A 46293-nucleotide genomic window follows, 5' to 3' on the forward strand; every position below is an offset into this window, starting at 1 on the left:
TTTTCACACCTTATTTTCATTCACTTATCAGACAAATTTTAAAAGAAAAAAGCCATACGAATGTATGACTTTTAACTTATTGGCATTGCAATTTTCTCTTTCTCTACATATACTTTACGAAATTTCATATAGCAACCAATGCGCCAAGGTACTATATAACAAACTGCAAGAGTGTAAAAAAGAATACGGATTGACTTTGGATCTAAACCTTGCAAATGTCTTCTAAAATAAGCACGTAAAAGAACGATAACTAAAAATGTAGCAATAAAAGCGATACTTTTTTTTGCATAAATATGACCATCTTCTCTGATTTCATATCCACTTAAAATAATAAGTGGAATTGATAATAACAGTCCAATTCCAGCAGCTATACCAATTTGCCAAACAGCAAGTTGTATCGGTGTAGCATATAAAGAAAAACCTGGTAATAAAAAGAATAATGGCAATAGTAGTCGTCTTCCTTTATTTTTAATTGGGCGATTCATAGAACGCATACGCCTAAATATAACGAGCCCTATGACGAGTAAAAAAATTGTAATACTGTATGAACCATGCTGCAAGTGAATCTCTCCCTAAAAATAGTCATTTTTAAAAATACTCCCCTATTATACTCCTAATTTTTCCAAACGATATGATTATTCCTCTGAAAAATCTTACATATTAAATATACTTTTAGGTTTGATTTACTATAGGAAACAATTCCGAAAGAGGAACTACTCTTCCCATCTCATCTTTAAACACAATATGCTCTCTCGTTAAATGACGCGGACTCTTTACTCCCGCTGCTGCCGCAAGTGAAAACAAACTATATCTCATACTTATTATATAGTTCATGACCCGCCACTTCTTCTCATACGGATCTAACGCTTTTTGATAATGAGGATTCGTCGTCGCCACACCAGACGGACATTGCCCAGAATTACATTGAAGCGCCATTATGCAGCCACTTGCCATCATAAAACCGCGGGCTGAATTTACAGCATCTGCGCCAATAGCTAAAGCAATTGCCACTTTATCTGGTGTAATTAATTTCCCCGAGGCAAAAACTTTGAATTTGTCCCGAACATCATAATGATTCGCTGTATCAATACATGTCAGTAACGCTGGAATAAGCGGCATCCCCATACTATCTGCCATCGATTTATACGTTGCACCTGATCCACCTTCTGAACCATCAACTGTAATGAAATCTGGATAGATGTTTAACTCTTTCATCGATTTGAATAAATCTTCCAACGGCTCTTGCTGTCCAATTACAATCTTCATCCCAACTGGTTTACCGCCGTTTTCTTGCAAACGTTGAATAAAATAAAGTGTATCTACTGCATTCTTTAAAAATGGAAATCGATTCGGTGAATTAATCGTTTCTCCTTCTCGCACATTCCGAACAGAAGCAATTTTCTCATTTACTTTTTGTCCCTCTAGATGACCACCACGTATTTTCGCACCTTGCCCAAATTTCAATTCGAATGCTTTAATATTGCTTTCTTTTGCTTTCTCCATAAATTTCTCCATTGAAAAATTACCATCCTCGTCACGATATCCAAATAATCCTGGACCAATTTGCGCAACGATATTTGCACCTGTATGTAAATGTTCTGGAATAACGCCACCTTCACCAGTATTAATCCACGATCCGCCAGCCATCTTCGCACCAAACCCGCTCGCTAAAATATAATTTTCGCCAATCGCACCGTAAGAAGTCGCAGATGCCCCAAACATGCCATGTAGCTTCCACGGATATTTGCGGTTTTCACCGACGATAATTGCATCATCTTCTTCATATAACCAAAGATTCGTTGTATCCGCTGTCAATTTTTCTCTTCGTGAAAATAACCCTTCTTTATGAATCACATACTTTTTCCCTTCACGTTCTTGCGTTACATTCACACTTAATTCATCTGTTAATTTAGGAAATAATGTATTAGCGATATAATATCCAGATGCATCAAAATCTCGTTTTGATCCAAAACCGAGTATTTCTGAACGGTATTTTGCTAGAAACATTACACTTTGAAAATCATAACGTGAAAAGGGCTTTCCATCCGTATCATGATCAAACCAATATTGCCTAAATTCCGGCCCTATCTTTTCAAGTAAATAACGCATCCTTCCTAAGTATGGATGTAACTTTAATATAGAATGATGCGTCCGTTTTTTAATAAAAAATGTAATAATAAAAAAAATGATTAATAGTAACATCAATAAGAGCAATATACTAATAATAACGAGTAGCGTTTCACTCATCCCGCTTCCTCCTATGAAAATCCATAATAAAAGGAGAACACCTGATGTGTTCTCCTTTTATCTTTATTCAAATTAATGTAGCAAGATGCTCTTTCGCATCATATTCAACTAAACTTTCAGCATTTTTAATTCGATGAACAAAATCTGGATTAGCAATTAAAGGTCTTCCGAATGCCGCTACATCAATCGTTCCTTCTCGCAACGCTTCTTCAGCTTCTTTCGGATTTAAATTCCCTACTCCTACGATCGTACCATCCCAATATTTTCTTACTAATTGATGAAAATTCTTTCCGTCAGCAATGACTGCCGTATAATTCATTGTTGAAGGGTGAATCATCGTTAATCCAACTTCTTTGAACATATTTACAAACGTTTCAATTGCAAGCTCAGGGTTTTCCCACATATAAGTTGGATTATCACCTTTGAAAGCAGAGAAACGAAGAAGTGTTTTATCAGCCCCAACAGCTTCTATTACAGCCTCCGTTACTTCTTTCATAAACGTTAGCCTTTGCTTTAAATCTCCGCCGTATTTATCAGTACGCTTATTTGCGAACTCATAAGTAAATTGATCGATTAAATATCCGTGTGCCCCATGAATTTCTACTCCATCAAATCCAGCTTCGATCGCGTTTTTCGCAGCTTGTGCGTATTGACCAATTACCTCTTGTATTTCTTCTAACGTCATTGCTTCTGGCGTGTCGAACGGTTTACGAAAACGCGGAACATTTCCCTCTGCAGCGATAGCAGACGGTGCTTGTGGCATTTGCCCACCAATTATCTCGTGATGACTCATACGGCCAACATGCCATATTTGAGCAATAATCGTTCCGCCTTCTTTATGTACTGCCTCTGTAACAGGCTTCCACGAATCGATTTGTTCTTGCGTATAAATTCCTGGCACTCCCGGATTCCCTTTTGCTCTTGGGCTAATGACGATTCCCTCTGTAATAATTAAGCCAACTCCATCAGCTGCACGTTTTCTATAGTACTCGACTACATCAGTACCAACGATTCCTGTTTCATGATTTGCGAAACATCTCGTCATCGGTGCCATTGCTATGCGATTACGAAGCGACCAAGATCCAATTTGAATCGAGTCAAATAACTTCGTTTCTTCAATATTTTCAAAAGAACCCCAATCATTTATATTTGTTCCTTCATAAATACTTGCTGCTTTATTATTTGAACTTGTCATTTTTCTTCCCCCTAAAAAATTCTTACTATAATCGCATCATACTTACTTTTAGATAGTAACGTCAATTTATTCGCCTTTACCATCAAACATTCGCATATCAAAAAAACAGAATGATACAAATAAAAAAAAGGTTTCCTAGGAAGGAAACCTTTTTTAGTTTACCGTATATGGATGACAACACGTTTATCTCTTTTATATAAAGAAAATAAACAATTATAATCTCTTCACATATAAAAAACTTTAACAATAGAAGTGAGAATGGTTCAGTATTCTTCTAAAAATAATAACTTATAAACCTAAAACAATGAAAGCCCTACCTCTCTTTCATCCTTACGGCTCCTCGTCCGTGCCAGTGTGAATCAGGATTGCAAAAATCAAGTAACTATTCTATCGAAGTGTTTAATTAAACTTCGAATATTCGTAAAGAATTTAAAAAATAAAAATGGATTTGATTGTAGTAATAACAAAAGAGGTTAATGCTCTAAAAGTGGTTTGAAAGAATTGAATGTCTTTGAAATGATTAATTCTCTATAATTATGTTCCCAAAAAATTCAAAACCTTTTTTGGGATCTAATACATTATTTGTAATGAATCTTAACAAAAGCTTTTTATTTGACTTTCTGTGATACCTTCAATTAATCCCAGTTCACTAATCAAAAATTCGTGTGCGTTATCTAACATTTTCTTTTCGCTTGCATTAAGTGCTTTTTCTTTCTGCATACGTAATAAATCACGTACAACTTCAGCACCTTCTTGTATTTTACCCGTCTTTATTTTATCAGTGTTCAATTTATACCTTTGTTTCCACGTAAGTAATCTATCAGATTCTCCATGTTGAAAAATATCCAATATGTGTGCTATTGCCGTTATATCCGTGACTGGTCGTATATTTGAGCTCAATATTCTCCCTGCCGGAATCATTACTTCCATATTACTACCCGACATTTTTATAACATAATATTGTTGTTTTTCTCCTGTGATTTCCTTCTCTTCTATGGCTTTAATTATACCTGCTCCCTGCATTGGATAAACAATGTTATCGCCAATTTGAAACAAATAATCCACCTCCATATATGGTAACCTTCTCAATCTTAACACACAATCAATTTTTTAGCAAAATTTTTATTTTATCATAAAATTATTTTTAATGTCAATCCTTTCGAACTAAGAAAATAATTTCGTCAAATATCATTAAAAACCCGCAATCTTATTAACTTTTCCGCACATATATACATTCTAATTTCACCTTCTCTTTTTACATAAAAACACATTACTACATATAAGTAGTAATGTGTTTTTTATACGGAATCGTTAAACATTCCCTATTAATTTCACGCCTATATACTAACCTGCTTACGGACTGTCTCTCTCGCTAAAAGAAAACTCATAATCACTTGCGCAGCTACTCGACTCGTCATATCTCTGAAATCAAGGGTTGGATCAATTTCTACTATATCCATCCCTTGAACGAGCGGTTCTTTACCAAGAAATTCAATCGCATCAAGTAAAGTCGTACTATCCATACCGCCAGGACCAATTGCTGGACAACCTGGTGCAAATGCTTGATCTAGTACATCCATATCAAGAGAAATGTAAATAGAAGTCACGCCTTGCTTTCTTAATACTTCAATACTTTCTGTGATGATATCTTTGATTTGTCGCTCTCGTACATCTTTCATTGTATACACTGTCACGCCATGTTCTTTTGCATATTCATGGTACGCTCGTGCATTTGAAAAATTACGAATTCCGATTTGAACGAGTTGTTTTCCTGTAATGACATCATTTTCTAGCAAACTACGGAACGGTGTACCATTTGATGGGCCACCATCATCTAAATTACGTAAATCATGATGGGCATCAAATTGAATAACACCGACCTTCCCTTTACTATTTGCAAACCCTGTTATACTCGGAAAACTAATCGAATGGTCACCACCCAGAACGATTGGTATCATGTTCGGATTTACTTTCGTTACATGACCAACTGTTTTCGCAATCCGGTTATGACTTTCTTTTATATCTGTCACATGCATCGTAATATCACCGCAATCATGAAGAACACTTTCTTTCATATCGTGTTCTTCTGTAATTGCGTACGTGCTATATGCATCTAACATCGCACGAATAGTTTTCGGTGCAAAACATGCCCCTGAATGACTAATAGATGGTTTAGAAAGGGGTGCACCAATTAAGGCTGCACCGAATATTTCTACGTCTTCCTCCCAATCTTTAATCATCTCACTCCATTTCGTTACTTCACGATCGATAAACTTTGCATTTTTCTTTAAATAGTGGCCGTGCTCCACGATTGTTCACCTCTTGTATATGCAATATTACCATTCTTCCATACTGTATTTACATGACTTACGCCGTAATGATACGGTACGTAAGCATAATTGTAAGCATCCCATAGAACTAAATCTGCCTTGCGACCAACTCTAATTTTCCCAGCTACATCACCACGATTAATTGCGTAAGAAGAGTTAACTGTTACTGCATTCCAAACTTCTTCTGGTGTCATTTTCAGCTTGAGCATTGCAATGCTCATAATAAGCTGAATGTTCTCAGTTGGACAACTACCTGGGTTAAAGTCTGTAGCCAAAGCAACTGCAACACCTTCATCAATCATTTTACGTCCACGAGCAAAGCTTTCTTTATTTAAATAGAAAGTTGTTCCTGGTAATAAAGTCGCTACTGTATTAGAATTTGCAAGCATTTCAATTCCTTTATCAGAAGCGCCAACTAAATGGTCCGCTGATGCTGCACCAATTTCAGCCGCTGCTTCCGCGCCACCAAGAGGGTCAATTTCATCTGCATGAATTTTCACATCAAACCCAAGCTCTTTCGCTTTTAATAAAAACTCTTTTGACTCTTCAACAGAGAACACACCTGTTTCACAGAAAATATCAACGAATTCAGCTAATTGCTTCTCTTTCATTTCTGGTAGTAAGTCTAACATCCATTGTAAAAATTCTTTAGATCTACCTTTATACTCTTTCGGAACTGCATGAGCACCTAAAAATGTGGAAACTAAATCAATCGAGTGCTCTTTTTGTAATTGTGCAGTTGCCTCTAATTGTTTCCATTCCGTCTCATCATCTAATCCGTAACCACTCTTCGCTTCTACAGTTGTAACTCCGAAAGATAGCATACGGTCTAAATGGAATTTCGCTTTTTGAACAAGTTCTTCTTTCGACGCCTTTTTCGTTGCATTTACAGTTGAAAGAATACCTCCGCCTTGTTCTAAAATTTCTAAGTACGGAACTCCTTGTAATTTTAATGCGATTTCATTTTCACGAGATCCACCAAATACAAGGTGAGTATGCGGATCAACAAGACCAGGAGAAACCATTTTTCCGCCGCAATCAATAACTTCTTTCGCTTGTAATCCTTTAGCTTCTTCCACTGTTCCAACGAAAGTAATTACGCCGTTTTCAATTCCAACCACACCATTTTCGATAACAGGAAGCGTGTTCATCGCTTCCCGTCTTAACAAGCCATCTTCTTGATCCATTGTTAGTAATTGACCGATATTTATTAGTAAAGTGTCCAGCATGTTTTCTCCTCCTTATTTCATCATCGGAATGTTAACGCCTTTTTCTTTCGCAGTTTCTACAGCTAAGTCATATCCTGCATCAACATGACGAACAACACCCATACCAGGGTCAGAAGTTAATACGCGCTCAATACGTTTTGCTGCTGCTTCTGTTCCATCTGCAACGATAACCATTCCAGCGTGAAGTGAATAACCCATACCAACGCCACCACCGTGGTGAACAGATACCCAACTCGCACCGTTTACACTATTAATTAATGCATTTAAAATTGGCCAGTCTGCTACTGCATCACTACCGTCTTTCATCGCTTCTGTTTCACGGTTTGGAGATGCTACTGATCCGCAATCTAAATGGTCACGACCGATAACGATTGGTGCTGATAATTCACCATTTGCCACCATTTCATTAATAATGCGACCAAATTTCGCGCGCTCACCGTAACCTAACCAACAAATACGAGATGGAAGGCCTTGGAACTCAACTTGCTGACGAGCCATACGAATCCAGTTACATAAATGCTCATTATCCGCAAACTCACGTAATATTACTTCGTCTGTTTTATAAATATCTTCTGGATCACCAGAAAGTGCTACCCAGCGGAATGGTCCTTTTCCTTCGCAGAATAATGGACGGATAAATGCTGGAACGAATCCTGGGAAATCGAATGCATTTTTCAAACCTTCATCGAAAGCAACTTGGCGAATGTTATTTCCGTAATCAAATGTAATTGCGCCTTTTTCTTGCATAGCAAGCATTGCTTCTACATGTTTTGTCATGCTTTCTTTTGATAATTGTACGTAACGTTCTGGATCTTCTTCACGAAGTTTCGCTGCTTCTTCTAATGTGAAACCTACTGGAATATAACCGTTTAATGGATCATGAGCAGATGTTTGATCCGTAACTAAATCTGGCGTAATATTGCGCTTCACTAGTTCTGGTAAAATCTCTGCCGCATTTCCTAATAAACCAATTGAAATTGGTTCTTTCTTCTCTTTATACTCGTTCGCAACCGTTAATGCTTCTTCTAATGATTCTGTATACATATCACAGTATCTCTTTTCAATACGACGATCGATGCTGCGCTTATCAACATCAATAGCAATGACAACACCGCCGTTCATCGTTACAGCAAGAGGTTGTGCACCACCCATACCACCTAAGCCAGCAGTAAGTGTTAATGTACCTTTTAATGAACCATCGAAATGTTGACGTGCCGCTTCGCCAAACGTTTCATATGTTCCTTGTAAAATACCTTGTGTTCCAATGTAAATCCAGCTACCTGCTGTCATTTGTCCGTACATCATAAGACCTTTTTTCTCTAGTTCACGGAAGTGATCCCAGTTAGCCCATTTTGGTACTAAGTTTGAGTTCGCTAAAAGAACGCGAGGTGCATCTTCATGCGATTTAAAGATTGCAACTGGTTTTCCTGATTGAACAAGTAATGTTTCATCGCTTTCTAACGTTTTTAATGAATCTACAATCGCATGGTAGCTTTCCCAGTTACGAGCTGCACGGCCAATTCCGCCATATACAACTAATTCTTCTGGTTTTTCAGCAACTTCAGGATCTAAATTGTTCATTAACATACGAAGTGCAGCTTCTTGAACCCACCCTTTCGTTTGTAATTCAGTACCTCTTGGCGCGCGAATTGTTTGTTTAACTTTTTCCATTTCAATCTCTCCCTTTTCTCATTTTATAGTGCTGCGTTTACATCTAATCTTTCTTTTATCGAATAATTCGTTTTTAACCAGTGCGTAATATTTTCAATATCCGTTGAGAATATGCGATCATTTGTAATAGAAGGTACTTGTTGACGGCCTTGATGGTAGAAGCTCTTCGTCACTGTACTCATGTTTTCAATACCGCGATATTCTGCTGCTTGCATCGCACAAATCATCTCAATTGAAAGAACACGTCTTACATTTTGAATAATTTGATGTGCATGGCGTGAAGCGATTGTTCCCATACTTACGTGATCTTCTTGGTTAGCTGATGACGGAATTGAATCAACACTCGCTGGATGTGCTAACGTTTTATTTTCAGAAACAAGTGACGCTGCAGCGTATTGCATAATCATTGCACCAGACTGAAGTCCTGGTTCTGGACTTAAAAATGGAGGTAAATCATTTAATTGCGGATTTACTAAACGCTCGATACGACGCTCTGAAATATTTGCAAGTTCCGCCATTCCTACTTTTAAGAAGTCCATCGCAAACGCAATCGGTTGACCATGGAAATTACCACCCGAAATTACTTTTTCTCCGCCATCAAAGATTAGTGGATTGTCCGTTGCTGCATTCATTTCAATTTCTAATTTTTCTTTCACATAATTTAAAACTTGCCAAGAAGCACCGTGTACTTGCGGGATACAACGAAGTGAATATGCATCCTGTACTCGTAGTTCTCCTTGTTTTGTTGTTAATTTACTATCATGAAGGATGTCACGAATTCTGCTCGCTACTTCCACTTGCTCTTTATAACCACGTGCTTTATGAACATTTTCATCAAATGCATCAATAATGCCTTGTAATCCTTCAATTGTCATCGAAGCAATGAATTCAGCTTGATACGCCATTGCTTCTGCTTCTATATAAGAAAGAACTCCTTGCGCTGTCATCGCCTGCGTACCATTAATTAATGCAAGCCCTTCTTTCGCTTCAAGTTCAATCGGTTCAAGACCTTCTTCTGTAAGAGCAACCATCGCATGAACGCGTTTCCCCTTATAGAACACTTCACCTTCGCCTAATAATACAAGCGCAAGATGAGATAAAGGTGCTAAATCGCCACTCGCACCAAGTGACCCTTGTTGCGGAACGACTGGGTGAATTTTACGATTTACAAACTCAAGAAGCATATTTACAACAAGTGGTCTAACACCAGATACTCCTTTAAGCATCGTGTTCGCTCGTAAAATTAACATACCGCGTGATACTTCTTCAGGGAATGGATCACCTATACCGCATGCATGTGACTGAATTAAATTGTGTTGAAGTGCCTTTACATCATCTTTTTGAATAAGCACATCACTGAACTTTCCAAATCCAGTTGTAATACCGTAAACGACTTTTCCGTCCTCCACAATTTTCTCAACAACTTCGCGGCACTCCGCCACCTTTTGCATACTATTTGGACAAGCTGTTACACCTTCCCCTTCAAGTAACAACCTCTTCATTTCTTCAATTGTCAATGTGTGTCCTGTTAACGTAATCATTCTTTTTCCTCCTTAAAAAGGCAAAAGGGGACCTTATCTTTTTAAGACAGACTTCTGTCCCAAAAAGTAAGGCCCCCTTCTAACTAATAGACTATGGGCAAATCATATGTGATTAATTCCTAAACCAATCGCCTCATGCTCAGATCCTTTTACAGGTGCACCAATCGTTCCATATAATGCAACAGCAACCCATTCGCCTTCTTTTTTTCCGTCGTATGGTCTACCGCGCACAATCGCAAAGCGAAGTCCTACTGTACGAAGAACGTCTGCTAACTGAATTTGACCTCTCGTCACTCCGTACAAAGCTTCCATAATTGCATGATAAAGTGCATGTGTTTCTCTGTAAACATCTGTTTCAATAACTTGGGTGCTCTTAGCCGCTGTTTCCATTGCTGCTACAACTTTTTGCGAATTCATCGAACCAACTTTCCCCGTACAATACTTCCAACCTTTCGGAATAGATAATACAGGGCTTTCATTCTCATCCGCAAGTGCCAACAACATGGCCATACGACCAATTCGATGTGTTCCTTGAAGAAGCATGTGACTCTCTCATTTCTTTAATTATTTGAATATTTCTTAATTTAAGAATATATGAAAACGGTTAAATCGTCAATAGTTTAAACTCACATTCGAACAATTTTTTCATCCCCTCCATTTGTGTACACAAATTATTTACACGAATTTTTCAGGCGTGCTATAGTCTCACTAACAGATGCAAAGGGGCGATATTTCAATGACGAAGCGAAAAGATATTCATTTTCGAATTGAAGAAAAATTACTTGAAAGGTTTGAATCTGCACTCCATTACGAAGGGTTAAAGAAAACCGACGTATTAACACACGCGATTCAGCAATTTTGCACGAAGGTGGAATGTGAAAAAATGAATGATGTAAAACGCCAATATAACGTAAGCAACCATTTACAAACACGTATCGATACGCATAAACATTACGAAGAAAAACAAGTAAATTTAGATGAACTCGTCATGGAACATTTGCAACTTCAAGGAGAAGAAAAAATATTAGAGGTTGGGTGTGCTAATGGAAATTTTCTTTCCCTTTTACAAACTAACGGTCATAAAGGTCAACTAACCGGTTTTGATCAATCAAAAACGATGCTTTCTGAAGCTGCAATAAAGAATAGCATAATTGAATGGAAACTAGGTGATGCTGGTAAACTTCCTTTTGAAGCTAATTACTATGACTGGGTCATCGCAAGACATATGTTATATCACATGAAAGATGTCGAAAAAACAGTTCAAGGATTCCATAAAGTAATTCGTCCCGGAGGCTCACTTTTAGCTACAACAAATTCTGACGTTACATTACCTCATATAGTTGAAATGTGTAACCGCATGTTAGACGCATTTAATTTACCGAAAACAACATCATCAGTCACTCCATTTTGTTTAGAAAATGGTAAAGAGATATTACAGTCTGTTTTTCCAACTGTTGAAGAAACAGTTATTCATAATGCTCTCGTTTTTCATCATGCTACTCCGATTGTAAGCTATATTTCTAGCATGTTTCCATCGCTAAATATACCTGATAATACATATCTTCACGCCGAAATGAAGGAATGGCTAAAAAAAGAAGTAGAAAATGAATTGTCACTTCATAACGGTATATGGCGCGACCCGAAAACGTTAGCCATTTATCGATGTCAAAAAGAAAAAAGCTAGCAAATGCTAGCTTTTACACATTCTCAGGCAAAAGCTCCTCCATCATCACATTCCCCTTACCACTGTAAAAATTTATATTATGTTCGTTTGTTACTCCAAAATAAGAGGCAATCGCTATTCCGAATGGTACGAAAGCATGTCCTTGTGCAGTAATAATATTTGAGTGTTGTACAACTTCTTTATATACAAAATTTTCTACTGGAAAACAATCTAACTTTTGATAATCTATAGTCGCTGTATAAGAAATCCCTTTAAATAAACCTGCTCTTGCTAACGCATACGGTCCAGCACAAATCGCAGCTACTAATTTTTCTTTTTCAGAAAATTGGCGAATGACTGAAAAGAGAATATCTGCGTCTTTCATATGTACTTCGTCTCCCCCTGGAATGATAATCCCCTCATATTCATCTACACGCACTTCACTTAATTCTATATGCGGTTGTACTTGCAAGCCTGTTTCACTTATAATCAACCCTTTTGTTAAGCCCGCAGTAATGATTTCATATTTCTTTTTCAGCAATGCTGTCGCTACTGTAATTTCAAACTCCGCAAATGTTGGGTATACGAATAATAATATTTTTTTCATAGTCCTTTCTCCTTTAACCAGCCCATAAAATATGCTTCTAACTCATCCACTGTTAATGTATTCGTGTCCACATAAGTTATAGGAAATTGTTTATACCATTCTTTTTCGGTTTCGACTAATTTAAATTGCTCCTCAAATGTACTTCGATTTCTTGTTCTATCATTATTTTTTCTATCATATACATTCTTTTTCGTGACATCTAAATAAAAAATCGCATCTGAACGACATTCTCTTAATTTATATAATTCATCTTTTAATTCAGTTTCCATACCCCACTCTTCCCCTATAATCGTTGGATAAAAGAGTGTATAAAATTCAATATCTTCTGGTCCGCGATCAAAAATCACGACTGAATCTTTCACATTTTGAAACTCCTTTATTTTTGCTTCCATAAACATTTTTTGATTTATAATAAATCCTTCTTTTGAATTCATATCCAAATTTAATTGTTTTCGCTTTTCTACAATTGGATATGGATTTTCATATATAACTGAAAGCCCACATCGCTCTAACCTTTTAGCCAATGTTGTTTTTCCGCTTGCCATCGATCCTTGGAGTGAAATTACATATGCCATTCCTCTCATTCCCTTGCATTTTAGTATATCTATAATATACAGAATTTTAAAAACCATCAACAGAATATATATCACCTTGTTTCTTATTCTTATCTAACTTATAATAAAAATAGAGATTATGACGGACGCATCAATAATGTAAGCTTGGAAATCCAAGCTTACATTATTTTTTGCTTTCCCTTTTCTAATAAAAAGAGTATACTAGTTTAGAACGTATGTTCTTAATGATTACATACAGTAAGGAGATAGAACAATGGTATACGATACAAAAGCGATTTCTTGGAATGAGTCTTTAAAACAACTTCAACGCCGCTATACAAACAAACAAGTTGATCGAAAAGAATTTGAAGATATTGAACTGATGGAATTCTTCCACGATAACGACTACATTTCTTTACCTACACATATAAGCGGCCTATCAACAGCACGTTTTACTTCTTACTCTATTTTTACAACTGAAGATAAAGATCGTAAAGTTGGCACATTAATCATTGAATATGTAGAAGATGATAATAATAATTTATGTGTTGAACAACTATACTTTGTTTAAATGATAACGCTTGGTCAAAATGACCAAGCGTTCTTGCTTTCTATGAATATCACTGTTTATAATATGAATAAAAGAAAACCGCAATCATTAAGGGGGGATAAGCTTGCTCGAAGGATGGTTCAGTTGGTTCATAGTGCTATGGACTGTTATTTTATTAGGACTTATGTCTATCGGTGGATACTTTATGTTCAGAAAATTCCTAAAACGATTACCTAAAGAAGATGGTATGTCCATTTTAGATTGGGAAGAGCACTATATTAATAAAACTAGACATTTATGGGATGAAGAACAAAAACAATTGTTAGAAGAGCTCGTAAGTCCTGTTCCAGAACTATTTCGCGATGTCGCTAAATCAAAAATTGCTGGCAAAATTGGAGAACTGGCATTACAAGAAAAAGCCTCTCAAATTACACAAGATTTAATTATTAAAGGATATATTATTGCTACACCAAAACGCGACCATAAATTTTTAGTTAAAAAACTACAAGAAAAAGAGATTGATTATTCTCATTATGAATCTTTACTGACAAAATCCTCCTCATAAAAAAAGATTGCTAGATTATAGCAATCTTTTTTAACTTACAGTTACAGATTTTACGGCTGTTAATCTAGCTTCTGCCAAGTCTATTTGTAATCCGACCGCACTTGTATAAATCGTATCCCCTGTACCTGTAATATTTACTTGTGTAGATGTCGTATTTGGCGCAATAGAACCTGTTGCATTTACATTTGTAATATCAAATTCAGCTCTCGCATCTGCCTTTGTAGTAGTTCCAGAAAAATTCCGATCTGCAAAACTTCCAATTGTATTTAAATCCCCATTAATATCATTTACTTGCCCTCTAAAAAAGTTTCCCGACGGATTATTCGGTCCCGTTAATGTTACAGAGTTCAATTGAAAGTTATCCCCTGTAAAGTTCGGATCGCCATTTACTGCCATTACAAAAGCTCTTGCTGTCACTGTCCCTGCAGCTGGTGTAAAAAATCCAGAAAGGGTTTGTGGTGTACCTGATAATAAAAAGCCTGGAAATAAACTCACATTTCTCATTGGATAGGAGGAATCACGATAAACTACAATTAAAGACCATCCAGCACCATAACCGACTGGCTGACGCGTAGGTAATCTTGTTACGCTATGCCTCCCTGCTGCTCGATTTGGTAATCCTTGTAGTAAAGATGTTACGTCTGCTGCTCGATTATAAACATTGGCTATGAAAGGTAAATTCGTCCCTCCTGATGACCATGCTGAATTTATTGTCACTTGTGTACTCGTTCCATCAGGCGTAACTAAATTTGGTGGATTCGCATCAACAACAGCGGTTGTAACAAGCGTATCCAACCCGCCTGACCAAACAAGTAATGCAAAATCCACAACCGCCGTAGCAGGAACAATAGTAGTTGACGGATTTAATTCAGCCCATGAACCATCTAGCGTCCAATCATTCGTCGTACCTCCAAATGTATTTGGATCTGTTGAAGAAGGAACCCCTCCAAAAGTTAAGTCAGTATTCAATGTAATAAGCGCATTGTAAGCAAAGTTTGTATTGGCAGTACCACGCATTCCCATCGTATTGCCCGTATGCATCATAAATAAATTATCATTTTTACCGTAAGCTTGAACGAAGGCCAAGACCTCACTACCTTTCTATGAAAATAAATATTTATTCGCTATTTCATTTAATGCAAGTAAAAAGAAAAAGTTCCATTTATATACGTACGAGCTCATTTAGGCAAAAAAAAGCCTTTGCCTATTCCTATTCATTTATATTTGAATAGGATGCAATGACGAGTTCATTTTTCATATTTTTTACAAATAGAACCAGTTTTAAATTTTGAATTGATGCTATTTGTAAGTGTCTAACTATTGATCGGATTTAAATTCATTTAGAAAGGACGAATCTAATGGCAATAGCAACAATAGGAAGTCGTTTAACCTATACAATCGTTGTCCAAAATACTGGAACACTTCCTGCCCAAAACGTTACATTCACAGATCCTATACCAGCTGGCACCACTTTCGTTCCAAACAGTGTAACTGTTAACGGTACTCCAACAGCCGGCGATCCTTCAACTGGAATTCCTATTAATAATATTCCAGCTGGTGGTTCTGTTACAATTACTTTTCAAGTAGATGTAACAAGTATTCCTACCCCACCTGTCGCCAGTAACGTAGCATCATTTGGATACGAATTTCAACCTGCACCTAACGCACCCACTATCACACGTACAACAACAAGCAATATAGTTGATACAGATATTTTCACAGCTAATGTCGCATTAACAAAAGCAGTAGATAAAACAATTGCTACCATCGGTGATACGATTACGTATACAATTACCGCCACAAATCAAGCCCCCTTAGCTGCTAATAATGTTATCATTACAGACACACCCCCTGCCGGCACATCGTTCGTACCGGGTAGCGTTACAGTTAATGGTACTTCTACTACGGGTAATCCTGCTACTGGTATAAATGTAGGAACGATTGCTGCAAACGGGAATGCTACAATTACGTTTCAAGTTCGAGTTAATACCCTTCCTACACCAAACCCTATTCCAAATAGTGCAACTTCAAGCTTTCAATATAATCCACCAAACCAACCACCAATTAACAGAAACTCTACAAGTAATATAGTTGAAACACAAATTAATGCTACTATCATTAATCCGACTAAAAGTGCAAACCAACAAATTGTGAATATTGGTGACATCATTACGTATACGATTACTGTTCCAAACAGCGGTAATATCCCAGCAACTAATGTTTCTATCACCGATCCTATCCCTACTGGTACTACTTTTATTCCAAACAGTGTTACAGTTAATGGAGCGACACAATCTGGCGTAACACCAACAAATATTCCGCTCGGTACGATTCCTGCTGGTCAAACTACAACTGTCACATTTCAAGTTCAAGTCACTTCTCTCCCAGCTAACGGAACGATTACTAACGAAGCAAATGTAACTTTTACTTTCCAACCTAATCCCAATGAACCAACGACCACTACTACAACGACGACTCCACCTACAAATACTTCTGTACGGACAGCGATTGTAAAACCAACTAAAACAGCAAGCCCACAAGTTGTTGATATTGGCGATACAATTACGTATACGATTACATTACCGAATACAGGAAATATTTCTGCAACTAATGTTATTGTGACTGATCCGATCCCTGCTGGAACTACTTTTGTTGCAAATAGCGTGACAATAAATGGCACCCTGCAACCTGGTGTAAATCCATCTGGCGGCATACAAGTTGGAACCATTGCAGCTGACTCAACATCAACGGTTACTTTCCAAGTTCAAGTAAACTCCCTCCCTGCTAGCGGAGTCATTCGAAATGTCGGAAATGTAACATTTACCTATCAACCTGATCCAACAAAACCGGCAATTACAACAACAAACCCTACTCCGCCTACTACTGTACCCGTTAATACAGCCATTACAAACCCTATAAAAACGGCTGATAAAACCGCTGTTGATATTGGCGATATCATTACCTATACTGTCACATTTAACAACGATGGCACTATCCCTTCTACAAACGTAATTTTTACAGATTCAATTCCTGCTGGTACAACATTCATTCCAAATAGTGTAGTTTTAAATAATGTTCCTGTTCCAAACTCGAATCCTGCATCTGGAATTCAAGTTGGTACAATTAATCCTGGTGAAACAAAAACACTATCATTCCGAGTTCGTGTTACACAGATCCCCGCTGGCGGTGTCATTACAAATGAAGCTTCAACAACTTATACGTATCAACCTGATCCGAACCTACCATCTGTTACAACTACTGAACCAACAACTCCTACAAATGTGAACGTCAATACGGCAACAATAAACCCAACTAAATCTGCAAACAGAGCTTTTGTTGACATTGGTGATGTTATTACGTATACAATTAGTTTACAAAATAACGGCACTGTTCCCTCTACGAATACTGTACTAACAGACCCAATTCCAAACGGGACAACATTTATTCCAAATAGCGTCACGATTGATGGTGTCTCACAACCTAACAGTAATCCTGAAAACGGTATATCAATCGGCACTTTAAATCCAAATCAGGCAAAAACAATTACATTCCAAGTTCAAGTTACAAGTGTGCCACCAAATGGCCTTATAGAAAACCAAGGCAGTGTATCATTTAATCATATTGTTAATCCAAATGAACCTCCTGTTACAAAAACGACTCCAACTCCTAAAACAGAAACACAAGTTGGGACCGTTGTTACTGCGCCTACAAAATCTGCAGACAAACAAGTTGCTGATTTAGGAGATACAATTACCTATACGGTCACATTTACAAATAATGGGACAGTTCCAGCTACAAATGTAGTCGTTACAGACCCTACACCTAACGGTACTATTTTCGTTCCAAATAGTGTTACGATTGATGGTGTTTCGAATCCTGGTTCCGATCCAGCACTTGGAATACAACTTGGTACTATTTCTGTCGGAGAAACAAAGACAATCACGTATCAAGTTGTCGTTACAAACTTACCACCTGATGGGGGAATTAGAAACCAAGCATCCTTCACTTATCAATATCAACCGAATCCAAATGAACCTCCTGTTACGACAACTACTCCAACCCCTTTAGTTAATGTGGCAATTAATAACCCAAATCCGACAACTACAAAATCAGTGAATCAACAAATTGCTGATTTAGGAGATACGATTACTTTTACCGTAACATTCCAAAATAGAGGGACCGTACCTGCAACTAATGTTATTGTGCAAGATACACTTCCACCTGGTGTTTCATTCGTTCCAGGTAGCGTTGTTGTTAGCGGAACATCACAACCTGGAGAAAATCCCGAAATTGGGATACCAGTCGGCACTGTAAATCCTGGTCAAAGTATTACAGTTACGTTCCAAGGTGTAGTAAATAGTATCCCGCCTGGGGGAGTTATTAGAAATCAAGCAAATATAACATTCACATATGAGCCCAATCCAAATGAACCTCCTGTTACAACAACTATTACAACACCTGAAACAGAAACGGCAGTTAATACTGCAACACTAAATCCACAAAAAACAGCTGATCGTTCCTTCGTTGCATTAAATGATATCATTACCTATACGCTCTCATTCCAAAACACCGGTACTGTCCCTGCTACGAATATAACAGTAATAGATTCTATCCCTGCTGGTACTGTGTTTGTTCCAGATAGTGTTACGATTAATGGGATTCCTCAAGCAGGGACCAATCCAGCATCAGGAATTTCACTTGGAACTTTAGCACCATCCGAACGAGCGACCATTACTTTCCAAGTACGAGTAGTAAACATTCCTGCTAGCGGCGAAATACGCAATCAAGGAAGTGCAACATTTAATTATCAACCTGATCCCAATTTACCTCCAGTCACAAAAACAGAAACAACTCCTGAAACAACGACCCCTATCCAAACTGTAGTAATAAGTCCAACGAAAACAGCAAACCTTACGTTTGCAGAAATTGATGATATTGTAACTTATACTGTTACATTTACAAACCAAGGAACTATACCTGCTACAGGTGTAACAATTACAGATTCTTTACCACCTGGTACAACTTTTGTTACGAATAGCGTTACAGTAAATACCATCCCTCAACCTGGTGTCAGCCCGGTTACAGGCATTTCCGTCGGTACAGTTAACCCTGGCGAAACTGTCACTGTTACGTTCCAAGTACAAATAAATGCTATTCCACCTAACGGAAAAATAGAAAATACAGCAAGCGTGACCTATATTTCGCAACCAACTCCTGGTGAACCACCTATTACAACAACAGAAACAACCCCGACTGTAACATTACCAGTTCGTACTGCTAATCCAGACCCGCAAAAAACAGTAGATCGCGAGTTTGCAAGTATTGGAGATACACTCACTTATACAATTACTCTCCAAAACAATGGTAATATACCTGCAACCGATGTTATTATTACTGATTCTATCCCTACTGGAACTACATTTATTCCTGGTAGTGTTACGATTAATGGTATTTCACAACCTAATTTAACACCAACAACAGGAATCCCAGTTGGAACATTAAACCCTAGACAAATAGTGACTGTTACTTTAGAAGTACAAGTAACTGCTCTACCACCAAATGGTATTATCTCAAATGAAGCTAATGTCACTTACACATCTCAACCAGACCCTACTCTTCCACCTATTACAACAACCACACCTACTCCAATCGCAGAAACAATTGTACAAAATGCAGAGTTAGAATCAACAAAAACCGTAGATTTACCAATCGCTAACATTGGAGATGCACTCACTTATACGATCACCCTTGAAAACAATGGAAATATTCCTATGACAAATGTATCTGTCATTGATCAACCACCAGTAGGCACACAATTCATTGTAGATTCTGTTACAGTAAATGGTGGTTCACAACCAGGTGTCGATCCAAGTATTGGGATACCTATCGGTACAATACAACCAAATCAAATCGTAACCATCACGTTCCAAGTAACGATTACAAATATACCTCCTAACGGGGTTGTTACAAATGTTGGTTCAGTCAACTTTACATCTCAGCCTAATCCAAATGAACCTCCTATTACAGAAACAGAAGAAACACCACCAGTTAATACTGAAATCATTAATAGTATTATTAATCCATCGAAAACAGCTGATCGAAACAACGTTGATATAGGTGATATTATTACGTACACCGTTACCTTCCAAAACTTACAAACTGTACAACTGACAGATATCGTTTTTACAGACCCCATCCCAACAGGAACTACTTTCATTCCAAATAGCGTTACAATTAACGGCACTCCAACTAGTAATATAGATCCAGCCCTTGGCATACCTCTTGGCACATTAAACCCTAGCGAATCGGTCGTTGTAACTTTCCAAGTTCGTGTTGTTTCCATACCACCTAACGGAATTATTGTAAATGAAGCTACTATCACCTACACATTCCAACCTAACCCTGGAGAACCACCAGTAACGGTAACTACTCCAACGCCGCCTACTACTACAAATGTCAACACTGCAACAACGAACCCTACAAAATCTGCTGATAAAGTATTTGCTTTATTAGGTGACACAATCACTTATACAATCTCCTTGCAAAATACAGGTACTGTCCCTGCAACAAATATACTTGTAACCGATCCTATTCCAGCCGGTACCACTTTCATACCGAATAGCGTTACGATAAATGGTGTTACACAACCAGGCATCATTCCTAGTTCCGGAATTCTTATCGGTACACTAGAACCTAACACTTCAGTCGTTGTAACTTTCCAAGTTCAAGTAACATCAATACCACCAACAGGCTTTATTGAAAATGAAGGGACCGTTTCATTCCAATATGAGCCAGATCCTACTAGACCACCTGTATCTATTACTACACCTACTCCTACTACAAAGACACAAGTAAGTGAAGTTACTACTAACCCGAACAAACAAGCAAACCCTCAAGTTATTAATCTCGGTGATACTGTCACTTATACAATTACGTTCCAAAATGTCGGGAATATTAATGCGACAGATGTGATTATTACAGACCCTACTCCAGCTGGTACTACTTTCATTCCAAATAGTGTTACGATAAATGGCAGCACGCAACCTGGGGCAAATCCAAATAGTGGTGTAACTGTTGGGACTGTAACTCCTGGGCAAATTGTTACATTAACTTATCAGGTTACTGTAACTGCACTCCCGCCAGACGGTATTATTAAAAACACTGCAACTGTCACTTACACATTCCAGCCAAACCCTAGCGAACCTCCTATTACCATTACAGATCCTACTCCAACTGTTGAAGTATCCGTTATTACGCCTACACCTAACCCAAATAAACTAGCAGACAAACAAATTGTAGATATAAATGAAATCATAACGTATACCGTAACCTTCCAAAATCGCGGATCAGTCCCTGCAACTTCCGTTATCATTACTGATCCATTAGCAAATGGGCTAACATTTGTTCCAGGTACCGTTATAATAAATGGTACTCTGGATCTTGGAGCAAATCCTGTAGCGGGTATACCTGTAGGTACAGTCAATCCGAACGATACAATTACGGTTCAATTCCAAGCGAGAGTAACCAGCGTACCACCTGGTGGTATCATTCGAAATCAAGCAACTGTTACTTTCACATATGAACCAGTTCCTGGTGAACCTCCTATTACCATTACAGACCCTACGCCAATTAACACAACGAATGTAAATACAGCTATATTAAATCCACAAAAAACAGCTACGCCAGAAACAGTTACACTAGGTGATATCATTACGTATACGATTTCACTCCAAAATACAGGTACCATTCCTGCTAATAATATTGTTGTAACTGATACAATTCCTGTCGGTACTTCGTTCATTGAAGATAGTGTTACTATTAACAATGTACCGCAACCAACCGCAAATCCATCCACAGGCATCCCGATTTCAACACTTGCTCCTTCTGAATCCGCAACGATTTCTTTCCGTGTCCTAGTTACTTCAATTCCACCAAGCGGAGAAATTCAAAACCAAGGTAACGTTTCCTTCCAATACCAACCTGATCCTACTAAGCCACCTGTATCCGTTACTACGCCTACACCTACTACAATTACCCCTGTAAACGTTGGAACTATCAATCCGATAAAAACCGCTGATAAATCCATCGTTTCAGTAGGTGATACGATTACATTTACTATCACATTCCAAAATGAAGGTACGATTCCTGTCACTGACATTTCTGTTACTGACTCACTTCCTGTCGGCACATCATTCATTCCAAATAGTGTCACAATTAATAATATTCCTGTTCCAAACGCAAATCCATCCACAGGCATTCCAGTCGGAACTCTTAATCCAACAGAATCAGTAACTATTTCATTCCAAGTACAGGTTATTACACTTCCAGCTAATAGAATGATTACAAATATCGCGTCCATTACGTATACTTCTCAACCTGATCCGACTAGACCACCTATCACAACAACGACAACAACACCACCAATTACGATAGAAGTAAACCCTAATGAGCCAAACACATTCATTAAGACCGCGAATGTAAATCGTGTAGAACTCGGTGACTTCATCACATATACACTTACCTTTACTAACAATGGCGCTACCCCTGCAAATAATGTACTCATTACCGATCCACTTCCTCCCGAAGTTACTTTCTATCCAAATTCAATAACAGTAAACAGCGTTTCACGTCCTGGAAGTAATCCGACTATTGGTATTCTTATTGAAACTGTTAATCCAGGTGAATCCGTTGTTGTCCGTTTTATCGTTCAAGTAACAGCAGAGCCACGAAACGGTCTCATTCGAAATACCGCCCGCATTCGCTATACACTTAGACCTGATCCTACTAAACCACCGATTCCTGTTGATGAGACTTCGGAACCAAATATTATTCCGTTTATCGGTCCATTCGTCTCGCCAAATTTAAATTGTTTCTTTAATGGGGAACGTTTTATACGCCGCGGCTGGGACAGAAGATGTTAACAATATAAATAAAAAGACAGCGTCAAAAAACGCTGTCTTTTTATTTATACATATACAGTTTTTAAGTTAGTTTCATATCTTTTTCATTATAAAAACCATCTTCTTTTTCCATTTCCTTCTGTAATTTCGTAAAGGAACGGTACATAGCAATTCTCCATGACACAATCATCGCGAACGCCAGTAAGAAGAACATGCCACTAAGTTGTCCTAAATCAAGAGATTGACTTAAGTATGTTTTAAATACAATCCGCACGACAAGTAATCCAATTAATATAAAAACAAATGCTTTTGAACGCTTCAAATAAATCTCTTGTCCTCTAATTTCAAATTTAGATGTTTTAATAAGAAAAATAGAGAAAAACAAACCGACGCCAATTGCTTCTAACATTTCTGCTGGAGTTAATCGAAATTCAGGAAAAACAAACATCAACGCTCCCGTGCTCATAAAAAATGGTGGAAGTATAATTTTTTTCAATGTTGCCGGTTTCTTAGCTGCTTTTAAACGAATAAACATCGCACCAACAGCCATACAAACAGCAACGATACTGGATAAAACAACTATGTTCATATTTTCTCATCCTTTTTTGTGGCTATATGCAAAATATACTTTCATTATATGCTTTTCCGTTAGTATTTCCAACATTTTCACAGAATAATACTAAAAACCGGTAAAACCACCAAATAAACTTGAGAAATATACGATAATTTTCGTCATCCAGTTAAAATATAGGAAGATACCCATGACAATCATAACGTATCCTCCAATTTTCATGAATTTCATACTATTTCTTTTAATCCAAGACATTTTCGTAATAAAGAATGATAGTACGAAAAATGGGATAGCAAATCCAAGTATGTATGCTATCATATAAATCATTGCTGATTCTGGATTTGTTGCAGCTAATCCAATGACAGACACTAAAATAGGTCCAGTACAAGGCGTCCACCCTGCAGCAAAAGCCAATCCAATTAGAACGGATCCAAAATAGCCACTCGGACGATTTTTAAACGTAAATTTACGGTCTTGCATTAAAAACTTTGGCTTAAACACACCGACAATAATAAGACCGAACACGATGATAAATATACCACCTAACTGTCTAATTAAATCTTTATAATTTGTAAAGATGCCTCCAATAAAACTTGTACCAAACCCAATTGCAATAAATATAATTGAAAATCCAAGTAAGAAAAACGCTGTATGTATCATACTTCTTTTACGAAGCATTGCATTTTCTTCTTTCAACTCAGAAACCGACATACCTGTTATGTACGATAAAAATGCCGGATAAAGCGGTAAGCAACATGGGGAAATAAATGATAAAAATCCTGCGCCAAACGCTAAAAAAATACTAATATCTTGCATGATTCCACTCCTCTCCTTACATATTGTAGCAAAAACACATAAAAATACTATGAACAATTCGTGAACTCACTTTAACAACGTGATAATAAGAAAAACTACCCTTGCAAACAGTTTCTGATAAAACGTTTTCATTTCCTTCTATTATATAGAATAATCTCAATTGGACTACGAAACTTCTCTAATTGTTATTAACATAACAAAGGTAACATAGTTTCTCAAATAATTAGCACACTATAATGGACTACCGTTCTATCTCCCTAAAAAATATTTTTTCAAATGCTGTCTTTATACAATATGAAACTGATTTTACAATACTTTTATTATTACTAATTTCAAGATTATGCATAAATATCATACTTTTATTATTATTCTATAAAATGTCACACTTTTCTTTTATTTGACCCTTTATTTTTAATTTTGTATACTTCCCTCTAGTTATATATGTCCGTTAGGAACAATTTCATATAGATGGGAGGAATTTTTATGCTTCGTTATTCTCTTTTAGTTTTATTAGGAGCGTGTAGTTATGGGATTTTAGCTATTTTCGTTAAACTTGCCTATGCAGAAGGATTTTCACTTGGAGAGGTAATTGGCAGCCAATATTTGTTCGGTTGGATTATTTTGCTTGCTATTACTCTTCTATTTTCTAGACATCGTGTTCCATTAAAACAAGCGTTAATTTTATTCGTTGCAGGTACATCTGCAAGTTTTACTGGGATTTTTTATTATGCTTCATTAAAAACTGTACCAGCATCTATTGCAATTATACTTTTATTCCAATTCGTTTGGGTCGGAATTATTATTGAAGCAGTCGCAACAAAAACATTACCTTCAAGAGAAAAGGTTATTTCCGTTATTTTCTTACTTGCAGGTACATTTTTATCAAGTGGTTTACTAGAAAAATCAGCAGGTGATTTCGATATGACTGGAATCATACTAGGTTTATTATCTGCTGTTACATTCGGAACATACATTTTCGTGAGCGGAAAAGTTGCTGTTGAAGTACCTTCATTACCGCGCGGTGTTCTCTTAATGACTGGCGCTTTAACTTTAGTAATGATCGTATTCCCGCCAACATTTATTTTTAGCGGTGCAATTTCTGAAGGACTTTGGAAATATGGTTTAGGATTAGGAACATTTAGTATCGTTATTCCTTCTATCGCCTTTACAATCGGTATTCCAAAGATCGGTTCTGGCTTAGCGACTATTCTTGGTGCAGCAGAACTACCAGTTACAACAATTATGTCTGTATTCGTTTTAAAAGAAGCTGTGCTATCTTCACAATGGATCGGTGTATCACTTATTTTAATCGGTATTGCAATCCCGCAAATTGCCTATGCAATGCGTGGACGTTATCGTAAACATCATACACACAAAAAATTGGCAGCATAAAGTGAAACTTTAATCAGTGGGGGGTTCTTCATCCCCCACTGATTATTAGCCTTCACCAATCGGACTTTAATGGGCAGTTGATCCCCCACCTAAATTCTTTGCTTTCGCTGAATTTTGAGGTGGGGGTCTTACTGCCCATTAAAGCGGGATAAAACGAGAGAGGATTTTCATTTGAGAATCCTCTCTTTTCTTATTGTATAATTAATGTAAATACATTAATTAAGAAAGAAGGCATTATACGTGGCAGCAAATCTAGAGCAATTAACTGAGATGCTAATTTCTATTCGTCGAAATTTACATGAGCATCCAGAATTATCATACGAAGAATTTGAAACGACGAAGACTATAAAAAATTGGTTAGAAGAGAAAAACATTACGATTATAAATTCTAGTTTAGAAACAGGCGTTATTGCTGAAATTTCAGGGAATAATAGCGGACCAATTATAGCAATCCGTGCTGATATTGATGCCCTTCCTATTCAAGAAGAAACACATTTACCGTACGCTTCAAAAATTCCCGGTAAAATGCATGCTTGTGGGCATGATTTTCATACAGCTGCTATTATAGGTGCCGCTTATTTATTAAAAGAAAAAGAATCTTCTCTTAGCGGAACTGTACGCTTTATATTCCAACCAGCTGAAGAAAGTAGCAATGGTGCTCGCAAAGTAATTGAAGCCGGGCATTTACATGGCGTGCAAGCTATTTTCGGTATGCATAATAAACCTGATTTACCAGTAGGTACAATCGGTATTAAAGATGGTCCACTGATGGCCGGGGTCGATCGATTTGAAATTAAAATTCACGGAGTTGGTACACATGCAGCTGTACCTGATGCTGGGGTAGACCCTATTGTCGCGTCCTCTCAAATCGTGATGGCACTCCAAACAATTGTAAGCCGAAATATAAGCTCTTCACATAATGCCGTCGTCAGTGTCACAAACATCCATTCAGGAAATACGTGGAACGTAATTCCTGAAAAAGCAACGCTGGAAGGAACTGTACGTACATTCCAAACTGAAACACGTGAAAAGATTCCTGCACTAATGAAACGTATTATTCAAGGGGTTTCTGATGCATTAGGTGTAAAAACAGAATTTCGTTTTTATGCAGGTCCTCCTGCTGTTCATAACGATACATCTTTAACAAACTTATCCTCTCAAGTTGCTGAAAAAATGAATTTAAATATCATCTCTCCTACCCCGTCAATGGCCGGAGAAGATTTTTCTTTTTATCAACAAGAAATACCTGGTTCATTCGTTTTTATGGGAACGAGTGGTACACATGAATGGCATCATCCAGCTTTTACAGTAGATGAGCAAGCATTACCTATAAGTGCAGAATACTTCGCTTTGTTAGCTGAAAAAGCACTTAAACAATTTGCATAAAAAAAGGAGCCGTTAAGAAATACTTAACGGCTCCTTTTTTTAAGTTAAATCGCGTTTTAAAAATACTGTATAGGAAATGCTTAAAAATACAAATAAATATAGTAATAACATACATGAAGCAAATGGGAATGTTACTCCATCAATAAAACTTCCATTCTTTGAAATACTGTATAAATCTGTGTTTGCTGGCAATAAATATTTCGCCCAATCATATCTAGTCGATGCTAATAATGCAATATTTCCTGATAAAGCAAGAAATAGTGAAATACCAATCGCGCCTCCACTAGATCTTGTTAATACAGAAATCATAAATGCAAACGCTGCGTACACAATCGTCGGCAACCACGATAAAATATAATACTTACTAGCTTCCACAAAAATATTTTGTTTTATAATATTTCCATCTTGGAAAATAAGCTCGCTCCATGCAGGCTGTTGGAATTTATAAATAACAAGTCCACATAAAGTGGAGAAGATCATATTAAATATAAACAATAACGCTGCAAATATCACAATTGCTAAAAATTTAGCTGTCAAAATTTTAAATCGACTCGCTGGTCGTATCGTTAAAAATTTATATGTTCCCCAGCTATATTCATTCGCAAAAATTGTACTTGCATACACGAGGATAAATGGGAGCAATATTGGAAATACGATAAAACCTGTATCTCTCATGAAAGAAAGCGGAGAACTGCTTGCCGGTGCTGTATCTGTATCTAAATGCTTCATCTTAAGCTGATATTCCTTTACAAGCTCGTCCCCAGATCGTTCTGCTAATATAGCTTCTTTTTTCATACCTAGTTTTTTCTCTATTTCTACAGTTCGTTCTGTATAATCGGCTTTCCATCCTTTTGTTTCCGGTTCTAAATACTTTACCGTAACCCACCCTAATCCAATTATTAATACTGCAATAACTGCAAAGGGAATAATCGTTCGCTTTCGCTTAAATATTTTATACAGTTCGTTATACACTAAATTAAACAATATCTTTTCCCCCTGTTAATTCTAAAAATTGCTCTTCTAACGTTTTTCTTTCTTCATATACACGATACACTTGAATATTTTTCTCAAGCAATGTACGAATAACATTTGGGATTTCTTCATCTTTTACAGTAATAAGTAGATCATTACCTTTTATTAAAACATCTTGGTCTAACATTTCTGCTGCTTTATTCGCATCATCTACACGTATACGGATTGTCTCCATCTCTTCTCTTTGATTATGCTGAATATTTTGCGTCGCCACATATTCTCCATGCTGAATAATGATAACTCTATCACACATTAATTCAACTTCTGAAAGTAAGTGACTAGATACAAGTACCGCTTTTCCTTGTTCATGTGCAATTTTCTTTATGTACATTCTCATTTCATGTATTCCACTAGGATCTAATCCATTCGTTGGTTCATCTAATATTAATACATCTGGATCGTGAATAAGCGCTTGAGCAATTCCTAAACGTTGTCTCATGCCGAGTGAATATGCTTTTACTTTTCGGTCAATTACTTGTCCCATTCCTAACAATTTCACTACTTCATCGATACGTTCTTCGGTCACATTACCATTCATTCGTCCGAAATATGTTAAATTTTCATAGCCGCTCAAAAAAGGATAAAATTCAGGTGTCTCAATTACCGCTCCAATTTTCGCAGCGGTTTTTTCAAATTGCTGTTTCACAGATTGACCATCAATCCATACTTCACCTTCTGTCATACGGATCATACCAACCATCATTCTCATTAAAGTCGTTTTCCCAGCACCATTTGGTCCGAGCAAGCCAACTACTTCACCCTTTTTAACTTCGAAACTAATATTTTCTACAAGTGTCTTTGAACCGATTCGCTTCGTTAACCGCTCAACTTTTACAATTGATTGTTCATTTGTCATTCTATACAACCTTTCCTTCCCATTCTTTGTCAGGTCTTTACACTGTAACATGATTATTTTTCTGTGTAAAATAGAAAAAGGCATGATTTCTCATGCCTTTTTCTTGAAATGAAACGAATTTTCATCTTGTAAACTTTGAATAAATCGAAAACATTGCACCATCGATAATAGGACGATAACAACCATAATTATACTAACAACTACTATTGCATATATTGTAATTGGTGCACTATTTATCCCTTGTATTCCTACTATTTTCATAAAGATAATCGTAAATAATTTCAAAAATAACATCCCATTCACTAATCCAAAAACAAACGCTGCGCCATAAATGAATAATTGCTCCTGACATAATACACATAGTACATTCCTATTCTCTGCTACATAAGATTTAATTTCCTCTTTCCTCACTTGCAGAAGAGAAAACGTTATTTTATATGTAGTAAAAATACATATAACAATGAATATAAGAAACAGCGTGTAAAAACACATTTGAAATAAAAGTGTAGTCCCTAATTCCCCAATAGCCCCTTTATTAAATTGGAGCGATATCATAAAAAACAAAACCATAGTACTCATAGCAATCCACATAAATTGCTTCATCCTTTTGGCAGCAAATGTTCTTATATTTTTTCTCACTAACTGACATAAAGACATATGTTCTTCCCCTACCTTACTTCATACCATACTCATTCTATACTACTAGTGTATAAAAATATGACATTTTAAACATCGCACTACAATCTGAATTTTTTCTAAGTCTTTAGTCCTAGAAAATAAAATGGTAAATAAATCATATTCAGAATATAATTGTAAAAAGGAGGGGGTTGCATGCGCATAAAATTACTATCAATCTTATTTTTATTATTTCTCACAAGTTGTAGCTCACTTAAAAACAATGAGATCACCATTGTTGAGCCATACAAATTAACAGAAGAGCAATCTTCTATTTTACAAATGACTCCTTTTCAAGAAGGAGACAGCATGTTTTATAACGTTACCCTAAAAAATGAAAAAGATGAAATACATGCTACAATTGATTATTATCAAAATGGTAAAAAAACAAACGTAATTGCGAATATAGCTACCTCCCATTTTCAAAAAAAGAAAGTAAAGCTTTCTTTTTTACCACCTCAATCCCAACTCGATAAAGATGTACAAGTGCAAAAACATTAGTATGTTAATATTGAAGGTAGTTCCATGCTCGCTCCTGAAGAAGCACCTCCAATCATAAATAGCTCTGCCTCTACTACTATTCAATCTGCTATAAACTTAACATACAATCAAAAGACGACTTTAGCGGCTATAATAAAAACGAATAAAGAAACCGTAAGAATTCCAATGCTTGAGGAAAAAACTGCTATTGACCAACTATTACAAGAAAACGAACATGTTTATCTCTTTAGTATAGAACTAAAAAAAGAACACTAAAGCGGAAATGCAATTATATTGCATTTCCGCTTTAGTGTTTAACGAGGTGTACTTTTTAACAAATTAATTAATCTCATCCTCAACTTCTATTCTTTTCTTCTCTCTTGCAATTTTCAAAAACTCTAAAAGTTCCGGATTAGTATTCATTTTTTTGTACGCTACTGACATTTCTGCAACAAAATTAGAATCACATAACTCTTTATATACGACTTCGGTTTTATACAATTTATTCGCCGATACAGGTATTACCGTAATTCCGATTCCTGCCGCTACAAGTCCCATAACTGTTTGATATTCCGTTGCTTCTTGTACAATGTGTGGACTAAATCCTACGTCGCGGCAAAGTGATAAAATTGTATCGTATAACGCTGGCCATACCGGTCTCGTAATAAATACGAACGGTTCGTCTCTTAAATCTTCAATATGTATTTCATCCTTTTCAGCAAGTGGATGTGCCTTCGGTAAACATAACGTACAAGAAAGCTTTTGAATTGGTTCTAACTCTAGTAATTGCGTTGGAATTGGCGGACGCAAAAAGCCAATATCAATACGGTTATCGTGAAGTGCATGCACCTGATCCGGTGTTGACAGTTCATGTAATGCAACAGACACTCTCGGAAATTTCTTTCTATACTCCCTTACGATAGATGGTAAAATATCATATATCGCCGCACCTACAAAACCAATTGAAAGTGATCCCACTTCTCCCCTTTGGGCACTTTGTGCAACTTCTACTGCTTTATCAATTTGTTCGAACGCTTTTTTTACTTCTTTTAAAAACATTTCTCCAGCTTCTGTTAATTCAACTTTTCTCTTCGTTCTTGAAAATAACATAACTCCCATTTCTTTTTCTAATTGCTGAATTTGTTGACTAAGCGGTGGTTGTGTCATTTGTAAACGAGCAGCTGCTCGTCCAAAGTGTAACTCCTCTGCCACTACAACAAAATATTGCAAATGCCGTAATTCCATTTTGGACACCCTTTTCACTTTCAATTAATATATCTAATATATTAATAACATATAATTTATATATTAGACAAATTTTTCGAATGAACGTATAGTAGAAATTGTTAATTCTTTTTTACAATTTTTATGTAAAAAAAGAAAGAGGTGGGTACTGTATGAAATGGTGGAAATTAAGCGGACAAATTTTATTATTATTTTGTTTCGCTTGGACAGGTGAATGGATTGCAAAACAGGCACACCTCCCAGTTCCAGGAAGTATACTCGGTATTTTTTTATTGTTAATTTCATTAAAATTTAACCTAGTGAAAAAAGAGTGGGTACAGGACGGAGCAGACTTTTTATTAAAAGAACTTATTTTATTTTTCATTCCTTCTGCAGTCGCTGTCATACGCTACAAAGATACACTATCACAATATGGAATCGATCTCATTTTAATTATTATGATTAGTACACTTTGTGTCACTCTCGCTACAGGACTCCTAACAGAATTGCTACTAAAGCGGAAAGGATCCGTGCAATGATCGGCTTTCTTTGTTTATTATTAACACTATTCACATATTGGATATCGAAGAAAATGTATCAACGCTGGAATTGGAGCTTACTTTCTCCTCTTCTCGTTTGTCCTATTATATTAATTACTTTACTACTCGGATTAGACACGCCTTATGAAACATATGAAACAGGTGGTCAATGGTTAACAGAATTATTAAAGCCTGCAACAGTCGCTTTTGCATGGCCAATCTATAAATACTTTGATTTACTCAAGAAACATGGAATGGCTATCTTACTTAATGTCATTGTCGGTTCGTTTTTATCAGTTATTACTTCTGCACTACTAGCAAATTATTTTCAAATCGATTCATCGTTAGAACATAGTTTAGCACCTCATATTGTAACGACACCAATTGCAATGGCCATTTCAGAAATGATTGGTGGAATGTCACAATTAACAGCCGTATTTGTTGTTTTAACTGCGCTAACAGGAGCATTGCTCGGTCCTTCTCTCATACGTATATGTCGTATTAAAACAGCGCTCGCAAAAGGCATTATGTTAGGCACGAGCGCAAATGGAACCGGTACATCAAAAGCATTCGAAATCGGCCCTGTAGAAGGAACCATTGCAAGTTTATCTATGCTTTTAACAGCAGGAGCTAGTTTAGTTATCGTTCCGCTTTTCTTGTCGTGGATACATTGAAAAAGCAAGTGTTTAAACACTCGCTTTTTTATTTATATATTTATTTAAAACCTCATAATCCTCCGGGAAAGATAGCGTTAATTCCTTCATTTCATCTATCCTCTTCCAAGCAATTTCATGTATTAACTCATCAGGATCTTGGATTTTCATACTACCGCCTATTTTTTTAACGACATAATAATGAACGTATACAGGAACCCCGTATGTAATACCCTCTTTTTCGTATATTTTATTTACAACTTCCACATTGTAACCTGTTTCTTCCCAAACTTCTCGAATACAACATTCTTCTAGTGTCTCTCCCTTTTCAAGCCCTCCACTTGGAACAGACCATCTTTTTTCTTCACCCTTTTGCCCTTGCAACACCATTAAAACTTCATTTTTTTCATTTATACATACTGCTGCACAACCTATCCATCTTTCCATATACATCCCTCCCCTACAAAAATTCACCTTCTTTATCATTTTCTCCTTGAAAAAAGAGGAAAAAAGTAAACTAATGACGAAAAATCACATTAACTTCATAGACAATCCCTTCTTAGAAATTAAAAACGGAAGGATGAAAATATGATTTCTAAATATGTTGTGGAATGTGTCTTTTGTGAAGAAAATCGAAAACCACGCCAAGCTATCGTAACAGTTCCCGCCACTACTCAGCTACTAGCCATTGAAAAAGTGCGTGCGGAATGTAAACGTCGTTTCGGAAAAGCTTTATTATTGCAAACAGAAATTAAAGAAGAAATAACTTTTGAACAAAAAGAAAGCCGACCATAAATTGGTCAGCTTTCTTATCCGATCATATTTTCTCATGAAGATTAGGGGCATCCTCTTTAAGGATCGGGATTTTCCCATTATGTACGTTCCATAATGGTCATCGAACAATATATTTCTATGCAATTAATTATTGAATAGAATAGGGCAAAACTTGTTCGCATTTTTAGAAAAGGGATAGGGATATAATTCAAGTAGTACTTCGAATACTCGAACTTTACACTCATTATATTAAAGTAAATCCTTTTATATGGGAAATATGAATTACTTACATAATTCATTCGTAAAATATATTAATAGTTTGCTATATTAATTTTATCCCGCTATTTGTAAGCAGTAACCCCCTACTTATTATAATTTCACTTTATTCCATCAATAGCATACATCCAGCTAAAACCGGTGTCATAATCATCGAAAACCTCAAAAGCATTCGCGGTGCATAATTTGTAAACTTCGCGCCAATATATGCCCCTAACATGGTCCCAATTAATACTTGCAATAACAATATATAATCTAAATATCCTTCCGAACTATATCCTAGCCCGCCTCCAATTGCAATCGGTAATATAACAAGCATCGTTGTCCCTACAGATTGCTGAATCGTTAGTCCCAATAGAACCATTAATCCAAGTTGAATAAACGGTGCAGAACCAATCCCAAATGAACCAGCCATCATTCCAGTAACTAATCCAAGGCATACACATTTCAACAAGTAGTTCATGGAAAACTCTTTATGCTTATATAAAGATGACTGTTCTTTGTTTTGGAACATAATTAATTTAATAAACATAAAAATTGCCGATAAAAATAACATCCCAGCTGTAAACCAATGAAGAAGATGTGCTGGTATAAGTGAACCAAATTTAGAACCAATATAAGAGCCAATTGCGCCAAATCCCCCAACAATCCCGCCTATAATAAGTGCAACATTGCCTTCACGGTAATGACTGACAACACCTGATAATGTCGTAAACGCCATTGCAGTTAAAGATGTTGCAAGAGCAACATGAATAGGAATATGGAATACTAAAGTGAGTATCGCGATAATAAACCCAGCTCCTCCAGCTCCAACAAATCCTAATAAAATACCCATTACTAACATTGTTATAATAATTGCCACAGACTTTCCCTCCAGTAACACAATTATCCATCATATTTATCCTTACATACAAATAAAAAGCATCCTAAACGGATGCTTTTTATTTCAATGATATGTACTTAATCTTGATTAATCAAAATAACCGCTGGACCAGCGACTACTACTCCAGCTACTTCTATCTTTTCAAATTCCTTTACTGTAATAGATATAACTCCTTCTCTTTCCATCAATTCTTTACTCAGGACATCAGTCGGGATTGCTTTCACCGTCTTACCCCCTTTTCATTTATACAATATGATAAAGTGAAACTTTCATCAGTGGTTTTTTTGTCCGTACTTATTAATTATTAACCCTCAGCAATCGGGCGAATAATCACCCAATGCATCTATATATATGCATCACCTCCGCTTTCATTCCTTATTCCACTCAAAAACCTTCTCCCCCTTCCGTGACATATTGAAAAATAAAAAAGAAGCTATAACATATAGCTTCCCTCCACGTTTCTTTAATCTTTATGCACCGTATATTCCATGACTTTACCATCTCTATCAAATTGTAAAACAAGCTGTTCGCTATCTATTGGAATAAAGCCACGTTCAGTCCCAAGATAATACAAAGTGATAACTCCTTCTTCCCCACTTCTCGTTTCCGTTGGAGCTCCTAACAATTGTGTAATTTCTTCATTTGATTTCCCTATTAATTTATATTTTTGTAATAGATCATCTACCATATGTACCCGTTTATCTGCATGATTTAACCATCTATTTTGATTAAACTTTAATGTATATTCATTTACACTTAGTTGTACAGTGCACACTATTAATGGTATAAGTGCTACTATTAATCCCCCCAACATTTGCTTCTTTTCTTCATTACGATTTTTAGAAACATATAAAATAGCCCTTTGAATCATGACTAATAAAACAAATGGTATGAATACTACAAAAATGCTCCTTACACTTAAGGGTATATGGACCATATCAATGACGAATATAAATACAATGTACATTACTATATACAAACAAAAATAGACATACACAATGCCACGCAGCATATCGTTCAGAAAGATCTCCCCTTTTAACTCACTATATAATTCATCCGGCTAATCATTTCTTGAATCTGTTCTAATTCTTGCACTGTATATACTACTTTCCCTGCTAATATTTCATTTCTAAAGAACGTTACAATTTGCTCCCGATCTTTTAATCTAGGTGTTTCCTCACTAGAAAGGTCTACTATTGCTTTTCCATTTTTATTATAAAAATATACAACTGGTTTTACCTTTTCTTTTATACTATTAGCCTGCATTTCTTTCAAACCACTGTATAAAATTTGAGATAGTTTCTTCGCCCTATATACTGGATTCCCTTCATTTTTCACTTGTATAGTTGACGAATCTTTACCTACTATATATTCAAATGTCTCTTCTTTTTCAACATCTTGTTGATACTTACCCATTTCATCAATCATAAATGTATATATACCAGCATTTTCTTTCGTTAAGCCATGAATTAATTTCTCTTCCCATTCTTTCGTCTCAAGTAGATAAATACCAGTTTTGCACAAGATGAGATGATGGATTCGATTATCGTTTATTTCACTATTATTTTTAATAAAAACATTCGGCATGATTTGAATTTCAGCATCTAATATGATGCCTTGCTCTATGAATCCTCGTTTCATATAATGTAATGTTTCGTACGTATTCATTTCAGCGCCGTTTTTAGTATATTCTCGTAGATTTGCAATTAATTTTTGAAACATATGTATTTCGTTATTATGTTTATTTTGCATTTCACTACGTTCTTTACTATGCTGCACAGCTAATTGATTTTTCATCATACGCATATTTTCAATTTCTCTATTTGCACTTACTTGTAAATCATTGTATTTTTTCTGTTCCATATTTTTTAAATTATTTTGTTGTTCTTTATGCTCTATCACCGTAGCTGCAATTTCATTTTTATACGTTTCAATCGCTTGTTTCTTTTCAAATTCTACTTGCTGACTCTCTGATTCTAACTGTTTATTTTTATAAAACAGCACAAATACTACAGCTAATAATATTAAAACCGCACCTATTAGCACATAATTCATATTTTTACCCCTTTATTTCATTTTCGATTATTTTTTATAAATATATCTACTATAGTATACTATGGTTTCGATATAGACTTTGTAAAAGTTGTATATTTTTAATAAAAGGCACCTCTGACGGGGCACCTTTTATTTTCACTCTATTGTACACCATACTGAATATAACTTGGATCGTAGTATATCCATTGATTTGTCCCTAAGCAAAGCCATCCATCTTGCTTACTCCATACTCGATACGATTCACCATGATGTAACTGTCTTATAACATTTCCATTTAATGATGGAGCATCACGCAAATTTACATTATCACCAGTAATAGTCGCCACATAATGTTTATACTGAATATAACTCGGATCATTATATACCCACTGATTTGTCCCTAAACAAAGCCATCCATCTTGTTCTCCCCAAACTTCATATGTTTCGCCACGATTCAATTGGCGAATTACACTAGACTGCAAAGATGGTCCACTTCTCAAATTCACATTATCTCCATTAATTATAGCAACCCCATACACTGGAGTTGCATTATTAGGCGGGGAAACATTACCTCCACCACTTGCTCCATTCCCTTTTAAAGCTTCTAATGAAACTGCAGCTGATACATCACAATTTCCTACGCCTGAAATTTGTCCAGAATCTGTGTACTGCCACGCTGTCCACGCTGTCCATCCACCAGCATCAGCAGGCGGTGTACTCGAGTATTTAGCAATCCAAAGCGGTATATCACTTAATCCGCTAATTCCGAACTCATTAATATACCAAACTCCTGTATATAACATTACATCTTTTCCAGTAGCCTGTTTCACATAATTTATGAAGTTTCTTGCCCAATTCGATATAGCGTTACCAGTTAAATTACTGTTGCTCGGATCTGTTGGTGATTCTAAATCCAGAACTGGCATTAAGTCTGTCTGGTTATTTTGTAATATACTCACAAAATATTTCGCCTCTGAAATTGCATCATTTTGTTCTGGGCGTGCAAAATGGTATGCACCAATTAATACATTCGCATTTCGTGCTGCTTGTACATTCTTAGTAAAAGTAGGATCAATGTAGTTTACACCTTCTGTCGCTTTTGCATACGCCGCTGAAATACCCGATCCCTTCACTGCATTCCAATCAATGTTTCCTTCCCAATGAGACACATCGATAAACGTAATATTTGAACTAGATCTACCTTGCATATAAAAGCTCCTATCAATTTTTTTCATTTCGTATACATACAATATGTACAACTTTAATAAAAGGTCACGACGTTTATACTATAGATATTGAGAGCAAACATATTTTATAAGCAAAGTAAAAAGGCCTTATAATTACAAGGCCTTTTGTAAACTTCCTTTATTTTGTAGTAAATACATATTATAATACAACCCTTGCTCACTCAGTAATTCTTGATGTGTTCCTCTTTCTACTATTTCTCCATCATGCATAACAAAGATTTGATCTGCATCTTGAATTGTAGATAATCTGTGTGCAATTGCTATAGTCGTTCTCCCTTTTCGCATTTGCTGTAATGCTGTTTGGATCGCATCTTCTGTTTCTGTATCAATATTAGCTGTTGCTTCATCTAATACTAATACTTTCGGATTCGTTGCTATCGTTCTAGCAAAAGCAATTAATTGTCGTTGACCACTAGAAAATGCAGCTCCTCTTTCTACTACTTCCGTTTCATACTGCTCTGGTAATTTTTCAATAAACGTATTCGCTTGCACAAATTGTGCCGCTTCTTTTACTTCTTCATCCGTAATTTCTTCATTGTACATACGAATATTTTGTTTTACATTTCCCGCAAATAAAAATGCATCTTGCAATACGAGTCCTATTTTCTTTCTAATTTCTCTTTCTTCAAATTTCTCTAAATCTACACCATCTATTACAATATTTCCGGACTTAATATTATAAAATCGCATTAACAAATTCATAATAGTACTTTTTCCGCTACCAGTGTGCCCAACGAAAGCAACTGTTTGCCCTTGTTTCACGTGGAAAGATACATTTTTTAAAACATCACGTTTTCCATCATACGAAAAAGTAACATTTTTAAATTCAATTTCTCCATTAACAACTTGAGGATTTCCATCCCCTTTTTGAACTGGAGCTAAATCTTTCTCATCCATTAAATGAAATACACGTGATGATGAAACAAGTGCCTGTTGGAAAAATGATAATTTCATCATCATCTCATTTACAGGCTGGAAGAAACGATGTATATAGTTAACAAACGCATATAAGACACCTACTTCAACAGGACTCTTCAAAGCATCAATTCCAAATAAACCAAGTACTAACGCAATAGCCACAATATGAACTAAATCAGTTGCTGGACGTAAAAGTAACGCGTCTAACTTTAACGTCCGTCGCCCTGCACTATAATGTTTATTATTCACTTCTTCAAACTCTTTTCTCATACGCTTTTCTTGCCTGAACACTTGAACAATATTCATTCCTTGAATGGACTCATTCAACTTTGCATTTAACACGCTTAATTGATTACGTACTTCTAAATAAAAGGCTGCACTCTTCCGGCGATATAGCACCATAATTGCAAACATTATCGGAATTAATACGAGAGAAAATAGAGCTAGTTTTACATTTAATAAAAACATTGCTACTAAAATACCTATTAAAAAGACTACATTTTTGACAAATGTGGATAATACACTGACATAAAAATCTTTAATTGCTTCCGTATCATTTGTTATGCGCGATACAAGCGTACCAATCGGCGTACGATCAAAGAAACTTAATGACAACTTTTGAACATGATTATATACTTCAACACGCATATCTTGAACAATTTTAAAAGCGATATTTTGAAAATACAATAAGTCTAAATAAGTAAATAATACTTTTAATAAGTGAGCAATAAGATACACTACAAATAGAGTAACAAGTGCTGATTGATCAAAGTTACGTGGTACTAAATGTTCATCAAGAAATTGTTTAATTAAAAAAGGACCCATCATTTCAGTTACAGTTGCACCAACTAAAAAGATAAATGCTAAAGATAGTAACCTTTTATATGGCTTCATATAAGAAAGTAATCTACTTAAATCACTCCGCTTCTTCCCGGTCATCATACGCCTCCTTTCTCGACTAATGCTTCTAACTGCTGGCTCTCGTACATTTCTTTATACCAACCGTTTTCTTTCATTAATTGTTCATGTGTACCTCGTTGCACAATTCTGCCTTCATCCACAACAAGTATAAGATTGGCATGTTGAATTGCACTTAAACGATGAGCAGTAATAATCGTTGTTTTTCCTGCTCTTTCCCTCTTTAATGCATTTAAAATCGTTTCTTCTGTTTTTGCATCTACCGCTGATAAACAATCATCTAAAATTAAAATTTCCGCATTCGTTAATAAAGCACGTGCAATAGAGATTCTCTGTTTTTGACCTCCAGATAACGAAACGCCTCTTTCTCCTACTACCGTTTCATACCCTTCTGAAAATTGGAGGATGTCATTATGAATACAAGCAATCTCTGCAGCGCGGGTTATTTCATTATATGTAGCATCCGCCTTTCCGAAGGCAATATTCTCCCCAATACTCGCTGAAAATAAAAAATGATCTTGCGGCACGTATGAAATGGCAGAACGGACACCGTAAAGTGTTACATCGCGAATATCCCGCTCCCCAACTTTTAATTCACCACTAAAATGATCATACTCACGGATTAAACATTTTAATAAAGTCGTTTTCCCTGCTCCTGTACGTCCGACAACGCCTAGTGTCTCACCCTTCTTCAAATCAAAGTGAACATCTATTAGCTGTAACAGTTCATTTTTCTTATATGAAAATGAATCGACCGCAAATGTAACATCACCGCTTGCTACTTTATGTACAGCATCTTCTCTATTTACTACATCTGATTTTTGCGAGAGAATTTTTTCTACCCGGTCATACGAAGCACGCCCACGCTCCATAATATTAAACAACCATCCAAAGGCTAACATTGGCCAAACGAGGGTACCTAAATACGTTGTAAATGTAACGAGATCACCTACAGTTAATTCACCCCTCACAACTAATACTGACCCGTAACACACTGCAATTAAAAAAGAAAATCCAACGATAAGAGAGATTGTTGGATCAAACAACGAATCAATACGTGCGACTAACATATTTTTATGTACAACATCTTCTGATTTTTTTCGAAATGCTTGTAAATCTTCTTTCTCTTGTCCAAGTGATCGAATTACCTTCATCCCACTCATACTCTCTTGCACTTTATCATTGATTTCTGAAAACGATTGCTGCGCTTTATGAAACCTTTTATGTAATAACGTTCCATAATAATTTGTCGAAATCGCTACAATCGGCATTGGAATTAAGCTTAACAATGTTAACTTCCAACTAATTGTAAAACCCATCGCTACGAGTACACATCCCCCAACCGCTAATGAATCAACAAGTGTTAAAACGCCCGATCCAGCAGTTTGTTGAATCGCCTGAATATCATTAGTCGCATGCGCCATCAAATCACCCGTACGACGTGATTGATAGAAAGATGGGCTCATCCTTGTAAAATGTTCATATAAATTCTTTCGTAATTGACGGGCTAGTTTTAACGAAGATCCAAAAATCATAATACGCCATAAATAACGTAATATGTACATAGTAATCCCTACAACTACTAACAGAATAACCCACTTCAACAATTTTTCAGATGTTAATGTTCCATTATTAATTTCATCTACTACAATACCTAGTACTTTCGGAGCTACAAGTTCAAGAAGCGCGACACCAAATAACATAATAATTCCGATTATGTACGCTCGTTTTTCTTGTTTAAAAAACCACGCTAAATTAATAAATACCTTCATTTTTATCCTCCTCCCTTAAAATGAGCGATGTTTTCAGTTTACCAAAAACACTGAATTTTTAAAAGTTTTAAACTACATAACTAACAAAAAGAAAAGACACTCTTAACGAGTGTCTTTTAGCGCTTATTTCGTTTGTTGCTTATTCATCGCGCTCATCATTTGATTGATTTTCTTTTGGGAAGGTTTTTGTCCCATTTGCATCATCATCATTTTTAACATTTGTTCATTAATTGGTGGATTTTTTTCTAAGTAGTTCATCATGTATTTGCGGGCAATGAAAAATCCTAACGCCACGCCTGCTACTAGTGCTACTACGCCCACTAGAATACCTAACCAAATTGGCATATATTTTCCTCCTTCATGTTGTCTACCTTACAGTGTACTAAAACCTTTTCAATAAGACAAGATACAATTCGACATTTTTTACACATATGTTCGTACTTGTTTTAGAGGATTCAGCCATCCGTACTTTGTATTTTCATAATCCATAGCTAAAAATGTTAATTCACACTTTCTTAACACCTCAAAGAAAGTCGTTTCCATAGAAACGTTTCCAGAGGTATTCATGCGAATATAGTGCGGTTTCACCATTATTTCGCCGTATTCCGCTCCTGTATAAAGTGTATGTGTATGATGTGTTCGATCATATTTACCAAGAACGCGCAAAGCTTGTTCTAATTTATGGTGAATTTTCATTACTTGTAATGGCATCGTTATATACATCATTTGTTTATATAACACTTTTTTCTCCGAAAGGGACCCAGATTCTGAAAATCTAGCAAATAAATCAAAAAACAAATATTCACGACCAAAGTAAGCTTTCGCAATATCCTCTTGAATTAAATACAATTCATACGTTTTCATCTTTCGCCTCCCAATCTGGACAACCTTTTCCCTTCATTATATAGAAGAAATTTTGCAATGATTGTCTGACTGCGGAGAGATAAAAAACTTTTTCTGTCGAAAAAACTCATTTACATAGAAAAATCTCTCCATGCCGGAGAGATTTTTCTAAAATCATTAAAGCATTTCTTTTACTTTACGAACAACGTTCTCTACAGTAAATCCATATTCTTCCATAATCTTCTCACCAGGAGCAGAAGCACCGAATGTATCGATACCTAACACATCTCCGTCAAGACCTACGTAACGGTGCCATCCGAATGTAGCACCCATTTCGATTGCGAAACGTTTTGTTACTGCTTTTGGTAATACAGATTCTTTGTACTCAGCTGTTTGAGCTTCAAAGCGATCCATAGATGGCATGCTGACAACAGCTGCATCAACGCCGTCTACTGCTAACGCTTTTTGCGCTTCAACAGCTAGACTTACTTCAGATCCAGATGCAAGTAAGATTACATCAGCTGTTTCTTTCTTGCTTGCAGAAACTACATATGCACCTTTTGCTACTTTTTCATACGTATCGTCTTTTGCACCTTCTAATGTTGGAAGGTCTTGACGAGTTAATACTAAAGCAGTTGGTTTGTTTGTAGATTCTAGAGCTAGTCTCCAAGCTGCAACAGATTCGTTACCATCAGCTGGACGAATAACAGATACATTTGGCATAGCACGTAGCGCTGCTAATTGCTCGATTGGTTCATGTGTTGGACCATCTTCACCAACAGCGATACTGTCGTGTGTGAATACATACGTTACTGGCAATTGCATTAATGCTGCAAGACGAATTGCTGGACGTAAGTAGTCAGAGAATACGAAGAACGTACCACCGTAAGTTTTTAAACCGCCATGTAGTGCAATACCGTTCATTGCTGCACCCATTGCGAACTCACGTACACCGTACCAAATGTTTTTTCCGCTGTAATCATCTCTTGTAAAGTCTTTTTCGTTATTCATGTATGTTTTGTTAGAACCAGCAAGGTCAGCAGATCCACCAAAGAATGATGGTACAGACTCTGCAATTGCATTAATTACAGCACCTGAAGAATTACGAGTTGCTGCTTTTGATCCTAATTCATAAGTTGGTAAGTTTTGCTCCCAACCTTCTGGAAGAAGACCATTCATTGCCGCTTGTAATTCGTTTGCTAATTCTGGGTATGCTTGTGCATATTCACCTAGCATAGTGTTCCACGCTGCTTGCGCAGTTTCACCAACATCTTGTACAGTTTTACGGAAGTTGTCATATACTTCTTCTGCTACATGGAAGTCTTGCTCAGCAGTCCAAGCATATGCTTCTTTCGTTAATTTTGTTTCGTCTACACCAAGTGGAGAACCATGTGAAGCTGATTTTCCTGATTTGTTTGGAGAACCGAAACCAATTGTCGTTCTTACTTCAATTAGCGTTGGGCGTTTTTCGTCAGCTTTCGCTTCTTCAATTGCCTTCGCGATAGCTTCAATATCGTTTCCATCCTCAACACGGATTACTTGCCATCCGTATGCTTTGTAACGATCTTCTACACTTTCAGAGAATGAACGATTTAAATCGCCATCTAATGAAATATCATTTGAATCGTAAAGCACAACAAGACGACCTAATTGTAAATGAGCAGCTAATGAAGATGCTTCAGCAGAAACGCCTTCCATTAAATCTCCATCACCACAAATAGCGTATGTATGATGATCTACTACATTATACGCATCACGGTTATATTTAGCTGCTAAATGTCTTTCAGCCATTGCCATACCTACAGCAGTTGCAATACCTTGTCCAAGTGGACCAGTAGTTGCGTCTACACCTGCTGTATGACCGTACTCAGGATGTCCTGGAGTTTTGCTTCCCCATTGGCGGAAGTTCTTTAAGTCATCCATTGTTACATCATAACCAGATAGGTGAAGTAGGCTGTATAGTAACATTGAACCATGACCTGCAGATAATACGAAACGATCACGGTTAAACCACGTTGGGTTATTTGGATTGTGTTTCATAAATTGAGTCCATAATGTATAAGCCATTGGTGCTGCACCCATTGGCATTCCTGGGTGACCAGAGTTTGCTTTTTCAATCGCATCGATGGATAATGTGCGAATCGTGTTGATAGAAAGTTGTTCGATTGAATGTGACATGCTATTCTTCCCTTCGCTTATATTAGTAAACGTTTTATACATTTATATGATAGCTTCCCACGCAAGATTATACAACATGTATCGACAAATATGTTGATATTTTTTTGGTTTTTCATAAAAAAACCAATGATTTCGGTAATGTATGGGTATTCAATATGACATACTTTTTCATTGTTTTTATTTTAAAAAGAAAGAGAATTATCTGTATATTTATTCATCATTTTCAAATTCCATAATGCAAAATATATCCTTCCCCATTTTTCACTCTGCAAAGCAAACGAATAAAATAATTTAAATCTTGGCATAATTTATCTCGATCAAATACGTATCTTTCATATTCTCCATCAGTATTATTATCATTTTCCCATTGAAACTGCCCTGTCAGTTCGATTGTTTCTGGCGCTAGAGAAAACATGTTAACTAGCGAACAAAATAACTGTTCTGCTATCACTGCCCCTTGCTGTTCTATTTTCGTAATACCATAATAGTGAATTCCAAATCCTTCTGCTCTTTTCGCTGGATAATAGGTCGGAATCCAATGGGTAAAATCTAATAGATATACGATGAGCTCATCACTTAATACAACACACTCATCTATCGTTGCCTCTTCTTTATATAGAAAACAAAGTTCAATCCAATCTATACCTATAAAATCCAACCCCTTTTTTTCATTCGAAACAAATACAAACTCGTGCTGTAAAGCCAAATTATCCCCCCTATTGCTCACATTTATTATTCTTATTATATAAAAAAGCACCTTTTATAGGTGCTTAAAATAAATTATACAATTTTCTTCCGTATCGAACTTGAAATAAAGTCAATGATAATGACCATTAAAATGATGCCTAATAAAATAATTCCCACACGAGACCAATTGCGTGAACTCAGTGCAAAAATTAACGGTGTCCCAATCCCACCTGCTCCAATAACACCTAAAATGGCAGCGGATCGTACATTAATTTCGAACCTGTATAACGTATACGATAGAAAATCCGGTAATACTTGTGGCAGTACTGCATACCAAAGTATTTGAAAGCGATTTGCGCCTGTTGCTATTAACGCCTCCGTCGGTCCCTTATCTATATTTTCAATTCCTTCTGAATATAATTTCCCTAACATGCCAATAGAGTGTAATCCTAGAGCTAGAACTCCAGCAAACGAGCCTGGCCCAACGGCTTTTATAAATAAAAGTGCCATAACTAATTCCGGAAATGTACGAACAAAACTAAGTACAAACTTCCCAGTTCCTGAAGTTAATTTTCCACTGCTCATATTCGTTGCCGCCAAAAAAGCGAATGGAACAGATAAAAAGGCAGAAATAAATGTACCTAATATCGCAATTGCCAACGTATCAATTAAGCCATGTAATAAATCTTCACCATCTGGCAAAGATACATACGACCAATCTGGATTCAATACACCTGTCATAATTGCTTTTGTAATTTCTCCTGCCGTATCCTTTATTCCGATACGATAAACTTAACTAAATCTATACAATTCAATAAAATTCACACAAGTTAGTGCTTCAAAGTGTTCTCGCAGCCCCAAAGGGACGAGGTGTATAACACTCCACACGAGGCAGTATCGTTACCTCCTATTATCAAGCATTTATTTTACCCATCTTGATAAATTTATCGCAGCATTTACATCCCTATCGAGATGGCTATTGCATGAAGCACAACACCACTCACGTATTTTTAAACTCCACTGTCCTTCTGGTTGAACTGAATGGTCGTATTTTACTCCGCAACATGAGCAAATCTTGCTTGAGGCG

General features: G+C 36.4%; 41 protein-coding genes and 2 pseudogenes. 10 read left to right on the forward strand and 33 right to left on the reverse strand.

Annotated features, from left to right (window positions below):
- Positions 1 to 71: 71 nt before the first annotated feature.
- From ACLBWW_RS22430 to hutP, 9 genes are all read right to left on the reverse strand, one after another.
- Entirely contained in the window at positions 72 to 560 is a 489-nt protein-coding gene (locus ACLBWW_RS22430; protein ID WP_447614249.1) for a CcdC protein domain-containing protein, read from the reverse strand.
- Between the two features lie 112 nt (positions 561 to 672).
- Positions 673 to 2247, reverse strand: coding sequence for an FMN-binding glutamate synthase family protein (locus tag ACLBWW_RS22435; protein WP_048544127.1), 1575 nt, complete (start codon positions 2245 to 2247; stop codon positions 673 to 675).
- A gap of 67 nt (positions 2248 to 2314) precedes the next feature.
- Positions 2315 to 3442 carry an alkene reductase gene (locus ACLBWW_RS22440; RefSeq protein ID WP_048544128.1) on the reverse strand — a complete coding sequence of 376 codons (1128 nt, stop codon included), beginning with the start codon at positions 3440 to 3442 and terminating at the stop codon, positions 2315 to 2317.
- Positions 3443 to 4036: 594 nt separating this feature from the next.
- Positions 4037 to 4498, reverse strand: a complete 462-nt coding sequence (locus ACLBWW_RS22445; protein WP_170771247.1) for a CarD family transcriptional regulator — start codon at positions 4496 to 4498, stop codon at positions 4037 to 4039.
- A gap of 281 nt (positions 4499 to 4779) precedes the next feature.
- Positions 4780 to 5751, reverse strand: a complete 972-nt coding sequence (gene hutG, locus ACLBWW_RS22450) for a formimidoylglutamase (protein ID WP_048544129.1) — start codon at positions 5749 to 5751, stop codon at positions 4780 to 4782.
- Complete coding sequence (hutI, locus tag ACLBWW_RS22455; RefSeq protein WP_048544131.1) at positions 5730 to 7001, reverse strand: imidazolonepropionase; 1272 nt, start codon at positions 6999 to 7001, stop codon at positions 5730 to 5732. The genes hutG and hutI overlap by 22 nt, the downstream gene beginning before the upstream one ends.
- 12 nt (positions 7002 to 7013) lie before the next feature.
- Positions 7014 to 8672, reverse strand: coding sequence for a urocanate hydratase (gene hutU / locus ACLBWW_RS22460; protein WP_000416700.1), 1659 nt, complete (start codon positions 8670 to 8672; stop codon positions 7014 to 7016).
- A gap of 23 nt (positions 8673 to 8695) precedes the next feature.
- Positions 8696 to 10213, reverse strand: a complete 1518-nt coding sequence (hutH, locus tag ACLBWW_RS22465; protein ID WP_000631835.1) for a histidine ammonia-lyase — start codon at positions 10211 to 10213, stop codon at positions 8696 to 8698.
- A 102-nt stretch (positions 10214 to 10315) separates the two neighbouring features.
- A complete protein-coding gene (gene hutP, locus ACLBWW_RS22470; RefSeq protein WP_000926520.1) occupies positions 10316 to 10756 on the reverse strand; it encodes a hut operon transcriptional regulator HutP in 441 nt (146 codons plus the stop codon).
- 193 nt (positions 10757 to 10949) lie between these two features.
- Here hutP and ACLBWW_RS22475 point away from each other — a divergent pair, with 193 nt between their 5' ends.
- Positions 10950 to 11897 (forward strand): class I SAM-dependent methyltransferase, encoded by a 948-nt coding sequence (locus ACLBWW_RS22475; protein WP_431122710.1) that lies wholly within the window; start codon positions 10950 to 10952, stop codon positions 11895 to 11897.
- Between the two features lie 13 nt (positions 11898 to 11910).
- On the opposite strand, the gene ACLBWW_RS22480 is transcribed toward ACLBWW_RS22475, so the two are convergent.
- Together ACLBWW_RS22480 and ACLBWW_RS22485 are read right to left on the reverse strand one after the other, a co-directional pair.
- A complete protein-coding gene (locus tag ACLBWW_RS22480; RefSeq protein WP_048544136.1) occupies positions 11911 to 12483 on the reverse strand; it encodes a DJ-1/PfpI family protein in 573 nt (190 codons plus the stop codon).
- On the reverse strand, positions 12480 to 13067 hold the full coding sequence (locus ACLBWW_RS22485) for an AAA family ATPase (RefSeq protein WP_095205705.1): 588 nt from the start codon (positions 13065 to 13067) through the stop codon (positions 12480 to 12482). Before ACLBWW_RS22485 ends, ACLBWW_RS22480 begins: the two co-directional genes overlap by 4 nt.
- Positions 13068 to 13311: 244 nt before the next feature.
- Between ACLBWW_RS22485 and ACLBWW_RS22490 the strand changes: the two genes are divergently transcribed.
- On the forward strand, positions 13312 to 13608 hold the full coding sequence (locus ACLBWW_RS22490; protein WP_048544144.1) for a hypothetical protein: 297 nt from the start codon (positions 13312 to 13314) through the stop codon (positions 13606 to 13608).
- Between the two features lie 103 nt (positions 13609 to 13711).
- Positions 13712 to 14152: a DUF2621 domain-containing protein gene (locus ACLBWW_RS22495; protein ID WP_000889389.1), complete on the forward strand. Its 441-nt coding sequence runs from the start codon at positions 13712 to 13714 to the stop codon at positions 14150 to 14152.
- Positions 14153 to 14182: 30 nt separating this feature from the next.
- Here ACLBWW_RS22495 and ACLBWW_RS22500 read toward each other — a convergent pair whose 3' ends face one another.
- Complete coding sequence (locus ACLBWW_RS22500; protein ID WP_048544147.1) at positions 14183 to 15238, reverse strand: hypothetical protein; 1056 nt, start codon at positions 15236 to 15238, stop codon at positions 14183 to 14185.
- A gap of 272 nt (positions 15239 to 15510) precedes the next feature.
- Between ACLBWW_RS22500 and ACLBWW_RS22505 the strand changes: the two genes are divergently transcribed.
- Positions 15511 to 23073, forward strand: coding sequence for a DUF7507 domain-containing protein (locus ACLBWW_RS22505; protein WP_447614250.1), 7563 nt, complete (start codon positions 15511 to 15513; stop codon positions 23071 to 23073).
- 61 nt (positions 23074 to 23134) lie between these two features.
- Here ACLBWW_RS22505 and ACLBWW_RS22510 read toward each other — a convergent pair whose 3' ends face one another.
- The 3 genes from ACLBWW_RS22510 to ACLBWW_RS22520 form a co-directional block, all read right to left on the reverse strand.
- Positions 23135 to 23641 (reverse strand): CcdC family protein, encoded by a 507-nt coding sequence (locus ACLBWW_RS22510; RefSeq protein ID WP_001028637.1) that lies wholly within the window; start codon positions 23639 to 23641, stop codon positions 23135 to 23137.
- A gap of 90 nt (positions 23642 to 23731) precedes the next feature.
- The gene (gene ccdA / locus ACLBWW_RS22515) at positions 23732 to 24439 is read right to left on the reverse strand and encodes a cytochrome c-type biogenesis protein CcdA (protein ID WP_001152684.1); all 708 of its coding nucleotides are present in this window, start codon (positions 24437 to 24439) and stop codon (positions 23732 to 23734) included.
- A 16-nt stretch (positions 24440 to 24455) separates the two neighbouring features.
- Positions 24456 to 24599, reverse strand: a complete 144-nt coding sequence (locus tag ACLBWW_RS22520) for a peptidase T (protein WP_088110370.1) — start codon at positions 24597 to 24599, stop codon at positions 24456 to 24458.
- Between the two features lie 323 nt (positions 24600 to 24922).
- Here ACLBWW_RS22520 and ACLBWW_RS22525 point away from each other — a divergent pair, with 323 nt between their 5' ends.
- On the forward strand, positions 24923 to 25831 hold the full coding sequence (locus ACLBWW_RS22525) for an EamA family transporter (RefSeq protein WP_048544149.1): 909 nt from the start codon (positions 24923 to 24925) through the stop codon (positions 25829 to 25831).
- Positions 25832 to 26071: 240 nt separating this feature from the next.
- Complete coding sequence (locus ACLBWW_RS22530) at positions 26072 to 27217, forward strand: M20 peptidase aminoacylase family protein (protein WP_048544151.1); 1146 nt, start codon at positions 26072 to 26074, stop codon at positions 27215 to 27217.
- 39 nt (positions 27218 to 27256) lie between these two features.
- Here the strand turns inward: ACLBWW_RS22530 and ACLBWW_RS22535 are convergent, their stop codons facing one another.
- From ACLBWW_RS22535 to ACLBWW_RS22545, 3 genes are all read right to left on the reverse strand, one after another.
- Positions 27257 to 28201, reverse strand: a complete 945-nt coding sequence (locus tag ACLBWW_RS22535) for an ABC transporter permease (protein WP_048544152.1) — start codon at positions 28199 to 28201, stop codon at positions 27257 to 27259.
- Complete coding sequence (locus ACLBWW_RS22540) at positions 28194 to 29105, reverse strand: ABC transporter ATP-binding protein (protein WP_048544154.1); 912 nt, start codon at positions 29103 to 29105, stop codon at positions 28194 to 28196. Before ACLBWW_RS22540 ends, ACLBWW_RS22535 begins: the two co-directional genes overlap by 8 nt.
- Positions 29106 to 29195: 90 nt before the next feature.
- The gene (locus ACLBWW_RS22545; RefSeq protein ID WP_048544156.1) at positions 29196 to 29762 is read right to left on the reverse strand and encodes a hypothetical protein; all 567 of its coding nucleotides are present in this window, start codon (positions 29760 to 29762) and stop codon (positions 29196 to 29198) included.
- A gap of 174 nt (positions 29763 to 29936) precedes the next feature.
- On the opposite strand from ACLBWW_RS22545, the pseudogene ACLBWW_RS22550 reads away from it, so the two are divergent.
- Positions 29937 to 30536, forward strand: a pseudogene (locus tag ACLBWW_RS22550) (histidine kinase).
- A gap of 63 nt (positions 30537 to 30599) precedes the next feature.
- Here the strand turns inward: ACLBWW_RS22550 and alsR are convergent.
- Positions 30600 to 31505, reverse strand: a complete 906-nt coding sequence (gene alsR / locus ACLBWW_RS22555) for an acetoin biosynthesis transcriptional regulator AlsR (protein WP_000423221.1) — start codon at positions 31503 to 31505, stop codon at positions 30600 to 30602.
- Positions 31506 to 31657: 152 nt separating this feature from the next.
- Here alsR and ACLBWW_RS22560 point away from each other — a divergent pair, with 152 nt between their 5' ends.
- Positions 31658 to 32023: a CidA/LrgA family holin-like protein gene (locus ACLBWW_RS22560; protein ID WP_098048202.1), complete on the forward strand. Its 366-nt coding sequence runs from the start codon at positions 31658 to 31660 to the stop codon at positions 32021 to 32023.
- The gene (locus ACLBWW_RS22565; RefSeq protein WP_048544158.1) at positions 32020 to 32697 is read left to right on the forward strand and encodes an LrgB family protein; all 678 of its coding nucleotides are present in this window, start codon (positions 32020 to 32022) and stop codon (positions 32695 to 32697) included. Before ACLBWW_RS22560 ends, ACLBWW_RS22565 begins: the two co-directional genes overlap by 4 nt.
- Before the next feature lie 12 nt (positions 32698 to 32709).
- Here the strand turns inward: ACLBWW_RS22565 and ACLBWW_RS22570 are convergent, their stop codons facing one another.
- On the reverse strand, positions 32710 to 33123 hold the full coding sequence (locus ACLBWW_RS22570; protein ID WP_000442959.1) for an NUDIX hydrolase: 414 nt from the start codon (positions 33121 to 33123) through the stop codon (positions 32710 to 32712).
- A 141-nt stretch (positions 33124 to 33264) separates the two neighbouring features.
- Here ACLBWW_RS22570 and ACLBWW_RS22575 point away from each other — a divergent pair, with 141 nt between their 5' ends.
- Complete coding sequence (locus tag ACLBWW_RS22575; RefSeq protein WP_000624203.1) at positions 33265 to 33471, forward strand: DUF3903 domain-containing protein; 207 nt, start codon at positions 33265 to 33267, stop codon at positions 33469 to 33471.
- Between the two features lie 361 nt (positions 33472 to 33832).
- Here the strand turns inward: ACLBWW_RS22575 and ACLBWW_RS22580 are convergent, their stop codons facing one another.
- From ACLBWW_RS22580 to ACLBWW_RS22640, 13 genes and pseudogenes are all read right to left on the reverse strand, one after another.
- Positions 33833 to 34588, reverse strand: a complete 756-nt coding sequence (locus tag ACLBWW_RS22580) for a sulfite exporter TauE/SafE family protein (protein ID WP_048544160.1) — start codon at positions 34586 to 34588, stop codon at positions 33833 to 33835.
- Positions 34589 to 34686: 98 nt separating this feature from the next.
- Entirely contained in the window at positions 34687 to 34833 is a 147-nt protein-coding gene (locus ACLBWW_RS22585; protein ID WP_000644411.1) for a BC1881 family protein, read from the reverse strand.
- A 239-nt stretch (positions 34834 to 35072) separates the two neighbouring features.
- Positions 35073 to 35621: a hypothetical protein gene (locus tag ACLBWW_RS22590; RefSeq protein WP_048544162.1), complete on the reverse strand. Its 549-nt coding sequence runs from the start codon at positions 35619 to 35621 to the stop codon at positions 35073 to 35075.
- A gap of 23 nt (positions 35622 to 35644) precedes the next feature.
- A complete protein-coding gene (locus ACLBWW_RS22595; RefSeq protein ID WP_142333980.1) occupies positions 35645 to 36664 on the reverse strand; it encodes an NERD domain-containing protein in 1020 nt (339 codons plus the stop codon).
- Between the two features lie 140 nt (positions 36665 to 36804).
- Entirely contained in the window at positions 36805 to 37851 is a 1047-nt protein-coding gene (locus tag ACLBWW_RS22600) for a GH25 family lysozyme (protein ID WP_048544171.1), read from the reverse strand.
- 132 nt (positions 37852 to 37983) lie between these two features.
- Positions 37984 to 39747 (reverse strand): ABC transporter ATP-binding protein, encoded by a 1764-nt coding sequence (locus tag ACLBWW_RS22605; protein WP_048544173.1) that lies wholly within the window; start codon positions 39745 to 39747, stop codon positions 37984 to 37986.
- On the reverse strand, positions 39747 to 41498 hold the full coding sequence (locus ACLBWW_RS22610; RefSeq protein WP_048544175.1) for an ABC transporter ATP-binding protein: 1752 nt from the start codon (positions 41496 to 41498) through the stop codon (positions 39747 to 39749). The genes ACLBWW_RS22605 and ACLBWW_RS22610 overlap by 1 nt, the downstream gene beginning before the upstream one ends.
- 123 nt (positions 41499 to 41621) lie before the next feature.
- Positions 41622 to 41843, reverse strand: coding sequence for a YneF family protein (locus ACLBWW_RS22615; protein ID WP_001123315.1), 222 nt, complete (start codon positions 41841 to 41843; stop codon positions 41622 to 41624).
- Between the two features lie 78 nt (positions 41844 to 41921).
- On the reverse strand, positions 41922 to 42362 hold the full coding sequence (gene sirA / locus ACLBWW_RS22620; RefSeq protein WP_000860645.1) for a sporulation inhibitor of replication protein SirA: 441 nt from the start codon (positions 42360 to 42362) through the stop codon (positions 41922 to 41924).
- A 156-nt stretch (positions 42363 to 42518) separates the two neighbouring features.
- Positions 42519 to 44519 (reverse strand): transketolase, encoded by a 2001-nt coding sequence (tkt, locus tag ACLBWW_RS22625; protein ID WP_048544176.1) that lies wholly within the window; start codon positions 44517 to 44519, stop codon positions 42519 to 42521.
- A 223-nt stretch (positions 44520 to 44742) separates the two neighbouring features.
- Entirely contained in the window at positions 44743 to 45225 is a 483-nt protein-coding gene (locus ACLBWW_RS22630) for a hypothetical protein (RefSeq protein ID WP_048544178.1), read from the reverse strand.
- Positions 45226 to 45299: 74 nt separating this feature from the next.
- Positions 45300 to 45986, reverse strand: a pseudogene (gene phnE, locus ACLBWW_RS22635) (phosphonate ABC transporter, permease protein PhnE); the annotation flags it as partial.
- A gap of 141 nt (positions 45987 to 46127) precedes the next feature.
- Positions 46128 to 46293 (reverse strand): zinc ribbon domain-containing protein (locus ACLBWW_RS22640; protein WP_447614251.1); only part of this gene is annotated, 166 nt, incomplete at its 5' end.

Source organism: Bacillus sp. M5A3_1b (assembly GCF_053345335.1).

Excerpts from the sequence above, each read along its gene's own strand:
- ACLBWW_RS22435 (WP_048544127.1), bottom strand. The coding sequence starts at position 2,247 with ATGAGTGAAACGCTACTCGTTATTATTAGTATATTGCTCTTATTGATG.
- ACLBWW_RS22440 (WP_048544128.1), bottom strand. The coding sequence starts at position 3,442 with ATGACAAGTTCAAATAATAAAGCAGCAAGTATTTATGAAGGAACAAAT.
- hutI (WP_048544131.1), bottom strand. The coding sequence starts at position 7,001 with ATGCTGGACACTTTACTAATAAATATCGGTCAATTACTAACAATGGAT.
- hutU (WP_000416700.1), bottom strand. The coding sequence starts at position 8,672 with ATGGAAAAAGTTAAACAAACAATTCGCGCGCCAAGAGGTACTGAATTA.
- hutH (WP_000631835.1), bottom strand. The coding sequence starts at position 10,213 with ATGATTACGTTAACAGGACACACATTGACAATTGAAGAAATGAAGAGG.
- hutP (WP_000926520.1), bottom strand. The coding sequence starts at position 10,756 with ATGCTTCTTCAAGGAACACATCGAATTGGTCGTATGGCCATGTTGTTG.
- ACLBWW_RS22475 (WP_431122710.1), top strand. The coding sequence starts at position 10,950 with ATGACGAAGCGAAAAGATATTCATTTTCGAATTGAAGAAAAATTACTT.
- ACLBWW_RS22480 (WP_048544136.1), bottom strand. The coding sequence starts at position 12,483 with ATGAAAAAAATATTATTATTCGTATACCCAACATTTGCGGAGTTTGAA.
- ACLBWW_RS22485 (WP_095205705.1), bottom strand. The coding sequence starts at position 13,067 with ATGAGAGGAATGGCATATGTAATTTCACTCCAAGGATCGATGGCAAGC.
- ACLBWW_RS22490 (WP_048544144.1), top strand. The coding sequence starts at position 13,312 with ATGGTATACGATACAAAAGCGATTTCTTGGAATGAGTCTTTAAAACAA.
- ACLBWW_RS22505 (WP_447614250.1), top strand. The coding sequence starts at position 15,511 with ATGGCAATAGCAACAATAGGAAGTCGTTTAACCTATACAATCGTTGTC.
- ACLBWW_RS22510 (WP_001028637.1), bottom strand. The coding sequence starts at position 23,641 with ATGAACATAGTTGTTTTATCCAGTATCGTTGCTGTTTGTATGGCTGTT.
- ccdA (WP_001152684.1), bottom strand. The coding sequence starts at position 24,439 with ATGCAAGATATTAGTATTTTTTTAGCGTTTGGCGCAGGATTTTTATCA.
- ACLBWW_RS22525 (WP_048544149.1), top strand. The coding sequence starts at position 24,923 with ATGCTTCGTTATTCTCTTTTAGTTTTATTAGGAGCGTGTAGTTATGGG.
- ACLBWW_RS22540 (WP_048544154.1), bottom strand. The coding sequence starts at position 29,105 with ATGACAAATGAACAATCAATTGTAAAAGTTGAGCGGTTAACGAAGCGA.
- ACLBWW_RS22545 (WP_048544156.1), bottom strand. The coding sequence starts at position 29,762 with ATGTCTTTATGTCAGTTAGTGAGAAAAAATATAAGAACATTTGCTGCC.
- alsR (WP_000423221.1), bottom strand. The coding sequence starts at position 31,505 with ATGGAATTACGGCATTTGCAATATTTTGTTGTAGTGGCAGAGGAGTTA.
- ACLBWW_RS22560 (WP_098048202.1), top strand. The coding sequence starts at position 31,658 with ATGAAATGGTGGAAATTAAGCGGACAAATTTTATTATTATTTTGTTTC.
- ACLBWW_RS22565 (WP_048544158.1), top strand. The coding sequence starts at position 32,020 with ATGATCGGCTTTCTTTGTTTATTATTAACACTATTCACATATTGGATA.
- ACLBWW_RS22570 (WP_000442959.1), bottom strand. The coding sequence starts at position 33,123 with ATGGAAAGATGGATAGGTTGTGCAGCAGTATGTATAAATGAAAAAAAT.
- ACLBWW_RS22575 (WP_000624203.1), top strand. The coding sequence starts at position 33,265 with ATGATTTCTAAATATGTTGTGGAATGTGTCTTTTGTGAAGAAAATCGA.
- ACLBWW_RS22590 (WP_048544162.1), bottom strand. The coding sequence starts at position 35,621 with ATGCTGCGTGGCATTGTGTATGTCTATTTTTGTTTGTATATAGTAATG.
- ACLBWW_RS22595 (WP_142333980.1), bottom strand. The coding sequence starts at position 36,664 with ATGAATTATGTGCTAATAGGTGCGGTTTTAATATTATTAGCTGTAGTA.
- ACLBWW_RS22600 (WP_048544171.1), bottom strand. The coding sequence starts at position 37,851 with ATGCAAGGTAGATCTAGTTCAAATATTACGTTTATCGATGTGTCTCAT.
- ACLBWW_RS22605 (WP_048544173.1), bottom strand. The coding sequence starts at position 39,747 with ATGACCGGGAAGAAGCGGAGTGATTTAAGTAGATTACTTTCTTATATG.
- ACLBWW_RS22610 (WP_048544175.1), bottom strand. The coding sequence starts at position 41,498 with ATGAAGGTATTTATTAATTTAGCGTGGTTTTTTAAACAAGAAAAACGA.
- ACLBWW_RS22615 (WP_001123315.1), bottom strand. The coding sequence starts at position 41,843 with ATGCCAATTTGGTTAGGTATTCTAGTGGGCGTAGTAGCACTAGTAGCA.
- sirA (WP_000860645.1), bottom strand. The coding sequence starts at position 42,362 with ATGAAAACGTATGAATTGTATTTAATTCAAGAGGATATTGCGAAAGCT.
- tkt (WP_048544176.1), bottom strand. The coding sequence starts at position 44,519 with ATGTCACATTCAATCGAACAACTTTCTATCAACACGATTCGCACATTA.